Origin of the sequence: Emticicia sp. 21SJ11W-3 (assembly GCF_024138715.1) — a bacterium.
Lineage (GTDB): Bacteria > Bacteroidota > Bacteroidia > Cytophagales > Spirosomataceae > Emticicia > Emticicia fluvialis.
In genome coordinates, this window is the sequence record NZ_CP092074.1 from 4324378 (window position 1) to 4382048 (window position 57671).

The following is a 57671-nucleotide window of genomic DNA, read 5'->3' on the forward strand; positions in this document are numbered from 1 at the left end:
ATGCGCATAGCCAGTTTATCTCTGAAGTAACGGGCGGTGGTTTGCCCCATGCCGGGTATCCTGAAATGCTCACGTGCCAGCGCGGCCTTTTCCACATCAAAGTCGTCGAGCGCAACAATGCGGTCAATTTTTTTGGTTCGCATCAGGTAAGCCAGCCCCTGAATAATCTTGCTGTAAGTATCAAAAGTATTGTCAATGTTATCAAGGTAAAAAACCTCATCTATCGACTCCCCGGGCCAGGGTTTGTCTTCCAGCTTTTTGTTGGTAAGCAGATAAACGGTATTACCCTCGGCCTTACATGACTTCAGAAACTCTACACCCTTAAAGTAAGTGCAAATGCAAAGAAAATTCATAGGGAAGACAATCAGTTTAATTTTCGGTAATTGAATGGAATTCGATATTCGAAATTTTTTTCCACTTTGACAAGCCCCGCAACGCTAAATCTGAAAATTTGTACTCCGGAGCCTGTAAATGCAAAGAAGCCATCTGCTTTAAAAGGCAGATGGCTTCTTTAATTGTATTAAGCGCAACAATTACACTTTTTTCTTTCCTTTTGCTGAAGAGGCAGGAGCAGCAGCCGGAGATGCCGGTGCAGTTACTTCGCCTTTAATGGTAAGAATCACCGTTCCGTTTTCAGCATTGCTGGTAACATTGATGGTTTTTGTGAAAGCCCCCGGGCGACCAGAGGTATTATAACCTACTTTAATTGTGCTTTTTGCACCTGGCATAATTGGGTCTCTTGGCCACTCAGGTGTAGTACAACCGCAAGACGCCGCCGCGTTAGAGATTACCACCGGGGCATTACCTGTGTTGGTTACTTCAAAGCTGTAAGTAGCCAATGGGCCCTCTGAAACTTTACCGAAGTCGTGAACTTCTTTATTGAATTTCAATACGCCCTGTGCCTGCACAGAAGCTACAAATGCCATAACCACTGCAATTGTCGATAAGAATTTTTTCATTCGATTTAAACGATTAAAAGTGAGAAATAAATTTTGTGTTATTAGTAACGCTTAGTTTCGTCTTACAAATAAATACTAAACGCATCAGAAAATCCAAATTTTTAACAAGTCATTAACAAAACTCTTTTTTTGAAAAATGCAATATTTTATCTTAACTTTACAACATGATTAGTTAGTATGACAACTAATTTCAGCCTTGGCAGTTGAGTCAGACATAAAATTTTTTTTGTATGGAATGTTTCCCATATTAACCATTCAAAATTCACAGCATGACTGAAATATCAGATCTAATAACCTCAACAGATGTTCTCTTAACAAAAGAAGAAGTATTAAATGATTACCGCATTGCCTGCGAAAGCCGCGAAGTAAGTATAATTGGCCGGAAAGATGTATTTATGGGCCGGGCCAATTTTGGTGTGTTTGGTGATGGGAAAGAACTTGCGCAGCTAGCCATGGCGAAGGTGTTCAGAAAAGGAGATTTCCGTTCGGGTTATTACCGTGACCAGACATTTCTGGCTGCTGTAGGCGGGCTTACCTGGCAACAGTTCTTTGCGCAGTTATATGCGCACCCCGACATCAACCATGACCCGTTTTCGGCAGGGCGCTCAATGAACGCCCATTACGGCAACCGCTGGATAGATAAAAACGGCGACTGGCTTAACCAGACAGAGTTGTACAATACTGTTAGCGATGTTTCTTCTACTGCCGGGCAAATGCCCCGGGCTGTAGGGCTGGCTTATGCCTCAAAATTATACAGACAAAATCCTGATTTAAAATATCTTACCAAGTTTTCACGCAATGGAAACGAGGTTTGCTTTGCCACCATCGGAGATGCCTCAACCTCGCAGGGCATGTTCTTAGAATCTATTAATGCCGCCGGTGTACTGCAGATACCCATCATTTTTTCAGTATGGGACGATGGCTACGGCATTTCGGTACCTATAGAATACCAGACAACCAAATCAAGTATATCAGAGGCGCTGGCGGGGTTTCAACGCAAAGACGGCAGCAATGGTATTGAAATAATTGTTGCCCGTGCCTGGAATTACCCCGAACTGATTGAGGCCTACCAGCGGGCAGCCGTATTTGCCCGCGACGAACACGTACCCGTTCTGGTGCATGTAATAGAAGTAACGCAGCAGCTGGGTCACTCCACGTCAGGGTCGCATGAGAGGTACAAATCAAGAGACAGGCTCGATTTTGAAAAAGAGTTTGATTGTAACTTTCACCTGAGAGAATGGATTTTGTCTAACGGTTTTGCTTCTGAAAAAGAAATTGATGCCATTGAGATAAAAGCGAAAGATGTTGCCAAGAAATCGCGCAATGCAGCATGGGCAGCCTACCGCGAGTCTATTAAGCCTGATTTAGATTCAGCAATTGCTTTACTAAAAAAGGCTACGATAGAAAGTAAGCAATCGGCAGCCATAGCCAAACTGAGAGAAGAACTGGAGCATACCGAAAATCCGGTGCGCAGAGAAATCATTAGTCTGGTTAAAAAGGCAGTGATTCTGATGCGTTCGGAAGAAAATACTGCTAAAAAAGCCCTGATTGACTGGCTGAAGACAGCCATGGCAGAAAACAAAGAAAGATTCAACACCCATTTACTAAGTGAGTTTCCTACTTCGCCAATGCTGGTAAAAGGCGTAGCTCCGAAGTATGACGAAAGAAGTACTAATGTAGACGGCCGCGAGATAGTGAATGCCTATTTTGACCAGTTATTCAGCCGGGATGCCCGCGTATTTGCCATTGGAGAAGACGTAGGCAAAATTGGCGACGTAAACCAGGGCTTTGCCGGTTTACAGGAAAAATACGGTGAAATAAGAATAACAGATACGGGTATCAGAGAAACCACCATTATTGGGCAGGGTATTGGTGCAGCCATGCGCGGACTAAGACCCATCGTAGAAATTCAGTATTTCGACTACATCTACTACGCTCTGGCAACGCTTACCGACGACCTGGCCTCACTTCGTTACCGCACAGCCGGCGGCCAATTGGCGCCATTAATTGTACGCACGCGCGGGCACCGACTTGAAGGCATCTGGCATTCAGGGTCTCCTATGTCGGCCATGCTGGGCTCCCTACGTGGGGTTCATGTGCTGGTGCCGCGCAATTATGTTCAGGCAGCCGGTTTCTATAACACAATTCTGAAAGGCGATGACCCGGCCTTAATAATTGAATGCCTCAATGGCTACCGTATAAAAGAAAAAATGCCTACCAACCTTTCGGAGATCTGTACACCACTGGGTGTGCCTGAAATTCTGAAAGCCGGCCACGATTTAACCATTGTTACCTATGGCTCTATGTGCCGCATTGTAATGGAGGCAGCCTATCAGTTAGAACAGGCAGGTATTTTTGTAGAAGTAATTGATGTGCAATCGTTATTGCCGTTTGACGTGCATCATATAATTCTTGACTCAATAAAGAAGACAAACCGTGTAATTTTTGCCGATGAAGACGTACCCGGTGGAGCATCGGCGTTTATGATGCAACAGGTGCTTGACGAACAACAGGCTTATAAATACCTGGATTCGGCGCCAAAGGCGATTTCTGCACAGGCTCACAGACCGGCCTACGCCGCTGACGGAGATTATTTCTCAAAACCGAATGCTGAAACTATATTTGAGGCCGTGTATGATCTGATGCGTGAAGCCCGCCCGAAGGATTTTCCTGAATTATATAAATAAACGATATCAATCTGAATAATCAAGAACGCAGGCTTTCAGCTTGCGTTTTTTTGTTTACCCCCTAAAAAAGGCAAAGGGGGCAGAAACTGTCCCCCGATGAACCCAAAACAACTTTTGCTGTGACTAAAAAAGATTTTTTTTACTAAGTGTACGATTCGCAAAAATCGACTTTATATAATTCACTTATTAAATTCTAAACAATTAAACCGAAATATTATCCCTTAACTCCTCGTCCCTTAAAACAATTTTTTATTTCGACCAGCAAAGTTAGAAAAATTTTTACTAACTCATGCAAATATCTGAATAAAAAATAAAAATCGTCCCGAATAATCGACAAAATGCATAAAAATCCGGTTAGATGACCTCTAGCGTTCTATAAACTGCAAACCGCTGTTTTCTCAGGCGGCATACCGGTTATGTTTAGTTTTGCCAATATAAAACGTTAAATGCATTTTTTTTGTATGCACCTCATGTTTTTTTATTAGTCTACACAAGTAAGGCATAACTTCGGTGTTTTTAATTTTATTTTTACCTTTGACAAAAAATGCCAAGCTGAATGAGTTTTCAGATACAACAAAAATATTATCCACTTATAATTTTAGCTCTTGGAGCCGCGTTTTTCTTTCCTTTTTTAGGTAATGTGCACCTATTTGACTGGGACGAGATTAATTTTGCCGAATCGGCCAGAGAAATGCTTCTTACGGGCAACTACAGCAAGGTACAAATTGATTATAAACCTTTCTGGGAGAAACCCCCGCTTTTTTTCTGGATGCAGGTGGTTTCTATGAAAATATGGGGAGTAAACGAATTCGCTGCCCGTTTCCCTAATGCAGTTATTGGCTGCGCTACCCTGCTGGTTATTTATTACATTGGCAAAAACATCAGAAATGCCAATTTCGGATTAATCTGGACGCTTATCTACCTGGGTTCTTTTACACCGCATTTATATTTCAAATCTGGTATTATTGACCCCACCTTTAACCTGTTTATTTTTCTGGGTATATACTTTTCTTTTAAGGCGCAGTTTAATTCACGGCAAATATTTCTTTCGGGCCTCTTTATTGGTTTGGCGGTTCTTACCAAAGGCCCGGTTGGGGGGCTTATCTGGGGCTTAACGGTGGTGTGCTATTGGGGATTTATAAAAAAATTCTCTAAGCTTTTTACATTTAAGCAACTGCTAATTTTTGCAATAACCTGTATCGCTGTTGCTTCTTTATGGTTTGCACAAGAGCTGGTTACCAATGGGTTCTGGTTCTTTGAAGAATTTATCCGTTATCAGATTCGCCTTTTCAGCACGCCTGATGCAGGCCACGGGCAACCTTTTTACTACCATTTTGTGGTAGTGCTGCTGGGTTGTTTTCCTATTTCTGTTTTTGCTATTCCGGCGCTGGCATCCAGACAAGAGTATTTCGGAACCTGGATGAAAGTTACATTCTGGGTGGTAATGATTCTTTTCAGTGTGGTTACAACCAAAATAGTCCATTATTCTTCAATGGCTTATTTCCCGGTTTCTTATCTGGCTGCCAATACCTTGTACAACTGGCTTGCCCACAAAAAGAACTGGAATAAATGGGTAAAATTCGGCTTGATATTCATTGGTTTTGTGTTATCGCTGGCCTTGGTGGCTGTGCCGCTTATTGGCATGAACACCGCAGCCATTACACCATATATAAAAGACCAGTTTGCAGTCAGAAATTTTAATGCAGTGGTTGCATGGAGTGGCTTTGAAGTGTTCATTGGTATTGCTTATTTTATTGTTCTTCTGGTGCTGGTTTTCATGAACAAAGCTACCATTCAGCGTAAATGGTTGTTTATTACAGGCCTGAGCCTGTCTACAGCTTTATGCCTGCTCATTTACGGCGCAACAGTGGTGCCTAAAATTGAAAGATTCACACAGGGTGCAGCGATAGACTTCTACCAGTCGAAACAGGGGCAGAATGTTTACGTGGGTGTGATAGGTTTTAAAAGCTATGCCCATTTGTTTTATTTTCAGAAAAAACCCAATAGCGCACCTGCTTCTACTGCCAATATGACTCAGGAAGAATTTGGCAACTGGTTGTTAAACGGCAAGGTAGATAAGCCTGTATTTTTTGTAACCCGCATTGACCGGTACGATGAATTTAAGGAGCATCCGAATCTGGAATATATCAAAGAAGAAAACGGTTTTGTGTTTCTGAAACGTAAAAATTGATAGACCTATGAATCTCAATCAGTTAACCATACGTGTAAGTAACCTTGAGCAATCTTTAGCTTTTTATGAGCTTCTGGGGCTGAGACTTATAGTAAAAGATACACATTATGCCCGCTTTGAATGTCCAACCGGAGACACCACTTTCTCTATCCATCAGGAAGGCATCACCTCCAAAGACCCTGGCGTCTGGATTTACTTTGAAGTGGACGACGTTGACGACAAGATAAGCGAACTGATACGCAAAGGCATCAGTATTGAACAGATTCCGGAAGATAAACCCTGGCTGTGGAGAGAAGCCCGCCTGCTTGACCCCGACAATAACCAGATAATTATTTACCATGCCGGAGATAATCGTAAAAACCCGCCATGGAGAATTAATTAATGTGGTGAAATTTTAGCTAAGTGCCTGATTTCTTTTGAAAAGTTTGAGAGATTGAAAGGATTTTACAAACTTTGACCTACCAACCTAAAAATTTACCTCTTGAACAACTTATTAGTGATAGATGTCGGGAACACCGATGCTGTTTTCGGAATTTTTGAAGATAAAAAACTACTTCATCAGTTCAGAATCAAATCGCTGAAAGACGAAAACTACGTCTTTTTTGAATATCGCTTCCGGCAATATTTCCTTGAAAACGCCCTGCGTTTTGCTGACATCAAAAAAGTGGTGCTTAGCAGTGTGGTGCCTCCCCTTACCCCTATCTTCAAACTTCTGGTAAACAATATGTTTGGCCTGGAGCCCATTGTTGTTAATGCGTATATCTTTCCATCGTTAGAAATTTCAATCGACAACCCCAACGAGATAGGGAGCGACCTCGTAGCCAATGCCGTAGCAGCTTACACCAAGTATAAAAGAAATTGTGTAATAGTTGATTTTGGTACCGCGCTTACATTCACCGTTGTTTCAGCCAAAGGCAAAGTTCTGGGGGTTTCTATAGCGCCGGGTTTAAGAACATCAGTAAAGGCGCTTTTTTCAAATACAGCTCAGCTACCCGATGTTCCGCTGGAGCTGCCTCAATCTGTTATTGGTAAAAATACAGTTCATGCCATTCAGGCGGGTATCTTATGGGGATACGAAGGCCTGGTAAGAAACATGATTCATAAAATAAGAGCCGAACTGAACGGCGACTGCATAGCCATTGCCACAGGAGGGCTTTCTTCTATTATATCTACCCTGCACGGAGAGTTTGTGGAAGTAAACCGTGAGCTGACACTTGAAGGATTAAGAATAATAGGCGAGGCAAATGCCTGAATAAACTGACTGGATTAAACACCCTAAAGGGTTAAAAAATATGGAGTTAAACAAAGACACAATTAAGCAATTTATTGCAACCGCGCTGGCAGAAGATGTAGGTGATGGCGACCACACCTCACTTTCTACCATTCCGGCAGATGCTTTCGGAAAAGCAAAATTGCTGGTAAAAGATGAGGGCATTCTGGCCGGGGTAGAACTGGCAAAAATGATTTTTGAAGCAGTAGATAAAAACTTGCAGGTAGAGGTGCTGATGAACGACGGCCAGCCTGTTCAATATGGAGATATCGCATTTTACGTAACCGGCAAAGACCGTTCTATATTAACAGCCGAGCGGCTGGTGCTCAACTGTATGCAGCGCATGAGCGGCATAGCCACTACCACGCATCAGGTGATAAGCCTTTTAGAAGGCACCCAAACGAAAGTGCTGGACACCCGCAAAACAACGCCGGGATTCAGGATGATGGAAAAATGGGGCGTACAGATTGGCGGAGGGGTAAACCATCGTTTCGGGCTCTTTGATATGATTCTGATAAAAGATAATCATGTAGACTATGCAGGAGGAATAAAAAACGCTTTGGATGCAGCACATAATTATCTGAAAACCACCGGAAAAAACCTGCCAATAGAAATTGAAGTGAGAAACCTGGAAGAATTGCAGCAGGTACTCGATATTGGCGGTGTAGTGCGCATTATGGCAGATAACTTTAGCTTCGATAAAATAAAAGAAGCCATTAAAATGGTGGCCGGGCGCTACCCCATTGAGGCGTCAGGAGGCATTACCCCTGCCAACGTAAGACAATTTGCCGAATGTGGTGTTGACTACGTATCGCTGGGTTACCTTACCCACTCAGCCAGAAGCCTCGACCTAAGCCTGAAGGCAGTGAAATAATCAGATGATACCGTTCAATTACAAGCTTTATACAAAACCCATTGTATAAAGCTTTTTTTGTCTCAATACCCCCATAAGTTTTATGTGAGTTCAGATTTTATTTAATAAATTACAGATTCTTTAACCAACGCTGGTCTTTTTTTAAAAACCTATGTAACCTTTATGAAAAAAACTTCACTCTTTTTATGGCTCATTACAGCCGTTACTATATTGCCCGGTTACCATCCGCCCAAAAGCACAATGGCCCGTACCTATAAAGCTGATGTTATTATATATGGTGGTACATCGGCTGCTATTATTGCGGCCGTTCAGGTTAAAAAAATGGGCAAGTCGGTTATAGTGGTTTCACCGGACATACATCTGGGAGGCCTTTCCTCAGGTGGGCTTGGATTTACCGACACCGGCAACAAAGAGGTAATAGGCGGCGTATCACGCGAGTTCTACCAACGTCTTTATAACCATTATCAGAAGCAGGAATCATGGCAATGGCAAAAGAGAGAAGAGTACGGCAATAAAGGCCAGGGCACCCCGGCATTAGATGGCAGCAACCGTACCATGTGGATATTTGAACCACACGCAGCAGAACAGGTATTTGAAGACTTTGCCAGTGAATATAAACTTACTATCTACCGCGATGAGTGGTTGGACCGTTCAAAAACCGGAGTTGTAAAAAAGGGTCTCAATATAAGCGCATTCCGCACATTAAGCGGCCACGTATATGAAGGCAAAATGTTTATTGATGCTACCTATGAAGGCGACCTGATGGCTGCAGCTGGTGTCTCCTATCATGTAGGGCGTGAGGCCAACAATGTTTATAACGAAAAATGGAACGGAGTGCAAGCCGGTGTCTTTCAGCATGGCCACCACTTTAAAAGCAAAATCAGCCCTTACAAAATAGCAGGTGACCCCGCAAGCGGTTTATTACCCGAAGTTTCTACTGACATACCGGGGCCGAATGGTTCGGGCGATAACAAGATTCAGGCTTACTGTTTCAGAATGTGCCTGAGCAACCACCCAGATAACCGCATACCTTTTGCTAAGCCGGAAGGCTACGACCCCGCGCGATATGAACTGCTAGCCAGGGTATTTGCTTCGGGCTGGAGAGAGACTTTCGACAAATATGACCCGATTCCGAACCGCAAAACCGATACCAACAATCATGGGCCGTTCAGTACCGACTACATCGGCAAAAACTATGATTACCCTGATGCCAGCTACGAACGCCGCCGGGAAATTATCAAAGAACATGAACTGTATCAGAAAGGTCTGATGTATTTCCTGCAGAACGACCCCAGTATTCCGGCCGATGTACAAGTAAAAATGAAACAATGGGGCTTACCCAAAGACGAATTTAAAGACAACGGTGGCTGGCCGCATCAGCTTTACATACGCGAGGCACGACGAATGATAGGAGAATACGTAATGACAGAAACAGACGCTTTAGGAAAAAACCATGTACCCAATTCAGTAGGAATGGGCTCTTATGCTCTCGACTCGCATAATATCCAACGCTACGTGAAAGAAGACGGTTATGTACAAAACGAAGGAGACATAGGCGTGCACCCAGACCGACCCTATTCAATTGCTTATGGATCTATATTGCCCAAAGCCACCGAGTGTACTAATTTGTTAGTACCGGTTTGTGTTTCAAGCTCACATATTGCTTACGGTTCTATCAGAATGGAGCCAGTGTTTATGATTCTGGGGCAATCGGCAGCAACAGCGGCGGTGTTATCTATCAATAATAAAATGACCCCACAGGCCCTACCCTATGCCACATTGCAGGCGCAATTATTAAAAGACAAGCAACGATTAGAATATACAAAATAGACTTTTGGAAGAAAGACGAATTTAAGTTACTTTTGCACTCTCCACCAATTCGGGATGTAGCACAGCCTGGTAGTGTGCACGTCTGGGGGGCGTGAGGTCGCAGGTTCGAATCCTGTCATCCCGACTTTACAGGACAAGTCAAATTTATTTTTGATTTGTCCTTTTTTATTTCCACCTAAATCACTGTCTATCAGGTAAATAAGGCTGACAGCCTCATTTATTCTATTAGTTCGAAGTGAATTATTTTCAAAATGCAATTTTTCAGGAAACATCGAACTAATAACTTGCCGTTTCTTGTCTATATCTGCGGTTTCATAGATATAATCCAGCTTTAAGAGATTGTCAATCCCCCTATCAAGCAGGCCTTTAATACTAATGCCATTTTCAGAAAGTCCACTGAGTTTAGCTTCCAACTTTTCAACTTTACTACTATAGTCAGATTTCATTTCTCTAAAATCTTCTGGTTCAATCTGTTTAGAGGATAATAAGTCTCGGGCATACGATAATTTATCTTCCAGATCTTTAATCTGTTTCAGCAGTTGCCCCTTATCATCTAATAAATGAGCAGTTTGGCTATGCCAGGCTTCTTGCAATACAATCTTGTATAGCTCGGCCATGTCAGGACGTGGGATATACTTTTTCAGTTCGTAAACAAACTGTTGGTTAATCGCATCAGCCCTGTGTCTGAATTTGCAGCCTGCAAAGCAGTGGTAATACGAATAACGCTTGGTAAGACCCTTCGATGCACTTCCGGTTAGTACTTTACCACATTTTGGGCAAATCAAAAATCCTCTGAGGGGCAAAGTCGAGTTTGAAACTACCTTCAGCCTGTATTGGTTTCGTTTCCTGCCATCTAGGACGTCCTGCACCTGATAAAATAAATCTTCCTGTATTAATGGCTGATGCAAGCCTTTGACGAAGCGGCTTTCATCATCCTTGTATTTGGGGATAAATATCTTTCCGCAATAAACCGGGTTTCGAATAGCAAACCAGAAAAGACTCTTAGTTCCTCTAAATCCTTTCGCTTTTGCCATCTTAAACACTTGTTCAGTATTATATACTCCTTTAGCTACTTCCTCAAAAGACCAGCGCAAAATACCTGCTTGCGGTTCATGGATGGCAATGTACTTCCTTCCTGCATCATCAGTCTTGTTGACATAACCAATCGGAGCCAGCCCCATATAACGGCCTTCTTTTCTTGCTCTCCGCATTCCGTGAATAACATTTAATGCCCGCCTGTCATTTTCTACTTCGGGTGCGGCCAGATAAAAGGCCAGCATCATCTTGTTCTCAGGAATAGATAAATCCAACGGCTGTTCTATTGCCTGAGGTTCTACACCCAATTTGCGCAGGATGTTAATCATCTGATAGGCATCTCCGGCATTGCGACTGAACCTGTCCCATTTAAGGAATAAGACCACATCGGCTTTTCCTTTGTGCTTTTTCAGCTCTAACAAATACGCCTTCCATTCCGGGCGTGCAAAGGTCTTTGCAGAATGGTCTTCAAACATTACTCTACGGATGGTAATGTTGTTAATATCGCAATACTTGCGCAACAGTTCTTCCTGGCTACGCTGCGAATAACCTTTATCGGCCTGTTCGTCCGTACTTACCCGTATGTACAAATCAGCTACTTTCATACTTACCTTCAATTAAATTCAATAATCACTTTCCTATGGGATATAACCCTAATGCTTTTTCAGATATTGTGCAATCAGGATATTTGCCAATAAATGTAGGAATTCAAGAACAGCTACAGCCTGTTCTAAGGATATTTCAATTCCTTTTTTGCGCAGTAGTTCCACTGCTTGTTCTGGTTTAAGTTTTTCCATTTTGCACCTCCTCATTTAATCATTCACACAAACCTTCGTGCAGAAGGACATATTTCAGAAAGCTAATATAGTAATTTGTTTTGATATTTCAAATTTTATCATAACTTTTTTACTATCTTTGTGAAGTCTCTGGAGGAAATCTAAAGTACTGCCATCTTGTTTGGGGGAATCTGACGTCCTTTGTTACATAGAAATATGCTGTAGTGTAAGTAAGCTAAAAACGGGCAAATAACGACAAAATGAGTAAAGTATACAAAGTTAGTTACAAAACTTACCTGAACGACCGATTAAAGCAGGTTTATCTACATGGCAAGCTAACCTATCCTTTGTATGTTCAGGTGACCTTTGAGCGCAAGACCATCTTCTTTAAGAGCTATTATTTTGAACTCTTCTCAAAACCTAGGTATTTACTCTCCGCAGCCGGATTAAGTCGTGGCCCCTCTATTGAGGAAATAGCAGCTAAAGAAAATGAGGTTATTGATTTTATCATCAATAAGCATTCAGACAATTTTTCATTAGAACTCTTCAAACAGGAATATGCCTTTTACAGCAAAGATTTGTGTGATATTACAGAGGAAGGCTTTATTGATTATATGTATACCTTCTTTCAAGACAAGGGCATGCCAGCATTTGCTATAATGGTGAGAGAGGGCTGCAAACATTGTATTGCCTATGACGTGGTGCAGGATATGAAAAGGGCATTTACAAAGCCTCTTTATGAGGAACTGGTTGAGAATTCTCTTTATCACTCACCTCCATACCTTCCTTTATTTGGTTTTATGCAGGAGACAAAGCAATGGCCGATGCTTAGCCTCACGGTTATGGAATGGGAAACTAGCAATACGCAAACAGAGTTTACAGCTTATTTGCAAAAACATTATCCTAAAAATGATGCTGGTGAAATAAAAAAGATGGTTGAGAAATGGTTAAAATTTAGTAAAAGCATCTAATCAGATTGTTTCCTGTAGAAATTTAACCCATGCCTCGTGAAGAGTTTTTTGATGGGTCATTCATAAACGAGAATAGATAATTTATTTATCTGGTTTAATCTGAGGAAACTTGATTTTTAAACAAGAATTGTTGAGATTTGCGGACCTTTTTAGTCACAGCAAAAGTTGTTTGGGGTTCATTGGGGGCAGATTTGCTTCCCTTTGCCTTTGAAGTGTGTCAGAGTTAATTGGGTAGAATTATATAAATCTAATTGAAATAATTATATTCTAAAGTCTAAATACTTGATTGAAGAAGTTTCTGATTTTAAATTCATTTTTTTACTAGCAGGTTATTGAAGTACAACTTATTTCAATTTCCAACTGCCGCTTTTTGTAGAGCCTAATCTTTCTATGAGATGGGCATCACGTAGCTTTTTCAATTGATACTCAACCCCTCTAACAGATAATTTTGTCAGTTCTGCAAGTTCTTCTCTTGTTATTGCCGGATTATCCTTAATATAGTTAAGTATCACGGCCGAACTTCCTTTTAAGACTTCTCCCACAGTTTCTCCCACAGTTTCTCCCACAGTTTCTCCCACAGTTTCTGTTTTGGTATAAACGACAACTCTAAAGCCATGTTGGAAATTTTCAAAAACCGGTGGAACTAACCCATAGACAGAAAAGCCTTCCCGAATCCTTTTAATCCCCGAGCCATATTTCTCTATAAACTGAGCTTCTTTAAAGGTGGAGGCTATTTTCTTATTTCTGGCCTGAGAAGAATAATCACCGCTAAGCAATTGCTCAATGGTAATATTTTCGGGGAGGTTTCCAGGGTTAAAAAACTCAATATAATCATCATATATTTTCACTGAAGAATCACCATAATGCATGTAATCTCTGTGCACAATCATATTAATAACGATTTCTCTGATAGCATCCATCGGGTATTGCCACCGCTCTTCTCTTCTAGGATCTCCGGTTATGATATAACTCTTATTAATGTGTTTCCTGATAAAGTCCAAAACCTGTTCTACCTCGCTAAAGAGGTCAGTTCGTATCGTGATGCCGTCTTTGATGCTGGTAGGAGTAGAGAAACGCCCCAACTCAATGGTAGCATGAAATACATCATTCCTGCCAAATAAGAGATACGCAGCATTAGTCACCTGTGAATCTTTGATAAGTTCATACTTGTTCAAAACTGTCAGTGGATCATCTGCAATCACATACTGCCTGCCTTCATTACAATTGGCAATAAACTCATTCACCTTGTCCAGAGAAAGGGCATCAATATTTCGATCCGGAATAACATAGCTATCCCAACTGGTATTAAAAGACCGAAGATGCATATCTGCAATTTCAGATAGGGACAGCTGATGATTTGCATTATTTACTCTCTTTAGGTACCGACCTTTGAAAGCCACCGGCTTTACCGGGAACTCTTTAACAGATAACTCAACAACCTCCACATTATCTGCCACGATAATATCGGCATCGGGTATGATACTGGGCTGAGTTTTATTCTTTACCTCGTTTACCCACTTTTGAATTGTTTCACTTCCAATAACAAACCCTTTGACAGGCCTCCCATTATCAGAGATACCAACCAATACCGTGCCACCTTTTGTGTTTGCAAAAGCACATAATGACTCAATTACCGCATCACTAAAAGAGCTCTTGAACTCTGTATACATATCTTCCTTTATCGCACCAGCCATTTAAAAATAATAGTTTTTTACTTGTCCGAAATCCTCTATTTGCTGAAATTCTACTTACACAAATGTAAAAAAAGTATTCGGTAATCTTAAACGATTCAGAATACTGGACATCTTAATTAACCTTTTATCAAAGGGAGGAAAAACTTTATATCACTGCGCGTCAATGATGGGAAAAAGGTAGAAGTTTAAAGTTGTACCGAAAAATATAAAAACATCACAAACTTTCGTATATTTGATACCGAACAGTAATCATATAAAGATAATAGAGTGACAAGAAAACTTTAAATGTATTCGCTAATGTGTTACAGAGTTTAATATGTAGAAGCACTGTTATTTTAATATACCTATTCTATTACATTAATACTAAAAGTATGCTCAAACTATCTCAAACTCAAATTCCATTATTTGGATACTATAGTTGATTTATAATAACACAATTATTTAGCCAGTTGGAAATTATCATTTAAATCAATGGGTAACCCATTAATTTCAAAACTGACTAGGAATGAATTAAATTGTATAACTAATTGATAATTAAATCACTAAAAAGATATTTAAACTTCAACACTAACATTAAAAATATATGGACAATAGTTTTGACAAATATTTTGGCCGAATTGGTGGAATTGTAACTATAATAAGTACTATTATAACTCCTCAATTATCTATAAGACATCAATTATGGCTTTGGGGATTCTTAATTTCTATTTTTTTGCTTTGGTTAAGTAATTTTTTAGGACGTAAAGCAACAACAAAACGAATTGAAAATAGTGTTGCTAAACAACCTTTTTCTGAAGCACTAATTGATTTTTTTGAACAAAAAAAACTTGAAGGCAAAGATGCAGAGATTATTAGGTGGGGTTTATCGCTAAGTACTCCTTTATGGTTAAGTCAAAAGTATGAAATTAGGAAAAAAATAGGTGAATATATTGAAATTGCAGCGATAAATAGAGATAATTATAGAGCACTAATAAAAGTTCTAGTGGATGATATTGGGTGGACAAGCGTTGAAATGTTACAATATAGTTTTGCTGAAACTAAGCTAAATCAAGGCGTATTCGAGGCTACCAAGCACAGTGATTATGCGTTTCTTGCAAAAGCTTACCGGCATTTGAATGCATCCTCAATTAGACAAAACCTTATTAGCAAGGCTGAAAACTATTTGCAACTATCTCTTGATGCTACGAACCGACTAGATGGTGGAATTGAAAAAGATGAATTAATTGCTGAATACTACTTTGCGAAGGCTACTATAGAATTAAAAAAAGGGATTAATGAGGCGGCTCTTACGAGCATAGAACAAGCTGTAAATCTTTACGAAAAGATAAAAGACAAAGAGTGGCCTTTAAAAATATTAGCTCGTAAAGGTGAGATTTTAATTAACTTGAATAGAGTTGATGAAGCAAAAAAAATTTTTCTAAAAGGAATCAAAATTTCGACAGATTTACAATACAATAGGCAAAAAGTTAAGAACGAAATAGGATTAGGATTGTGTTATTCAACTATAGGTCACAATAAAACAGCACTTGAACACTTAACTAATGCAGAACTTTTAGCCGATAGTATTGGGATGTATTATGAATTAGAATTAATTAAAAGAGAAAAAATAAAATTAAACAATAGGATATAGAATGTTATTAGACGAACTCATATTGCATCCCTACAGATCAAGATATTATCTCGAAAGATATGTTAATGATGGTTCACCAAGTGGTTTCAGTACCATAAATACAACGAAACCCAAAACAAGTCCGTTCGAGCTTAATTCTTGGTTTAATCTTTATATATGTTTTGCTCCAAAAATGATGTTTAGAGAATATGGAAATATTCCTGAAATGAATATAAATGAAATCAATAGTGACGAAAACTGGATATTTGTTCATCCAGATATGTTTGATAATATATTCTTTCTTAATAAGTCATTTAAAATTAAATTAATTGACCAATATAAAGTTGTTCCTACTGCTAGTGGCCGTACTGTACAATTAGTAAATACTATTAATGAAGACTATATTAAATTACACTATAGTGGAATTTTAGGAAGGATTAGTAGAGAGTTACCATTTTTTAAAGCCATAGCAGGCCCAGAAATCTCTAATATTCTAAAAAAAGCAGTTGATGAAAAGTTATTAAATAAATCTTTTTCCTTTTTACCTGAACTAGGAGCAAGAGTTTTAATAAATCCGGATAATATGGAAGAGTGGGGCATGGTTTGGAGAGAAAACAAACCTTACGGCTTGAATGAGGAATTTTCTCATTTCATGTTACCTTCTTTTTCATTGTTTTCAATGGATAGATTAAATATACACCACTTCCCTATTCTAAAGCAAATTATTGATAAATTTAATTATGAACCAGAACAATATGCTTTAGAAAAAATTATTTATCCTTTAATTGAATGCTATTTTAGTGTAGTTATAAATTTAGGATTACAGCCTGAATTAAATTCTCAAAACCTATTGCTTGGTTTCAATAAAGATTTCTCAAAATGTTCTTTTGTCATTAGAGATTTAGAATCTGTAGACAAAGATTTAACATTGATGAGATTAAAAGATATAAAATTTAATTTCTTATCATATCCATACAAATGTATAGAATCAACACAATTTAATTATTCTATTAAGCACAGTTTTATGTATGATTTTAAACTTGGTGAAAGTATACTGGAACCAATAATTAATCTAATAAACCAATATTATAATATAGATAAGCTAAGGTTGCAATTAAAAATAAAAGAGTATTCAAAACAATTCATTAAGCAACTGCCAAAAGACTTTTATCCAAGAAATAAGTGGTATGTATTTGACAAAGTGTTAGTTGACCAAACCAAAATTGATAGACCATACATTGAATGTTCTACACCAAAATTCAGGTAAGATAAAAAAATACTATCTCTGACTTAGATTATAACTTTAAATAATAATGGATTTATTAATGGAGTCAATTTACACTTTCGATATAGGGGGGTCATCTGTCAAGCACTCATTAATTGTGTTTGAAAGCTTCAATAAATACCATATAAATGAATACCCAATTATAAGTATTGAAAACTCGAATTTTAAAAATTTGGAACGCATTATTATAGAAACAATAAAAAATTTCTTAGAAATTAATAATGTAATTACTACAATCGGAATCAGCACTGCAGGAAGTGTTGATGAAAATGGAATCGTTCTAAATTCCGGTTATATTAGCAACTACACTAATATAGATTGGTCTTCAACGATAAAAAGTTTATTTCCAAGAATCAGAAATGTTTTAGTTATGAATGATGGCCGAGCCTCTGCTTGGGCTGAATATTCAGGAAGAAAATTAGATTTAAAAAGTTTAGTTCATTTTGTTATTGGAACAGGAATAGGAGGTGCGACTATAATTAATGGACAATTTTTGAATGGAGAAGATGGGTTTGCAGGATGCTTTGGTCATATCAAGACTGGAGAGAATTATAATATAAAATGTTCTTGTGGGAAATTTGGCTGTTTAGAAACGACATCCTCTAGTAAATCTATGGTTGAAAGATTTAACAATATAAATAATACAAATTTTACACTAAGTGAAATAATCTATAAAGCACAAAAATCTGATATCCGCGCAACCCAAATATTTGAAGAGGGCGGGAAAAATTTGGGGATTATAATTGGATCAATTCTCAATGTTATTAACCCAAAAATAGTTACTATTGGTGGAGGATTAATAGAAGCTTTTATTGATTTTAATTTTGATGTTTTTTTTAAAATCGCATTACAGAAAGCTTTAGAAAATGGGCATCACCGAGTAACTAGCAAAGTTATTATTAAATATGCCCAATACGGCAATAAAGGAGGCATGTTGGGTGTGGCATTAAAATGCCTTGAATCATTTCATTCTAAATAGGTTTCTAGATTTTCTCTTTTATATTAACTTTAGCGAGTATTACATGTATTTCAAAATATTTAAGAACGAGACTGTAAATTAAACTGTGTCAAGGTAAAGATTTAACAAAAATGTTAATTTTACTTTAAACACAGTTTTTTTATGCAAACTACAGAAGAGTTCAATTTTGAAGAGTTCAAAAAAGAGGCTATTAAAGGCATGTATGCAGGTAAAGCTTTAAATGGCGAAAAAGGGATATTCGCACCTTTACTTAAACATTTTTTAGAAACAGCCTTACAAGGTGAGATGGATGCTCATTTAAAGGAATCCAAATCATTAGGAGAGAATAATCGACGTAATGGAAGAACGAGCAAGCGAGTAAAGAGCTTATCTGGCGAATTTGATTTAGAAGGTTCACGTGACCGTGCTGGAACGTTTGAGCCTATGATTCTACCTAAGCGTCAGGTTATTATTACAGAGGAGTTAGAAGATAAAGTTATTGCACTCTATGGTCGTGGCGTATCTACTAGAGACATTACTGAGTACATTAAGGAGATGTACCAGATGGAGATTTCGGCTACTCAATTATCTGCTATTACTGACAAAGTAATTCCTGCCATGAATGAATGGCGTACACGCCCCTTACAATCAGTCTACGCTTTTGTTTATTTAGATTGTATGCATTATAAAGTCAAGGAAAGCGGACGTGTAGTTACACGTGCTATTTAAAACGTTTTAGGCATAGATATAGAGGGAAAGAAGGATTTAATAGGTATGTATATATCTGAAACAGAGGGTTCCAAATTTTGGTTATCAGTTATTACTGACCTTAAAACCAGAGGAGTAGAAGATATTTTAATTGCTTGCATTGATGGGCTAAAAGGCTTCCCTGAAGCTATTGCTACGGTTTTCCCTTTAACTCAAATTCAGACCTGTGTAGTGCATCAAATTCGTAATTCTTTACGCTATATCGCTGAAAAAGAAAAGAAAGAATTTATCTCCGACTTAAAGCCAGTTTATCAAGCGGTTAATAAAGAACAGGGCTTTGAAAATCTGATTAAATTAGATGAAAAATGGCGTAAAAAGTATCCCATACCGATACAATCCTGGTATAATAACTGGGACACTTTATCAACTTTTTTTGACTATGACCAACACATTCGTAAAGTCATTTATACAACTAATACAGTCGAAGGTTTCCATCGCCAAGTTCGGAAAATTACTAAAACTAAGGGCGCTTTTACTTCTGATACTGCTCTGATGAAGTTGATCTATTTAGTAGTTCAAAATATCTCTGAAAAATGGACAATGCCCTTACATAACTAGAGCTTGACACTATCTCAGTTATACATTACCTTTGGAGAAAGATTGAAACTCTATTTAATCAATTAATCTGAAATTGACACAGTTCAATTTACACTCCCTTAAGAACTAGTTCTTAAAAACTACTCCTATCAATAAATGCAATTGATTATAGACTGACTTAAACTGGTGTAAGTACCCCCTTTATCAGACAGCCATTTCTTTAGTTTCTTCTTTTTTCATCAGCATGTTTTTCCGCTCGATTGGAGTCATGTTTTGAAGCGCTTCATGGGGCCTATCGCAGCAGTACATCATTTTTGGAGATAGATTGAAATTCATTAATTTTGAAAAAAAACTCACTTGAAGCTAACCCCAAGTGAGTTGTAAATATCCGTAACACAGTTCAGTTTACACTCCCACATACCCATCAGAAACATCCAATATCATAGCAATCTACGATTGAGGTCTGTTAAGTTCTTTTCACTTTTTCTTAACATTTTCAACGTTAGGCCATCCTTGATAATTGATTCCAAAAGAGACTACATATAGAAAATCCAGTCTGTAAAAGGTTGGATTTTTATTTTAAGGAATTAAGGTCTTTGTTTTGTACAACTTTTAGGGAAGAATTTGGAGATTTTGAGGCCATCGGATTTGTTTGGACAGTTTTCTCCCATGAAACCCTTTTTTGAGAGGTTTTAAGCTGCTAACTTGAGTTCTTTCGGTATTCTTTTGGCCAGTCTGACGGCGTTGGCGGTGAAGATTCCAAAAAAAAGCCACAAATTTTGTGTTTCTGGTGAACGGGCTCTTATCCGCTTTAGCCCATAATGTTCCTTTTCCGTTCCAAATGAACCCTCCAGACGTGTACTTCTTTCCTTATTAAGAATAGCCTTCATTGTCTTTGTATTTTTGTCTTTGAAGACTTTTCCTTTCGATACAAAATTAGTTTGAAGTTTTTTAGAACTGCAAAAACGACGATTAGCGTTGGTAGGATAGATTCTATCGGCAGCTATATGTGTGCATTCGCCAAAGATAATCTTATGTCTAAAGAAGGAAGCTTTAAGTCTTGTACTTTCATTGAAGGCATTGTAGCTGTGATACTCAACAATGTTGATACCGTCTACTTGCATTATGTGGGCTTTAATACCGAACTCGACGGGTTTATTCTCTTTTCCTCTAACAATTGGTCTTATGTGTGGTTGAGATAAACTTACGATTCTATCCTTGACTTTTGTGGTATTGTTTTCAATCAGATAAAGTTGGTGTAAATAGACTTTCTTTACTGTCTTTAGTTTTTGTGTTATTGACGCTGAAAGGTGAATGCCTTTGGTTTGGTTTAAAAGTTTCTGATAGGCACTTATCCCTTTTTCTAATAGATACAACAGCGTTTTTCTTCTCTTTTTGGTGTCTTTAATACTAATTTTTCGTCTTTTTGAAAAAATAGATTGCTTGTTCTTATGTTCTTTGAATTTTGAGCGAGGCATTTTAATCCCTGATAGCTTGCATAATACAGGTATTTGTTGCTCCCAAAGAAAGCAGCAGGACTCCCACAGGAGTTTGACGTCAGTAGGGAAACGCATATGTACTTCATAACACGTAGCGTCCATAAGCATTACATTGGTATTCTCCATTTTCCCCTTCCAGGCATCAATCAATACACGCTGAACTTTCTGCATATCGCATTGTCTGGACAGAAATGTACGAATACGACTCACAAAAGCATTGTCTCTGATCACTTCACCAATTTTCAAACGACATCCACAGAACATTTGATAGGCCCAGTTAGTCTGGAAGGCTGCCAGTAGTTTTTCATCGCTTAAACCCGTATAGTGCTTTAAAAACATCAAGCCAAAGAACCCCTGCCTAGGAAGGTAAGAGAGTGCTCCTGAAGGATTTTTCTTTGGTGGTAGCAGTTGTTCTAGTTCCTGCCAGGGAATTATATCGTAAATCCGGCCAAGTTCCGTGCAATTCTTGAAAAAATGATATTCAGGAAATACTGGGCTATCAAACGAAAATAAAGTACTTTGCATCGTATTTTAGGATGTGAGATACCTTAAAATACAACAAAAACCCCGAAACTCCAAGAAATTGGTTGTTTTCGGGGTTCTTTTTTTGAGTAATATGCTGATAATTAACTATTTAGCTTTAATAAGGTTACCCAACGTTAGCAAGCTCAAAAGAAGATTTTACCTTACTCATAATAAGCAAGATTAATTTTTACTTATACACTTTAATTCCTTAAGAATGTAATAACTGGTTAAACATCTATTAATTCACTGACTTTAACTTTTAAAGAATCTGCAATCTTTTTAACCAGGCTGATTGAAGAATTATTTTCAGCTCTCTCTATTCTGCCTATTTGGCGCGTATCAAGACCCGATAGCTCAGACAGTTTTTCTTGAGATATACCTAAACCTTCTCTTAAGGTAACAATCCGCTTGCCTACCTTCTCTAAATATTTCTGATCTCTAAATTGCTTTGCCATTAAGCAAACTTGGCTAGAATAAAGAAAAAATATTAGGACATATTTGTCCTATTGTAATATTTTGTTTATATTTGATTGAATTTTAGGCATTGAAATAAGGTCTCGTTAGCAAATTCCGACAATTTGATTCTCAAGCGAGGCAGTAGATTAATGCCCATGTTGTTACTTTTGCCTAACTTTGGCGATGTAGCACATGGGCTACTGCTGTATTCGTCTTGAGAAGGCGTCGGAACCTTGCTGAGCGGTATGGCGTAGTCCTGTGCTACATTGCTTTATATAGCCTACCGAACGAGACTCGTAAAATAGATACGAGTTATGCAGCATTTTCCATTTTTTCTCAACATTTGTAAGGCTTCGTTTGACCTCAAGGCCGGCGTGTGCCCTAAGCAGCTCTTCAAAAGCATCATCAAGTCTCCGGTGTAAGGTGGTGGTAATCTCCTTGTTGCTAAATTTTTCTATCTAAACTGTTACCATCATGAACGTAAAAAAATACGTAGGGGCATTGCTATGCCTTTACCTAAGCCTATCAACCCATTTTCTCCTCCCTGCCCAGGCTCTTCGTGTGGGAGATACTCTCCCACCGGAGCTCTGGCGCCTGCCGCTTCAGGTAGTCAATCATCCTGCAGGTAAGGAAACGCTCTTGCTGCATGAGTTTAAGAACCAACCCATCATTCTGGATTTCTGGGCTACCTGGTGTGCCCCTTGTATTAAGAAATTCCCGCAGATGGGAGAATGGCAAAAGCAGTTGGGTGACCGGCTCCAGTTTATTGGCGCCACGGGTGATGACAAAGAACGTATTACTGCTTTTGTTAAACGTTACCGGGCAAGAGATAGCAGCCGCTTTGTCCCTGTCACCGCTGTGAATGCTTCTGTATTACAGCAGTACTTCCCCTACCAGTCCATTCCGCAATATGTTTGGATAAATCAACGGGGTATCATTCAGGCAATTACGCATGAAAAGGATCTCACCTTAGAAAATATCAAACGGTTTATCAGTTGTGAATCTTTTACATATACACTCAAGCAGGATCTGGTGAACTTTGATTATGCTGCCCCGCTCTTTGTAAACGGCAATGGAGGTGAACCTTCCTCTATCAGGAATCGCTCCCTGCTGACAGGTCCCATACAAGGCCTGGGTTTAATGATTACTACGGTAAGAGGTAAGCCGGAAAAACCAGTCACCCAATTGACCTGCATTAACTGCAGCATTGCCCAGCTTTTTTCAATTCCCTATCCTGACATAGAAAACTGGCCATCTGCCAGAGTGATTGTAGAAGTCAGAAATGATACAGCTGTTCGCTTCAAAGGACCTGAAGAGGGGTATGAAGACTGGAAAAAGCACAACACCTACTGCTATGAATTGAATCTGCTCCCTACGCCTGCGGTAAAAGCAAAGGAATTAGCTACCGCAGACTTATTCCGGTACTTTGGGATGACAGGGCATTTCGAAGACCGGGAAATAGACTGCCGGATATTCACGGCTAATGAAAACCTCCGGCTATCCTATACCCGCGGAGGGCCGGCTGAAAATAATATGTATGCGCCGGACAAGGAAAAGTACTTTAAAAATGCGCCTGTATCACTTGTGATGGATTACCTCAACCGAAAGCTCCCCATCTATCACATAGATGAAACCGGATATACAAGGAATCTGGATCTCAGCCTGCCAGCGGCTATTGACGATACCAGATTGTTGGATGAGCATCTATCCAAGCAAGGGATAAGGGTCTCTGTCCAAAAAAGGAAAATACAAATGTTTGTGATTACCGAAAAACGAGCTAACCCATGAAAAAGTATTTAACTTTCTTTTGCTTGATGGTCTGTTTAGAGCTCTCAGCTCAGACCCTGCTCAGGGGTCGTATTTCGGCCGAAGACGGAAGTGCCCTGCCCGGAGCTACTGTACGTTTGCTTGCCAGTGGTACATCGACCCTGTCAGATGCGGAAGGTCGTTTTGAGCTCCTGCTTCGGTTGGAAAAGGATACCCTTACGGTGAGCCATATTGGCTATCTTTCTACACGAGTACCGGTCTCTGCTTCAATAGTGCTGTCTCTTGATATCCGCCTGATTCCGGCAGAGTCTTTATTGAATGAAGTGATGGTCAGTACGGGTTATCAGTCTTTACCTCAGGAAAGGGTGACCGGCAGTTTTGAGAAAATCAATGCTTCCCTGATTAACAGAAGTGTGAGTACGGATCTGTTGAGCCGGCTGGAAGGGGTCACCAGTCTGTATTTTGATAACAGAGCAGGTATCGGCGGGCGTAAACTCTCCCTCCGGGGTCGCAGTACTATCCTGGCCGGCGCCGACCCTTTGATTATCGTAGATGGCTTTCCTTATGAAAGCAGTCTGGAAACACTCAATCCCAATGATGTGGAAAGCATCACGCTTTTAAAGGATGCTGCTGCCGCTTCGATCTGGGGAGTTAGAGCTGCCAATGGGGTCATTGTGGTAGAGACGAAAAAGGGTAAGGCAGCCAAACCTGTCTTTGAGTTCAGAACCAACTATACGATAGGTATGAAACCTGATCTCTATTATGCCCCTTCCATGGCCTCGAAGGATTTTATCGAAGTAGAGCAACTGCTCTTTGATAAGGGCTACTATAACAGTTCTCTGACCAATAACCGTTTCCCGCTGATTTCTCCGGCGGTAGAAGTTCTTGCTGCCCAAAGGAGCGGCAAGATTACCGCACAGGAAGCATCGACCCGGCTATCAGGTTTGGCAGCTCAGGATGTACGCCGGGATATGGCTCAGTATTTCTACCGGAAGAGTTTGAATCAGCAGTATTCCGCTTCTTACAGAGGTGGTACAGACCTGTACAGTTATTATCTGTCTGCAGGCTGGGATCAGAACCTGTCCAATCGGGTAAGAGATGGCAATAGCCGTTTGAGTCTGCTATCTTCTAATCATATCCGGCCTTTGAAAAACCTGCAGCTGCAGAGTGTTATTTCCTATACCCAGTCCCGCAGCACTGCCAATAATCCGGTAAGCAACCTGGCTCCTACTTCCAAGGCCCTTTATCCTTATGCAGCATTGGCTACAGTGGATGGGAAGGCCCTGCCTTTAGATAAGGATTACCGGCAGGCTTTTATTGATACGCTGAAAGATAGCCGCTTACTGGACTGGAATTATCGTCCGTTAGATGAGCTAAGGCTGGCGGATAATACCAGCTTACTGCATACCTTTCGTTTCAATACCGGAGTGAACTACCAGTTATTACCCGGATTGAGTGCCGATGTGAAATACCAGTATGAAACACAGCTGACAGATATGCGTAACTATTATGCACAGGAGACTTATACTGCCCGTAATCTGATCAACCGGTTTACGCAGATCAATGGTAATCTGGTCAATAGACCAGTGCCTCTCGGAGGGATCCTGGATTTAGCAGAGGCCCGTCTGTCAGCGCATACCGCCAGAGCGCAGGTTAATTATGCAGTCAATTGGCATGCAAAGCATGCTTTGAATGTACTGGCCGGCTCAGAAATCAGACAGACCACGGCTTTGTCAAATAATTACAGAACCTATGGGTATGATGATCAGACCCTGGTACTTGGCAGTGTAAACTATGTGGATCTACTACCCACTTACAATAATCTGAACGGAACACAGCGGATTGTCAATCCGGCAGGTTTTAACCATACCCTGTCGCGGTTCACTTCTTTTTATGGCAATGGCTCCTATGTCCTGGATGATCGCTATTCTCTATCCTTCAGTGTTCGCAAAGATGCTTCTAACCTCTTTGGTGTAAGGGCCAATCAAAAAGGAGTACCACTCTGGTCAGCTGGTTTAAGCTGGCAGCTGAGTGAGGAATCGTTTTTCAGCAATTCAGGGATTGACCTGCTCAAATTACGCTTGACATATGGTTACAACGGGAATGTCGATAACACCGTTTCTGCCCTGACTACCCTAGCTTACTATTCAAATGCTGCCCTCTCAGGACTGGATTATGGCATGGTTGCCAACCCGGGGAATCCTGATCTTCGCTGGGAACGCTCAGGTATGCTGAATCTGGGTCTTGATTTTGGGCTGAAAAACCGGATGTTTTCAGGCAGTATAGATTATTATGTGCGACGCGGAACGGATTTGTTGGGGGAGGCGCCAATAGATCCGACTACTGGCGTTACCAGTCCTACCGGTTCATTTGCCTATAAGGGGAACGTGGCCGCCATGAGGGGAACCGGACTGGATGTTGCCTTACACTTTTCCAAAACCTCGGGAGCCTGGACCTGGAAAACTGACCTGATTTACGGATATGCGACTAACCGGGTAACCCGGTATCAGGCCTTGTCCACCGTGGCGGCTGCGTATGTAGGTTCAGGCAATCTGATCACGCCTGTCAAAGGCCAACCGGTATATGCCTTGTACAGTTATGCGTGGGCAGGCTTAGATCCCTTCACCGGAGATCCTCAGGGATACCTGGAAGGACAGGTAAGTAAAAACTACACGGCCATCCGGAATGCCGCCCCTGCTACTTTAGTGTATCACGGTTCAGCGGTACCTGAGCATTTCGGTTCCATCCGCAATACCCTGTCTTATAAAAACATTAGTATTTCTGCCAATGTTGTATATAAGCTGGGTTATTATTTTCGAAGGTCTACCATTCATTACGCCAATCTCTTCAGTACCTGGCAGCACCATGCGGACTACGCACAGCGGTGGAAAGAACCGGGTGACGAGGCATTGACGCAGGTGCCTTCACTGGTGTATCCCAATGTCAGTAACCGGGATGCTTTTTACAATTACGCAGCCACACTGGTTGAAAAAGGGGATCATCTTCGATTACAGGACATCAACCTGAGCTATGACTTTCCGGCTGCCGGCAACCGTAACTCTTGGCAATGCTATCTGTATATCAACCAGGTCGGTATGTTGTGGAAAGCCAACGCATCCGGTCTTGATCCGGATTATTATGCCAGCGGGTTTCCTGTACCCACCAGTTATGCTTTAGGATTGAAATTGAATCTTTAAACTTCCCAACTATGAAAAAATATCTTTTATTACTGATACTGGCACTCCCAGGCAGTGGCTGTCAGGAATACCTGGATGCCAAACCGGACAAGAAACTGGCAGTCATTACCAGTGTGAAAGAAGCCCAAACGCTTTTGAACAATGTGAATATCTTGAATGGGGCTTATCCGTCGGCCGGACAGGTGGCTTCAGATGAATTTTATTTATTGACTGCCGACTGGCTGGCGGTGAATACGGCATTGGAGCGCAATGCGTATATCTGGCAGGAAGAGGTATTCAATGAGAATCCACGCAATGACTGGTCTCTTTCTTATCAGAAAGTCTATTATGCCAATCTGCTACTGGAGGGTTTAGCGGCAGGGCGAATCAAGGGCACTTTGGAGGAGACAAATTCGATTAAAGGACAGGCCCTGTTTTTCAGGGCTTATGCCTGCTATCATCTGTTACAGATTTTTGCGCCGGCCTGGAATCGGCAGACGGCTGCAACTGATCCGGGAATCGCGCTGCGGCTTAGCTCTGACCTGAATGCCCCTACCCTGCGTGCCAGTGTGGAGCAAGGTTACCGGCAATTAATTGAAGATGCCCGATCTGCCTCTGAGCTTTTATCTGTCGAATCATCCGTCAAGACCCGCCCTTCCAAGGTGGCTGCCTTTGCTTTGCTGGCCAGAGTATACTTGACTATGGGCGATTATCCAATTGCGCTTGAATATGCTGAAAAAGCATTGACTTACCGCTCTGTATTGATTGATTTCAGTACTTGCAATCCTGCCGCTGCTTTTCCTTTTCCGCTGTTTAATGAGGAGGTAATCTTCCATTCGCATATGAGTACACCGGCTCTATTTTATCCGTCTGTTTTGAAGGTGGATTCCTTATTACTCAAGTCCTATCAGACGGGAGATTTAAGGCCTCAACTGTTCTTTGGTTCTAATCCGGGTGGCAGTTTTCATTTCAAAGGGAGTTATGCCGGTTCTAATAATCTCTTTAATGGCCTAACGGTCGGAGAATTAATGCTGATTAAGGCGGAGTGTCAGACCCGTTTGAATCAGGTAACTCAGGCCGCCAGTACGCTCAATGCTTTGCTGCAAAAAAGATGGAAGGCCGATTTGTTTGCACCGGTGGTTGTTTCGGATGCTCAAAAGCTGTTGGATCTGGTGCTGGAAGAAAGAAGGAAGGAGCTTGTTTTCAGAGGATTGCGCTGGATGGATTTAAGAAGGCTCAATCTGGAGCCGGAACGTGCTGTTACAATCAGGCGTCTGGTCAATAATCAAATGTATGCCCTGGCACCCAATAGTGCCCGATATGTCTTCAAAATTCCTCAGGACGTGATAGCCGCTACGGGGACTGCGCAGAATCCATAGAAAAGGGTGGAACACGCCACCCTTTTGCTGATTTAAAACTTGTAATTCAGTACCTGAACCGTGCCGCTCAGGTCCGGCTTTCCGGGATCGCCTTCAGGAGCCATGATAATGCATCTGACTGAGGTACTGTTCGGACAGTCCGGAATGCTCCCTGCCGGTTCGTAATTGTCTGCTACACTTTCTCCCCCGCTTGTGTTAGGAATAAAATGCCACCTTAAAGTAGTCGTTCCGGTGGATTTAGTCATACGCTGTTCTTCCGCTAATTGAAACGACATAGTCGCCACTGAGAGCAGCAGGGCAAATCCCCAGAGCAAGTGTTTTTTTACAAATGTTTTCATGATTTAAAAAAGTAAATGGTAAAAAAATAGAAAATATAGGATGCCTTTAGGCCGGCAAGCCCTTGGCAGTTTTGCTTCCTGCAGCCCTGCCTCGTTGTAGTTTTACTAGATAGAACCCTGCGGCACTTACGGCTGTAAAAAATAGGTTCAAGCAAAAGTGTTGTTGCCAGCTCAGTCCGCTGATGACGGAGCCACAGCCGCAAGGTAATTGTTCCCAGACTCCGGCCAGAGCCAGACCTATGTAAGTAGTAAAGGCCGACATCAATCCCAGTGAAAGCCATATTCCATAATATCTCATGCTTGGAATCAAAAGAAATAATACGATGAGCATTTCCAGGATTGGCAAAGTGTAGATCAGGATATGACCCCATGTGTCGCTGAAAGGTTGACGGAGTATACCTGCTTGAAAGGCTTCAAAATCTATGAGTTTATCCAAGGTAACGGGTATCCAGAGGGTCAGTAGCAGGAGAACCAGGAGCTTTAACTTCATAGGCATAATGATTTTACACTACAAAGTTCTTAAGCTCCTTTCACATACGAAACAGAAAATTGGAAGGGTTTGTGGGATAGAAAGGCCTAATTCTTTCCAATTCTTCACCTGATCTATGGATAAATACCTGTAAGCGCATTTTGAAGCATACGCACAGCACAAGGAAAGCCGTGCCCTGTCTGAAAGCTAATCTTTACTAGAGAAATCCGGCAGTACAATTCCCGCTAATGTTTTTTGGTAGTTTAGGCCATGCGGATTATGTATTTTTTCATCTTATAACTGAAAGTACTCTCATCATTGTACCTCACCCGATAAAATATATTACTGCTGGTAGATTTTGACTTTTCATCACTGGTAAAGCCCAGCGCAAGCTGCAAGACGTGTAGTAGTCTCGTATGGTTATATTAAATTCTGCCTTGAAATGATTCCTGAGCGTTCGCTCGATTCTTCCGAAATAGTCTGCCACATGCCTTGAATTAAGTTCAGTACGGCAGAAATACTTATCGAGATAGTTCTTTACTTTGCATAAGATAATATTCAGTTACCACTCTAAGAGAACGTCACACCGTTCCAATGTCCTGTAAAGTCTCCCTAAGTGTTGGATAACGTAAGAATAAATTTAAGTTTATTTATGAGACTTTTAGAAATCCACATACTATCCTGTTTCGAATTACGTAATCGAAATATTCAAAAGAAAATTTAAAGTGATCAAGCTTTTGCAGAAAAAAACTGTGTTTATAGTAAAATTAACATTTTTGTTAAATTTTTACCTTGACACAGTTTAATTTACAGTCTCCTCATAATAAAGTAGTTAAGATTGAATAATTGTCAAAACATTTTTAGAGGATTTGGAGTATTTGCCGATATATAAAAAATGCTATCTAATAATTATATAAAATTACTAACTCTATTGGTTTTTATCGTATTAAGGATTGCTAACAGAATAAATGAAAGTATCTGAAATTCCAGAAGAAAATGCATTAGATTTCCATTCTTTAGGCTTTATGTACCAACAATTATTAATTTTGTTTATTCCTGCAAAAATACTTGCGCAAACAGTTTGAATTTTAGACCCCGTTAATGCAATATCAAAATTGCACCCCTCCTGTAGGTAATATTTTTGGTAGAGACTCGTCATAGCTTTCAATATCTCGTTTTGTTTATCTGCTTCTATATCAATAACCTCTGTTTCAAGAGATGAATATTTATCTTGAATTACTTTTGCAGATAATCTTGCCAATTGACTTCTATAATCATTCTTATTAGGATTGATTATTAGTATTTTATCATATTGCTTATGATCCAAGAATGTCAACATTCTTTCAAATTTCGAAGAGCTAAAGCAAAGTATTACACGTGAATTAGACTCATCTGTATCTGTTGAGTATATATTTTCAATAGTGTAAGGTTTCAACTCGCCTAATTCAATACTTTCCGTTACAGTTTTCAAAATTTCTGTTGCTTGCTCCTGATTGTTTACAATTTCCCTTAAATCCTCTTCTGATGGAGATAGGCTTTTTGCCTCTGTTTCCAAAATAACCATCTCATTTATACTTTTCTTAGCTTTAATAAGTAATCGGAATATCATAGATTTTGATAACCCAGATACGTCGATTATTGTTTTTAATGAATAGTCTATCTTATCTATTTCCTCTATGTCCAATATAGAAATTTCTTTGCTTGATTTATCTAGAGTCTGCTTTATATCATTAAACCTACCTTCTTCTAATTTATGTTTTATTGCATATATTTTAGAAATATTAGGATTGTCAACAACCTTATTTAATGATTCATAAGTTCTATCTTCAAAACCTATACCCAAAACATATTGTTTACAACCATTAAGTAACCTATCACTAAAAGGATATTTACTCATGACAATTTGATTCTCCGAAACAAAGAAGTTTTCAATTTCTTTGTTTTCTTGTTTAGAATTGAGAAAATCTAAAGTAGCTTGCGAACCTGTATTTCTCTTAACTTCATTAAAACCATAAGAAGTCTCATCAGAATCACCATTATCAATAATCTTATTCTTTAGCAATATACTCTCTCCTTCCTGAGGGTTTTTTAACCATGCTTCCAACTCAGAACCACTTAACTCAAATCTGTCGGATTGGGAAATACCTATAAAATTAGTTAAGCCTAATAATTTTCTAAAAGCTAATTTGAACTGTAATAAAGGATTTGTATCATTTCCAGTGGTTCTGGGAGCTTGGGGACTTCCATCATATATGAAAATTCCTGCGTCTACCAAACTTCTTAATTTGTCAATTTGGAATTCCTGGTCTCCTGAAGTAATTTTCACATATATAGAATTATATTGCCTAAGTCTTTCGGAGCCTTTAGATTCCATAAGTAGCTTGTATGAAGCTCTGGCAAAGGTCAGCGCAAAATCTTTTAAATCATTCTTATTTCGATCCAAATCAAATAACTTATTTGCGCTAACATTTTGATAAACTCTGTTTTGTATTTCTACCTTCAAAGGGGTATGAAGACTACTCTTATATTCCTCTAACATCAAGTTATAAATATGTATGATATCTCCGATATCCCCTACACATACTTTAGAAAGCATTGTGACACCGTGATAAAACTGCTTCTTATTTTTCTTGTTTGCACCTGTCTTGGTTATATTAAGTGCAATTTCTTTAAGTGATGTATCTCCTAAAAGGTTTCCAGGATGGGGATAATTATTAGAATCTTTAGAAAGGAGTTTATTTCTTTTCTCCAAAATGTCGACTACGAAATTTTTATTATTTCTAATCTGTTCATTAACTAAATTTCCCAAATCAAATGTTTGTAAATCTCTTCCTATTCTTGTTTTTTCCTGATTTCCGGGAGAAAAAAGAATAGCATTTAATGTCTGTGCCTCTGTAGTAATTTTAAAAGCACATTTAGAACTTTGGAAAATAAATGTTGAAATAATCTGTATTATATTTTCCTGATTCAGATACCTTGTAGATACATCGTCTAACAAATAATATATCTTATGATTTAACAATATCGGACTACAATTTGTAATAGCGGTAGAAAGATCCTCAAACGTTGCAGGTGCAGCAGTGGAAATTGAAATTTCATTCCCTTCATTTTTTTCTAATAAATTGATTTTCTTAATTAAAATATCCTCCACCTCTTTATCAGAATTAATTGCAGGTATGTCAATATTACTAACCTTTGAGTTTATTTCATTTGTTAAGGTTTCATAATAAAAGTCTCCAACTGAATTGTCGTCTATTTTCTTTAACGTTCTTAAAGTTCTCAACGCTTCTAAGGAAAACCTTAAATATATCCTTTCAAGTGGTTTATATATCTTTTCGTCCTTTTTACCAACAACATCTAATAACTTATTTGCATTGATATATAACCCTATAAATCGGTCATTTACAACCCTCTCAATAATTCCTAAAGAACCTTTTCTTGAATATTCATCAGAGTTGGAAGAGCTAATACGAGAATAAAAAGTTAATCCTAATAATAATATAGTTTTCCCACAACCTCTCATTCCATAAATAATAAGAGGTCCAGGTTTTACAGATTCATTAAAGAATTTGTTGTCCGGGTCTACAAAAATAGCAGGAACATAATTTGGTTTTAATGATTGCGCATTGTATGCATAATCAAAACTTTTAAGTGTAAAAGTTTCATTCCACGGATCTACAACATGCCGGTAAGTACTTTTTATATCATAGATAAGATCATCAAACTTTGGCAGCCTTGTACTGATAATTTTTTGACTTAACAGTTTGCCATAATTTTCAAAATGTGAAAGTATCCGGCTTTCTTTATCTGTCAATTCTTCTTTATTATCTTCCTTTCTTGCTATAAATCGCTTAGATAAATCCTGAATACTTTTCCCAATCCAATTTATATCACCCAATCTTGTTTCTGAGCTCTGTGTTCTGTCAGAAGTTGAGTTTAAGTCTATAACTATTAATCTTATTGAATTATCGATCTGATCAACTCTTTTGGTTCCTTGACTAAGATTTGAAACCAAAATATTTCCAGGATGTAAATCATTATGGCTTTTACCATTATTTTTTAATACTTCAAGGATTTCCAATAAGTCTATAACTATTTGAGTTAATCTTTCAATAGAAATATCAGATTCCATTTCTTTTTTTAACGGACTGCCTTCCACATAGTCAAGTACACAAACATGACAAGGAATAATAGTGCCGTTAAAATCAACATCTTCATCAAAATAGTCATGAATTTCAACTATATGCTCATTTTCAAGTTGTGAATGCTGGTTACATTCATTTTCGAAATTCTTACCAAATAATTCATAAATTCCTTTTGGAATGACTTTTAGAACCCTCTTTTTGGGTATTCTTTCCTTAGAAGTTGCCATGTATGTTGCTCCATAAAATCCTCTCGCAATAGATTTTTCTAGTTTAAATCCGTTTACTTCTGCAGGATGCAAATCAAGAGGGAACCCATAATTCATTCCACATTTTGGACACTTTTCAGACAGTTCTTTTTCGGAATAGTCTTTTTGAGGACATTTAAAACAACAGTACTTATCCATTCTTAATCTATTGCTATAAAATTGTTCAATTCGTTTTTAAAGTATTCCAAATCATCTTCAAGAACTCTATAAGTCAAAACTGTTTCATTTTCTAAAATATTTTCATTTTGATTTTTAAAGAAAATTAATCCGCAAGGATCCGGGAATTCTTGATCACTGTTTATATATTTATTTTGGATCTTGACAATGGCACCTCTCATTTTCATAATATCAAATTTAAGCTTACCTGATTTTTTAGCTGAGAACTCATATATATGTGAGTTTTTTATCTTTTTCGCAATATTTTCAAAAGATGTGAAACTTCCTCCCTGAAAAACGATATTTTCTGTAAAGTTTTTTATAATTATCCTTTTTAACTCTGATTTTTCTATCTTTTTACCAGTGAGAGTTCGAACCATTTCGTTACATTCAAGCTCAATATGATGATTCAGCCAATTGTTCTTACTGCCCGAAAGATATTCATGAATTGCCAATAAGGATTCTCCTCGTCCTATATATGGCTGAAACAATTTAGTATTATCTGAAAAATAAAATGTGCTATTTATATCCAGTAAACTACTCAATTGTTTGAAATTATAAGAAAGATTTTTTGCTTCCTCCAAAGAACTCCCAAAGTTTCCGAAATGCGAATAGCGAATATCTAGACATAAATTTTTGATATCTACGGCAACTTTTTTAGACAATAAACTTGCAATTACTAATCCTGGAACACTCTTGAAACCATTTTCACTTCTATATTTAAAAAGTCTACTATCTAAAGGGGCAAACTGATTGTTTGAAATAAAATGACAATATTGCGTTTTGTCAATCATCTCATAAATTTGCTTCTTAGAAAGCTTTAAATTATATCCTTCGATTTGAGCCAAAACATCAATACCTCCTGCAGGTCTTCCAACTATTCCTAGTTTGGGAACAGAAAAATACTCTTTAAGAATTAATGGACTAATAATAGTAGACAACGACGATGGTCCTCCAGTAGAAGGGATGTCAGCTGTGCTGTAATTAGGAAATTTTAAAGTTTCACCACTCTGAGCTAATATCTTAGTTAATTTTAAGATTTGATTTTCATCAAATTGTGATTTTTTGATAACCGAACATATTTTTTTTATTTCCAAATCGGAAATTTCATTATATTGTCGATTAAAACTTAAATCAAAAAAACTCATTCCATTTATATTTTAACAAAATCAACTCCAACTCTGATTGGGTAAGAAAAAGCATGATTTGCTATTCTTTGGGTATAATTAGGTCTTATTGTTCCCAAATAAGTCAACTTTTCACTTTTCGTGATTCCTTTTTTATCTAAATAATGTACCCTTATCTGATTGTCTCCATTAATAAGATTCTCCTCTTCGAACACTTTATACTGAATAGGTTTGATGTATATTGGGCTATATTTTTGTTGATTTTCGTCTTGAGCAATGTCTGACCATAATATAGTCACATTATTAGATAAATAACTAATAAATGCGGTTTCTCCCAAATCAAGTGCAATATTAATCTTAACAGGTCTTCCTTCTGCAAAATAATAATTACTCTTAATCTTATCTTGAGGTCTTAAACAATCACAGAGAGCAGTTAAACATATAAGATATTTGGGCTTTTCTTTGTGGTTTTCGTTTTCTTCCATTAAAAATACATCGCCAAAATTGATTGTTTGACCAATCTTGTTTAAATAAAAAGAATTATAGAAAACATTCATCCTATGCAACGCTCCAAAATCATTGTAATCTTTTCCAAACTTTGATTCAAATTCATCCAGTAATTGATCATCCAGTAACAATGATTTTCTATCACGAAGAGACATTGAAATCTTTTCCAATAATATTTCGTCTATGAAATTCTTAAAAAAATGTCCAATTTCTATTTCCTTTAATTTTTTACGATGATAAATTAATGCATCTTTTGGAAAGGACATTATTGAATCATTTGTTATTGCACTTGTTCTGAAAAGATGATTATATAATTCAATTCCTAATAATTGATTATAACTTTCTACATCATTTATAATGTGATTTTTGAAATTCTCCAAAAGTACATCAGCTTGGTTTTTATCTTTATTCAAAATAGTAATGATAGTATTATTGATTACTATTATTTTATCGTTTGGATTAATGTAGCTTGGACAATATAATTTTGTTTCCGATTTATGTGTAGGCAAAAGAGAAATCGAAGATCTTATTATAGCACAAGTGTCATCTTGTTCCCCTGTAATTTCATTTAGTTTTTTTACGATTTCTTTATCTTGTCTATATATTTCGCCTCTTAATCTTCTAACTTCTTTTAAGTTTGACCTATTAATATTAATCTGATGGAAAATGTCATTTAACTGTGAAGGATACTCTTCAAGCTCTATTTGTTCTTTTACTATTTGATAATATTCTTCAGTCTGGCTAGAGAAAAAAGAGATTAAATTATATAATACATTGTCTATATCATTGTCCGAAGTGTAGATTGAACAAAAGTTAATATGCTTTGTATTTATTACCTTATCTAAAATTTTTAATGATAATAATTCTCCATCCTTTCCTTCCAGCTTCCAATCTAATATTACAAAATCCCGATTATCAATAATAAAATTTAATTCATTCGGATTGCTTTCCGCACCATTTTCAAATTTATAGACCTCTAGCGATATTCCATTTTCTTTAAAGTTTTTATATAAATTTTGAGACAGTTCTTCCTCAGTAAAATTTTCAGGAATTGAAACATCTTGATAGAAAGCTTTTGCTTTCTCATCAATATAAATGGCTGATTTTATTGAATCTTTTAAAATTATATGCGCACGTTCTTCAAAAGTCATAATGTTATGAATTGGGTATTATAACAAAGCAAGCTCCGTTTAGTATATTATAGGATTCCTCATTGGTTGCATAAATATCAAATCCAGATTCATTTAAACTTTGTTTCGCTAAATATAATCCAATACCTCTGCCGCTACTGCGATTTGAATAAAATAGATCGAAAATTTTAGACAATCTATGTTCTTCTATTTTTTGTCCAGAATTAAGAATGATTATTTGATTTTTTGCTTTTAGATAATCAAAATGTATTTCTTTAATCTCTACATTTTTCATCCAAAAAAAAGCATTATTAACGATATTTATTATAACAGTATATAATACAGGTTCTTTAATACGAATAATATGATTCATAAAAGAATCGCTTACAACAATATCTATTTTTTCTTCAGTTAGTTTTCTGTCAAAAAAATCCTTTACATACCTTATAATTTCAGAGCACTTTATATCCTTACTTATAGCAGAATTAATTCTATATAGTGGAGATAATAAATCATACTTTTCTTCAAGACTTCTAAAGGTTTTTTCCAAAAGTTGGTAATCGTAATTTTTCGCTATCCCATTTTCTTCGTCCAATTTTTGAAGTAATCGATTGATTCTAGAGTATAATATATTAAATTCGTGATCAATAATCTCAACGGCAATTCCCAATTGTGCAGTATCCTGAACTTGGTTCCACTGATTTCTCATTCTATCATATTCAGTTTTATAAGCACCCTGCAATAACTCTTCATCAATATCAAAACTCATTCTATTGATATGATTTACCAACGGAATTAATGTTTCATTTAATGTATTCTTTAATTCATCAAATTTCTTTTTGATTTCCTCAGACTGTTTTTGAATATCGTTTTTTGTAAATATTGAATCTAAAGCGACCTTCTTTACATCACCAAATTCCTTTAATGCAGATTCGGAGCGGTTATTATATTCCCTAAGTAATGTGTTTACCTTTGACTTTAAAATTTCAAAATTATCATAGATAAGGGTTTCCAACTCTCCTTTGTAAACGTCAATACTTTTTGTGAAATTTATTTTCAAATCTCTTAACTCTGCTTTTTCAGCTACTTTAACCATTAAAGCGGCACTATTCTTTTTAATATTGTTATTAAACGAATGAATCTGATCTTCGTATTTATTTAACCTATCCAATTGTAAATCAGTTGGCTCATATCTTTTAGGAATAGAAGGAAGAAGATTTTCAAATTCAACATCTAATTTGTGCAATCTTTCCAGGATATTTTCTATTTCCGAAAAAGCAACATTAGTGTCTTCAATTTTTTGTGCCAATAGCTCTAATAAGGAAGAATATTCTTTTTCGTATTTATTAAACTTATCAGGATAAGCATTTAAAGATCTACTGAATGCTTTTTTCTCTTCTGTTTCTCGTTTTTTATCTGATTCTATAGCTTCATTTCGTTTATTCAATATTTTTTTCTGATCCAAGAAAATCGATTGTTCAGCCTTATCCGAGAAAAAATCTTTGGCTACTTGAATAAAGAATGCAATTAAATCCGATTCAAATGCTCTATATGGATCATTGGAAATCAAACCTTCACGACTGGATTTATCTTTAAGATCAGGGTTTTTACTTCTGCTTAATTCCAAATAACCGAACATTCTACGGTAGGAGAAATAATAGGTACCAATTCTTTTATTTCTACGCTCTTCAAATTTTAAAAAATCTGCATTAGGTCGTCCGTAAGGCAATACTCTAAACTCATCTCTAAAAATATAAAGCCCCCCGTTTTTGGTTACCTTATCGTTTATTTTTTTGAAAGCATTATCGCTAAGCATAGAGTCTTTTCTGTCACCTTGACTATAACCTAGTTTAATAGGTATTTCTCCATAAAAATTTTTCGCAAATTTTCTCCTAGTGGTTTTATATTCATATGGAATTAATTTGTCATAAATTTTTAAATCTCCTTTAAAATTACCGTTCCCGTCAAATTTTCCGTCAATTAAAACATCCGCAGAATTATAATCATCTGCGGTAAAAAAATTTCCTTCTCCGTTTATAATCTCTTTGTCTTGACCTAAAACTTCGTGGATATAAAAAGAAGTATTTACAAGTCGATTGTTTTCTTTAAAAGGGTTTACAAATCCAGATAAACTGGATATTGTAAATTCTCGTCCTTCACTGTTATCTTCTTCTTTATTTTCTTCAGCCAGTTCTAAAATTTGATCTATAGGTTCAAATATTAAAAATTTTGTACCGTGACTTTCTTTAATATCAAGTAAATTAGTAAATAAAACATCAATTAATTCTTTTGTTAAACGAGAATTTAAAACAGATTTTAATATTTTGCTTCTCAGTTCCAGCTGTTTCTGTTCCCATATCGGATTTCCTTCACCATCCCTCTCTTTCTTAAAATTTTGGAGAAAGGAAATTTTTAATTTATAAAAAATATCTCTGATGTTGGAAATGGTTGTTAAATCTTCAACAGGAATATTTACATCATCTAAAAATAAATTAAAGTTTTCGAGTAACCTCCAATCAAAAAACAAAAGTTGAACAGGGTGTCCGATTTTTTTTGTAATCATTAGCATCGGATAGCCCAAATATGCTACGGACAATCTTCCTATACCCTTTTCCCCAGCTTTAACTCTTGCTTTTTTCCAAAGAGTTTCTTCATCCTCTAGTTGTTCTAATTCTGCTCGACTTTTTGAATCTGTTCCTAACACCAACCATTTCTCTAAAATATCCTTTTTAGACATTCCCTTTCCGTCATCAGTAATTAAAAATAATGAAGAAGGTAAATTTCTAAATTCAACTTTAAAGATTTCTGCAGTTAAATTATCAGCATATGCGTCATAACCGTTTTTCCATAATTCGGTAATGGCTGTAGGTAAATCAGCAATTTGCCCTTTACCCAGTAAATCCACAGCTCTGGCTTTTGTTCTAAACTGCATTATTATAGTTTTGTATTATAGCTTTTCCTAAAGCCGTTGCATACTTAGGAGGTACTGCGTTACCAATCATTCTCGCAATATTTGCAACACTTGTTCCTTTAAATTTATAGGTTAATGGAAAGGATTGCAATGTGGCACCTTCTCTTAAAGAAAGGGCTCTGTCTTCCTCTGGATGAACAAATCTACCATTAGAAATACTAAAAAATTTTGTTGTAATTGTCGGCGAGGGTCTATTCCACCATAGCCGTCCGAATGTGTCTTTAAAAGATTCCTCATTCCCTTCAAAACACTTCAATTGTAACTCTGGATCATTTGCAAATCCAAGTCTATTACCTCCATCCTTTTTTACCTTTTGCAGCCTTTTTTTGTTGATATCACTGATATTAGTAGCTGTATGAAGAAAATCAGTTTTATCTTTATGTCCAGGTTCTATTTTAGGGAAACCTTTATCCGTTCCTAAAACATCTTTTACAACAGCTTTTTTGCCTTCCAATTCCAAAGGCTTGATTTCATCCTGAGAAATTCGAGTTGCGATTAAAGTAAACCTTTTACGACTTTGCGGAACACCATAATCATTTACATTATGTACTTTGAAATGTGGATTTTCATATCCATTATTTTTCAGCCATTCAATAAAGTCATTTAAACCGCTTTCTTCTTTTCTTCTCAAAACACCAGGAACATTTTCGACAACCACATATCCTGGACGGAAATATTTTACAAAACGTGAGAATTCTGCCAAAAGATTTTTTGACTTAGCTGACTTTGTTTTATCTGTATTAATGATGCTCCAAAACTGACACGGACTACATCCTATCAATACAAGTTCATTATCATTCCTTTTTAAGGACAACTTTTGTTCAAGTTCTTTTTCTTTCAGATCAAATACATCAGCGTGGATAAATTCTGCTCCTTTTATATTGGCTTCATAAGTTGTTTTACAATTTTCATCAAAGTCAATTCCGGCAATAATTTGAATTCCTGCTTCCTGCATTCCAAAACTCATACCACCACCAGAACAGAAGAAATCCACTGCCTTTAATTTGTTAGAATGATGTATATATTCGTTTTTCTTTTTCATACTTCAAAATCAATTTCGAAATTGGTCTTGTATGTTTCTTAAAATATTTTGTAAAGTTTGGTCTTGGTTATTCTTTTTTAATTCACATCCATAAACTACCAGAACATTCCAGTCTTTATTTTTTAATTTTACAATGTTCTCTTTATCTCTTTTTTTGTTTCCATCAATTTTCTCTGACCAAAACTCCTCTCTTGTTTTTGGTAATGTTGCATATTTACAACTTTCGTGCCCATGCCAAAAGCATCCGTGAATTAGAATTACTGTTTTATATTTAGGTAATATTATATCTGGCTTTCCCGGAAGTCTTTTGTCATACAATCTGTAACGTAAACCTTTCCCAAACAAAAATTTTCTAACTAAAAGCTCAGGTTTTGTATCCTTCCCTTTTACTTGACTCATATTAAAGCTCCTAACTTCCTTTGAATGGATATCTGCCATTATTCTTCTCTTTTCGTAGATATTAAAAACTTTCTTACATTCTACATCAGAATCAGAGTCCTCTGCTATATAATAATGTTTCAACCGATGATTGCCTTGCATTATTACACAATTGAGAAACAGTTGCCTGATTCTTAACAAGTTTTTCTCCAAACCATTTGTTCTTTTTGTTTAGCTTAGCCAAAACCACCCTAATTTTATTTAGTTCTTTTGAAGCCACAACTCTTTATGTTATAGGCAAAAATATACAAAAATTCGCAAATAATATTGAGTATCTTTTAATAGGATAAGTCCACATAATATACATTGACTCAATGATTTTGAAAATATACAATTAGTGATAAGAAAGAGGGATGAATAACTTCTTGGCATTCATCCCAAAAGAAAAAAAAGAAAAAAGAAAGCCTCTCTGTAAACGGATATAAGAACCTGAAGCACAATAACTCACGAATGAAGGCGGAGTCGTTATGAATCTGCATTTATCATTATCCGTTATATTTATAATATTGAGACGATTAAAATAGAATAAATTTGTCTCGAATTATATTTGTCCATTTTTCTGACATGTTCTAAAATACGTTAACTCAAGGCAAATTTGAGATTAAAAAGACTTGTAAACAACAAAAGCATAGCCGCAAAATTACAACTCAGGCTTTAAATGAGAAGTTGTAATTTTTCGAGTTACAATAAAATATTAAATAATTTCCTATTCATTATAAATATTAATTCCTCTTGAAAAAACTATTAGGCTATATGGTTGTACTCCGTTAAACTCATTACCAGTTTTTAAATCTATGAATAATCCCCATTTATAATTTAAATCTCTCTTTGTCATTTCTATTAGCTTTAAAAAATCCCAATCACGATCTGGCTTATTTTTATTCGTTGATTTTTTCAGTTCAACGATAAGGTAGTTTGACTGGCTACTTGCATGATTATGAAAGATAAAATCGGGTAGAATCTCCTTTTTAATATGAGTTTGTCCATTTTCCCAATTCCTAGGCCAATATTGAATTGGTAATTTTTCAATTAAAAAATCAACTTCTTTATTTATTACGCTATTTCCTAAAATTCTCTTGTTATAATTAGAATTAATGTCAAGATTTAAATCTTGAAACTCTTTTTTAAAATAATGAAGTAACTCTGATGTCAAAGCTTCTTCATGTACATCTTGTATTATCAGACTCTTGTGGTCAATTATGAATTGGTTCAAGGCATTCTTGATGTTAGTTAGTAATTCATCCATAAAAAATTTTGTTTATGTTTCAGATATTACAGACATGGAAGTCTTAGCACTATTGTTTATTTTAATTAATAATACTAAATTGTTTCAATCTATTTTCTGTAGTGCCGCGTATATGTTGTTATCCTAATTCAATATTTTTTGAGTTTCTATTATTTCTCAGTTGTTAAGAAGCGTATTATTGATTAAAGGCGATTTTTAGAAAATTTAAATACGCATCTAGATTTATGAACCCGTTATTATAAGGAGCAATGTATTGGGCTTTTGTTAATTGAATGGGCAGTTGTAGATGAACAAGTGGCATAGCAGGTAAATCGTATTCTACAGTAACTACTACCTTGTCAATTTCTGCTACAAATTTATAATGCCGAGGAATTAGTGCCTACCGAACAACTAAACTCTGATATCATTTTCTCTTTTTTCAATCTCTTTTTTGATTTCTTCGATCAGTTGTTGTTCTGTTGGTAAGTACAATTTGTATTCGCTGGCAATGATGGTTTTGTTATTTTCAGGCAACGAAATCTTGACTACAGCATTGTTTTTTTCGGCACAAAGTAAGATACCTATGGTGGGGTTTTCAAACTCTTTCTTTTCATAACGGTCGTAATAATTTACGTACATCTGTAATTGTCCTATATCCTGATGTGTAAACTTTGTGGTTTTTATCTCAATGATTACAAAGCATTGTAGAAGCCTGTTGTAGAATACAAGATCTATAAAGAACTCATCGCCTTCAATGTGCAACCGTTTTTGCCTGGCCACAAAAGCAAATCCATTGCCCAGTTCCAGTAAAAAATCATGTAAGTGTGTAATAATGGCCTGTTCCAGATCTTTTTCATAGTAGGACGCTTCCCGATGCAATCCTAAAAATTCAAGATACATGGGGTCTTTGATGATTTCCTTCGCATCTGAGGGTTGTTTTTCATTTCGTGCTACAGCCAACACATTTTCCCTGTCATTACTCATTAACAGACGCTCCCATAAACTACTATGGATTTGGCGTTCTAGCTGGCGGGTAGTCCAATTATTCTTTATGGCTTCAGCAATATAAAATTCTCTTTGATCTTGACTATCCAGGCGCATTAACATTTTATAATGTGTCCAACCCAATTGCGAACGCAGTGCGTTCGCAATTGGGAATGTGCGGTAAAATTGCCGGAAAAGCTCTATCTGACGCTTAGAAAAACCGCTTCCGTACTCCGGTTCCAATTGTTCGGCTACAAATTTGGTCAGATAGTTGCCGTAATCTGCCCGGTCTTTCCCTTGCTGTTCTTCTTCAAAAATACGCTGTCCGATCAACCAATACATCATAGTACGTTCGTGATCCACTGAACGAATGGCTTTTTCTTGAGCATTAAGAATGATGGCCTTGATGTCTGTTATGACAGATTGACTTATAATCATGTGTCCTACGTTTAATTTTCCAAAATTACAAAAAGTTATAGGGTGTCCCTTTAATAAGAATATCAATATTCCGCTTGCTCGTGAATACTGTTTGTTTCATTCATTACTTCTAGTAGCTGAATAGTCAGCTTAAACCTGACTATTCAGCTATAAAATATCATTTGGAAATGATTTGATTATTTCCTTCAGCCAGTTCTTTTTCTGAATTGATATAGGCCTTCTCCATCAGCTTTTTCACTTCTTTGCCGTTATTGTTATATAGATAGTCCCAAGACTTTTTTATTCTATCATTTTCAATCATCTGCATTTTAATTTCTTTTTGATTGTCGCTGTAATGGATACCCCACTTATAAAGATTGGTCAGGAACAGCATAATAACCAGCCACAAAAACCAACGGCCGAAAATAACCTTGTAGAATAGTTTGGCATCCTGTTCAGGAAATAGCAGTATCTGAAATTTTCTGACAATACTTTTCGGCTGTGTGCCGATCATCAGTTTTACATCGGTTAATCCCTTATATATCATTTGCTGAATAGGTTCAGTATCGACTGTTACCGAAACGGCTTTGGGGTTGTCCAGTTCTCTCTTAAAATCATCAAGCTTGCTGCCAATGGTGTTGACAGCAGCAATCAGATCGTTCATGGTTTGGTTAGTGGTTTTCTGTTCCTGGGTAAATTCTTCCAGCACCAATCCCAATATTTCTTTTTCGATCGCTTCGTATTTATCTGCAGTATTCATAATCATGCATTTTACTAATTACTTATTTGTACTCTTCTCCTTCTACCTTTTTTCCTAGCTTCTTTGATAAGCTCAGGATTGATATAATCCACTCCTTCCTCTGGTTTCAGCAATTGATACAATATACTGGAAAGCTGCTTTTCAATCATTTCAAAAGATTCTTGTATCTCCCACTTATAATCTTGTGCTGGTGCCTTCGCGTAGGCGATGGATGATCTATTACCTCCCGGCTGTCTATGCTTCTTGGCTTTGTTCATTTCCAATTGTTGCCTAATTCCTAAAATCCTGTCGATTTTCGCCATTGAAAAGCCAACCTCGCTACCTTTTATTTTTACCTTTTTATCATCAATAAAGGAAATACCCCTGCCTTTGATAACCTTATAGCCCAATGTCTGCATCTGCTTTTCAAATGCGGAATAGTAGCTTACTTTCTCTAAGGTCTGTCGGATATCTGCCTTTAATCGTTCTTTGCGTTGGTCTTGGCGTGGTAATAGTCTGTCCTTCTGTGACAGGAAAGCCCGGGGGCTTAATACTGCTTGTAGGTTATATTGCTTCTCCAAACTCCGGCAGAGGCTGGCCATACGCTTATAACTGTTACTATCGCTGGCGACCTTACCATTCAATCCTACACGGTTAGCGGCAATATGAATATGCTGCTCTTTAGTGTCCTTGTGTAGTACACAGATATATTGGTTTTCTGCCACGCCAAATGCTACGGCGCAAGCTCTGCCCATCTCAATAAGCTGGTCTTTGGTCAGCGTTTCTCCGGGTGCCAGCCGCAGGGATAAATGCAATACCGGTTTCTCAACCCGCTTGCTTAGTTTCTGAACGTCTTTAAACTGTTGTGTCAGTTCATGTTTGTTGCCAAAGCACTTATTGTATTCCAATACCTCTGCACGTTCTCTGTGCTGCAAATGATCCTGCACGGAAAGCTCCTTTTTCTGCTGCTCGGACAGTTCCTTTTTATCTTCCAGACAATAGCTGATACAGTGATAAAAAGATGAGCCGATTGATACATGCCCTATCATTGTAAATAGCTTTTAATCTGTACTGCGATCTCTTTTAAATACCCTGACTGCACTTTTAATTCTGCACGCTCCAATGGGCTTAATTCATCTGATCCATTCCGCTTTTTAGCAATCTGGTTCAGGTTGGCACCCATGTGATTGAGCGCAGCAGTAAGGCTCAAAACTTCTTTTGGCAACGCTTTATTTCGTTTGTCAATTTTTCCGGTAAGCCCGATTTCCCGCAGGTATTCCGAAACGGAAAGATTAGCACTCTTGGCCTTGGCTTCAATTACTTTACGTTCGTATTGCGTGCATTTGATGGCCATAAGCTGGTCTCTTTTAACGGCTTTTTTAGGCCTGCCGCCCTTGTTTTTTGTAATTACATTCTGCTCCTCCATCATCTTTATCCTCTTTCTTTTTGAATGCAATAGCATGAAAAAAATCTTTCACCGAATGCGGTAGCATGAGGTGAGCCAGCGTTTTGGTTTTACCAAAACATAGCTGGCTACATCGCTCCAGACATAATATATCTCTTCAGACACAAAAATTTCATAAAGCCTTTCCATGTTTATAAGATTGACGTATCTCGGGTTGACTGCTTTTAAGCCAATCGTTCAAGTCCTGAAAGCCACTATAAAAATTACTGCAGTCGATAAATTTATCCCGTCTTCCATTTTCCCATTCCAGCACTTTTAGTGTCGCCTCTACCCCAGCCTTGTCACTATCCCAAAACAAGTCAATGTGTTCATGGTTGATAGTAGATAAATTTCAAGCAGTTCACTAATTGTACATCTGAAATAAGCCTTACCTAAATCAATCAGGTCACCTCCTTTTCCGGTTCCATGGTCATAGTAAACATTTAATTTCCTGTTAACTTTAAAGGAAGCTGTATGCTCTTCCCGAAGGGGTGAGCGATACCAATAATCGCTTCCATTGGTTACCTGCTGGGGCAGGTGTCCAATGGAAGCTAAGTAGTCTACCAAATCAATTTTTTTAGCTGTCGCACAGGTTAGCTTTCCCATTTAATTATTCTATATGAAGTTTAAGAGAAAAGCGGTGACAAGCTTAGGGTTTTAAACCGCTATGCTTGCCAACCGCTTTAAATCATCTATAAATAAGTTCGAAAATTGTACAGGTAGGACGACTTGAGCCGCTGTAAATCAGTGGCTCATTTTTTTGATAAACTTCGAAAAAACTCAACTTTAGCAATCAATTCAAGAATATTTAGATTGTGCCTAAAACAAACATAAATTTTACTGTAAATTCAACCTTAAATCCATAAACACAACAAATGGGACTATTTAACTTTTTTAAAAAGAAACCATCGGACAACAAAAAACCGGAAGTACAAGAGACATCATTAACCGATAACAACTCATACTTACTTGAAACCTTAAGCAACAGAATTAAAGCATTAGGCTTTGAGGTTAACGTCCATCCCAATTATCTGGCAATAATTGTTAATTCCGAACTTGAAATTGCTACAGTGATAATTGACAATCCTAACAATCACCCAAATGTTATGCAACTGATGATTCTGACAATTCATCACGCGTATTTCCCAGATGGAATTGAAGAAAATATTGTCGGTATCGGTACCAGTATAAAAGACAAAGCCTCTTCAGTTTTAGATAATTACATTAACACTACATTTTTACCAATTATTGCGAGCCTTTCAAACCGCCATAATCCAGAATTTACCTTTTCGGTAATTGCTGATGAAGGTGAAGAAGTATTATGGCACACCACATTGGGAAATGTACGGTTACAAGGAGAGTGGATTGACCAAAATCAAAATGAGTCCTTTTTTGAAATTGTAAAAGACAAAATAAAAAACAGGCTAAGCTCAGACAAAATCAATTGGTTGAAGGTTTACGTTTCAAAAAGGGCAGATGGCACAATCATTGGAGAGTGCCTATTAAATAATATATCCTGGGAAGAAGGAAGGGCCGACCTTAAAAAATATGCGGAATCGTGGGAAATGAAAAGTGATTTTCAAGGCATAAAGCAATTTATTGTATTCAGAAGATGTGAGGTGCATCAAGAAAAATAGTGCTGCAAAGCCCCTGAAAAATCTTTATTCATCTATATAATAAGCCCTGAGTTATCACTAATACGCGTGAAGGGTCACGGCTTTTTATCTACTCTTTCAAAACTCCAACTGGCCTTACATTTTTGCCTTCTTTTTTCTGCAAGGCATCGCCTAAATCTTCACGTGCCACATCAGCAACCTTTAGCAACTCGGCCACAATTTCGGGGTGCTGCAATTTTACATCGTATTCCTCACCTGCATCGCGTCTCAGGTCATATAATGCCAACTGAACCGAAATGTTTCCATACTTGCCTGCAAAGCCGTTATTACCCGGCAAAACGCCCTCATAAGAACGTTCATACTGGTGTGGCAACATCAGTTTCCAGTTGTCTCGTCGTACGGCTCTTAACTCGTTATATGCATAATAATAATAGAAGTATTTGCGGGGACTTTCAGTAACGTTACCTTTCATTAAAGATAAAATCTCAACACCATCAATTTTTTGATCCGGTAGCGCGGTGCCGCAGATTCTTGCCAGCGTAGGAAAAATGTCTAGCGTAGAAGTAAGCTGGTTACAGATTAAACCCTCAGGGATGGTGCCTTTCCAGCGCATCAGGCAGGGTACGCGCTGCCCTCCTTCAAAAACAGTACCTTTCCCTTCTCTCAATCCTCCTGTAGAGCCACCATGGTTGCCAAAGTTAATCCAGGGGCCATTGTCGCTCGTAAATATCACCAAAGTGTTTTTATCCAGACCATTTTCTTTCAGGGTTTTCATGATTTGACCCACCGACCAGTCAATTTCCATCATCACATCGCCATACATACCCTGTTTGCTTTTCCCTTTAAACCTGGCAGATACTCCTAACGGAACGTGGGTCATAGCGTGAGGCAAATACAAAAAGAAAGGCTTATTGCGGTTTTTCTTAATAAAGCCAACCGCTCTTTCGGTATACAGGGTAGTCAGTTTGTCTTGCCCGGCCAGGTCATTGATGGTTTCCTTGGTATCATTGTTTTCTATTAAAGGTAAAGCTGGGTAGGTTTGCTTTCTGTAATCGTTTTCATTAACTATAGGTTTACCGTCATAATCAACCGGCCACATATCGTTAGAATACGGAATACCCAGATACTCATCAAAACCCTGCTGCAACGGCAAAAATTGTTTATGATGCCCCAAATGCCATTTACCGAAAATACCAGTGGCATAACCCTTTTGTTTCAGCATTTCGGCAATGGTTAATTCATCGGTATGAAGCCCGATTTTCTGGGAAGGATCCAAAGCTCCGGCTATACCTATCCTGTTCGGGTAGCAGCCTGTCAGCAATGCTGCCCTGGATGCGCTGCAAACCGCCTGCGCTGCCAGAAAATTGGTAAAACGGATACCCTCCATTCCTAATTTATCCAGATTGGGGGTCTGGTAATCTAAGGCTCCGGTGCTGGTCAAGTCTCCATAGCCCATGTCATCCATAAAAATCAGCACAATGTTAGGGGATGATACAGCAGCCGGTTTTTTCCATGAACTGGCTCCCAGCAAAAAGGTAAATGCCAGTAAAAGAATCAGGTTAAGTCTCATGTTCGTAGTGTTTTTATGAAACAGCACATGCAAATAAAAAAATAACAGCCAATTTTTCAAATGGCTGTTATAGATATTATAGAGGTATAGATTACTGTTGTTTCAAGTCGAAGATTTTATCTGTAAAAATCCACTTTTCACCCGGCTTTGCAACTGGCAGTGCCTGCTGGTACTTCCACATCAGGGTTTCCCATTCCTGCACTTTGGCGTTAGCGGCATCCATTTCGGCTTTCCGTTCAAAAGAGAAATCATCCTTTGTTTCCATAATCATAAACAGGCGGTTACTGATGCGGTAAATTTCCATGTCCATAATTCCCGCCTCTCTTATACTCGCTGCTATTTCCGGCCAAATCCGTTCATGATATACCTCATATTCGGCTATTAGCGCAGGGTCATCCTTCAAATCAAGTGCCAGGCAAAATCTTTTCATCTTATATCAGGGCTCTGTCTAAATGTACATAACCCCCATCTACATGAATCAACTGACCCGTAGTATGGCTCGAGCGCTCCGATAACAGAAATACCACCATGTTGGCAATTTCCTCGGCGGTGGTCATACGATTCCCTAAAGGTATTTTCTCAGTAATTTTCTGCAAAGTCTCTTCCGGGTTTGGCAGGGTCTTTATCCACTTTTCATACAACGGTGTGTAGCATTCTGCCACAATTACCGAGTTCACCCTGATACCATATTTCAGCAACTCAACGGCCCATTCACGGGTTAGGGCGTTGCGTCCTCCATTGGCAGCCGCATAGGCAGATGTACCTCCCTGCCCGGTCTCTCCGGTTTTTGAGCCGATATTCACAATGCTACCTTTGCTTTTCTTCAACTCTGGCAGGGCATAGTGGGCAATAAGATAATAATGCACCAGATTTTTGTGTATTGATGCTATAAAGGCTTCATAGCTGCCGTTTTCCAGATTCACGCCATCGTTTACACCTGCATTATTTACCAGGCCGTCAATGCGGCCAAACTTGGCTATCACCTGTGCTACTGCATTTTTACATGCTTCGGGTTCGTTCAGTTCAGCGCCAACCTGAAAACCGTTACCGCCAATGGCATCCAAAGTTTTCTGATTATCGGCTTCATTACGGCCAATAATTACAGGTATTGCTCCTTCATTGGCCAGAACCTTCACAATGCCTTCGCCAATTCCCTTGGCGCCACCGGTTACTATGATTACTTTATCTTTTAAATCGAGATTCATTTGATTCAGTTTTTTGAATAGTCTACTGCTACTTGTTTTTGGGTTCCCAGTCCATCAATGCCCAGTTCAACCACGTCGCCGGCTTTCAGATAACGTGGCGGTTTAAAGCCCAGACCCACCCCGAAAGGTGTACCGGTTGAAATAACATCGCCCGGTAGTAAAGTCATGAACTGGCTCAGGTAATGAATCAGGAACGGAATTTTAAAAATCATGTCGTCAGTGCTGGAGTTTTGTAGTTTTTCTCCGTTCACTGTCAGCCATAATGGTAAGTTGTGTGGATTTTCTATTTCATCTTTAGTAGCGAGGAAAGGCCCCAGTGGAGCAAAAGTGTCTGCACTTTTGCCTTTTACCCATTGTCCGCCTCTTTCTATCTGAAACTCTCTTTCAGAGTAATCGTTGTGCAAAGCATACCCGGCCACGTAGTCTAATGCTTCTTCTTCAGAAACGTACGAAGCCTTTTTACCAATAACAACCGCCAGTTCAACCTCCCAGTCTGTTTTTACCGAGTTTTTCGGAATAATCACATTATCGTAGGGGCCGCAAAGCGCGGTGGTAGATTTAAAGAAAATAATGGGTTCTTTCGGAATCGGTGCGTTTGTCTCTTCAGCATGCTTGGCATAGTTAAGGCCTATACAAACAATTTTTGAAGGGCGCGCAATGCAAGAGCCAATGCGCACATCAGCAGGTACTTTCGGGCAGCTGTCTGCATTGGCTTCTACCCATGCGGCCAGACGCGCCAACCCATCGGTACCGAAAAACTTCTCGGTATAGTCTTCTTCAAACGCTGAAACATCAATCCGGGTGCCATCTACTAGCTCAACACCTGGTTTTTCCTGCTCAAACTCACCAAAACGAAATATTCTCATAATCAAAATTTTTTATCTGTATTTACAAAAATTCATATTACAAATTCACCCCTCTTTTCCAGGGCATGAAATCGTCCTGACCCAGCTGCTGGGCCTTTGTCTGATAGGCACCACTGGCAAGGCCAATGCAATATTCAAGTAATGCTTCAGCGGTCTGCTCAATGGTTTTTTCACCGGTTATGATTTCGCCACAATCAAAATCAATTATATCAGACATCTTTTTTGCCAACTGGGTATTGGTTGAAACCTTTACAACCGGACAAACCGGGTTACCCGTTGGTGTACCTAAACCAGTTGTAAACAATATAATTGTAGCGCCAGAGGCCGCCTTACCTGTGGTGGCAAGTACGTCGTTACCAGGTGTACAAACCAGATGTAAGCCCGGCTCTTTAGCTAGTTCTGTATAATTCAATACATCAACAATCGGAGCAGTTCCTCCTTTTTTGGCAGCCCCTGCCGACTTGATGGCATCGGTAATCAAGCCGTCTTTTATGTTTCCTGCCGACGGGTTCATGTCAAAACCAGCGCCAACGGCTTCTGCTTTTGCAGCATAGTCGCGCATCAGGTATTCAAACTTCTCGGCTTTTTCTGTGGTTATGCAGCGGTTAATCAGTTCCTGCTCTACACCACACAGTTCAGGGAATTCGGCCAGATAGGTTGTACCGCCCAAAGCCACCACGAGGTCAGACAAATGACCCAGCACCGGATTGGCCGATATACCCGAGAAGCCATCAGAACCGCCACATTTTAAACCAATATTCAGTTTGGTAAGCGGGGCCGGCTCACGCGTCAGCCTATTGGCTTCAATTAAGCCTTTAAATGTCTCTTTAATTGCTGCCGACATCATGTCGAACTCCGTACCGTAAGCCTGTTGTTCAAATAACAGCACAGGTTTATCAAAATCAGGGTTACGTTTTTTGATTTCGTCCATCAAATCGGTAAACTGGGTTTTCTGGCAGCCCAGGCTCAATACAGTTATACCGGTTACGTTAGCATTATTGGCATAAGCAGCAAAAAGTGCCGCCAGTATTTCAGAATCCTGATTGTTTTCACCACAGCCCGACTCATGTGTCAAAAACTTGATACCATCCAGATTCGGGAATAAACGGTTATCTGCTATGGAAGCCCCGTTTACGGCCTGATTATAGCTATCAACGCTGGAAGAATCACCTTTCTGATGCAGATGCACCAAATCTTCTACCTGGCGCAGATAAATATCCGGAAAAGCATAACCAAGCGCCTTGTCAAACGCTTCTTTCAGTTTTAGTATATTGCGGTTTTCGCAGAATACCAAAGGTACTACCAGCCAGTAATTGGCTGTACCCACCTGTCCGTCTGAACGATGGTAGCCCATAAAAGTTCGGTCTTTCCACTTCGACACATCAGGAGCCTGCCAGTCTGTCTGAGGCACTCTTTTGTTTACAGAGTACTCTTCCGACTCATGCTTCAGGTTAAAAGTAGTTATCTGTTCTCCACGTTTAATGGGCTGTGTAGCTTTCCCAACCAATACCCCATACATGGTTACGTGGTCTCCTGCATTTAAATCCTCCGTTACAAATTTGTGCTTGGCTGCTATAGAACGTGGTAATACGTAATTTTCTCCTTCAAAATCTATACACTCTCCCGCTTCCAGATTCCGAAGCGCTACTATCACATTATCAGAAGGATTTACTTTCAGAACTTTATGTTGCATATACTAATTTGTGAATTAAATAATATCTTACAAAAATACAATTCATTCTTTTGTTTTTTTTATGAAATGTTATACACTTTTGATGAAATATTATCAACTTTACAGCTTCAGGCGCATAATGTTAACATTATATCAATAATCAGTGCAGGCAGTACTTCGTAAAGTTAATATTTCGGCAGATTATTCATTCGTTTCCCGTAAGGACAAACTACCTGTTCTGTACGACAAATGGCATTTCCATCCTGAGCTTGAGCTCACCTATATTATTGAAAGTAAGGGTACCCGTTTTGTGGGCGACAGCATTGAGGAATTTGAAGAGGGCGATATGGTTTTGCTGGGTGCCTACCTACCCCATGTATGGCGAAACGATGTGGGTTACTATGCCGACAGCTCAGGCCTGAAAGCCGTGGCAATGGTGGTGCAGTTTTTACCCGATTGTTTCGGTAAGGATTTCCTGCACCTGAAAGAAATGGAAAACATCAACCGGCTTATCGAAAAATCGAAGCGGGGCTTAAAGATTTCAGGCATCACCAAAGCCCATGTATTGGCCTTGTTTTCTCAACTGGTTGAAAACCAGAATGGCGTGCAGCGTATCAGCCTTTTGTTGCAGATGCTTGAATTAATAGCCAATTCTGATGAGCTCGATTTCCTGAGCAGCGAAGGCTTTGTTGAGTCTTACCATCGTTTCGGTGCCGATACCATCAACCGGATTTATGAATTTACGCTTTCACATTTTAATCGTAAAATTCTGATTGAAGAAGCCGCCACAATTGCCAACATGTCGGTACCTAATTTTTGCCGCTATTTTAAAAACCGTACTCAAAAAACCTACATACAGTTTCTAACCGAGGTACGCATTGGCTATGCCTGCCGTATGTTGATAGAAAACAAAAAGAGCATTCAGCAGATTGCTTTCGACTGCGGCTTTCATAATCTTTCTAATTTCAACCGTTCTTTCCGCTTGCTAAAAAAACAAAAACCTACCGATTACCGGCAGGTTTTTGGGGGGTTAAAGTCCTGATTTTATTATTTCAGTGAATTTATCCAGGTAGCAATTTTTAAGGCATCCTCTTTAGGTACCTGTGGCATAGGAGGCATCTCGGTAGCGTAATCAGGCCAGTTTTTAGGATTCGGCTTTGCAATTAAACCCACAATTTTGGTATCTGAATAATTGCGTTTGGCTACGTCTTTAAAGGCAGGGCCTACCTGGCGTTTATCTGTTTGATGACAGGCAACGCAAGTATGTTTCTGCAATAATGGTTTTATTTCGTCATAAGTCGGCACCACTTTTTTGGCAGGGGTTTTGGCTGTTCTGTCGTCAGGTGTTACCAGTTTTTCAGCTTTTACGCTTGTTCCGGTTACTGGCAGATTAGCAGGGCGAACCAAATGGCCTGTCAGCTTTTCACCAGCCGGAATATTATTAAGCGTATAAAACGCAGTATTGTGCAGCAAACCTTTGCTTTCAGCATCTTTTACACCATCGGCTTTTATTTCATGTATAAAATGGTCTCTCAGGCCTTCCACCAACAATCTTACTTTCAATCCGTCTTCCGACACTTTCAGACCTTTTACATTCAGAAACTTCTCGCCTACTGTCGGGCTGCCATATACCGGATGATACTTGTAAATAAAACTGCGTACCTGATAATTTTTAAAATCGGCAGCGGTAGCTTTGTTTACGGGTTTGGTAAACTCAATTTCAAAACCATCAGGCATTGCTCTTACGGCTTTCATTTCAAAAGGTGTTTTGCCCGTCCAGACAAGACGTTCTACTCCGGCAGTTGTATTTCCGGCCGAACCCCATCCACGGTTGGTTTCCCCTAGAAATAATGAGCCGTCTTTGCCCCAGGTCATACGTAAAATACCAGACTGAAAGCCCTCACGGAACATGAAAGAAGCGCCCTGGTATTCGCCGTTTACTTTTTCAATAAACACTCTTGAGATATTACTCTTACCCTGGTCGCCAACAAAAAGCTGCCCTGCAAATGGCCCGAAGCCCCCTGCAGTTTCATCTTTCAGTATTTCAGAGGTAGAAATCCCCAGCACACCGTGCGGCAACCACACGGCAGGTGTTTTCAGTTCAGGAATATCCTTTTTCAGTTCAAAAAGATACACGCCTCTTTCATTTTCAATGTTTTCGGGCTTTATGTAATAGCCATTGGCATCTTTGTCTCTTCTTGGGTTCACTTTGGCAAACAATTGCTCTGCCGTCAACTTCACCGGCGATGCCGGGTCGCTTGTCCAGCGTAAACCTGCCGGATGCCCCATAAAATCGCCTTTGTTAACCTGAGCAATAAACCCAGAACCCATCCAGTCTCCCTGGTTGTCGCCATACCAGAACTCCCCGTCAATCATACCAATACCACACGGAGACCGCATACCAGTGGCATAAGGCTCTATTTTGCCGTCTTCGGTAATTCTTACTGCCCAGCCTCTCCAGGGTACTCTGCTTTCGCCTCTCCACCATTCTTCATCACCAAAAGCTACGTTGCCGGTAACAATCATTGAGCCATCCGGTAAAAATTTAGGGCCGTAGCTGTATTCATGATAATGGCCTGAAATCGGCAAAGTTGCTATGGTTTCATAAACATCCGCTTTGCCATCACCATTTTTGTCAATCAGTTTTGTCAATTCGCCTCTTTGTGCACAATAAAAGGCTCCGTTTCTGTAAACCAGACCCAGAATCTCGTGTAAACCACTGGCAAATTTCTTAAAATAAGGTATAGCCGTACCTGCCATTGAGGGGTTACTAACTACCCAGATATCTCCTCTGCGTGTGGCAAGAGCTATGTCTCCATTGGGCAAAGTAGTAATACCACCCACTTCAAGCAGCATGTTTTCTGGCACAGGAAGCGTAATGATGCGGTAATATTCATTTTCGGCGGTATTCTGCGCCAAAGCAGCAGACATTATAGCCACCGAAAAAAGGATTGTTTTAAATATTTTCTTCATGCTTATAGAATTTTAAAGCCTCTGTTTTACCAAATAATCGAATAACTGATTTTCTCGCCCAACGGAGCCACCAACTCCTGCTTGCCACCTAGCGTTCTGATACTGGCAGTTCCTTCATTTATTTTAATCAGATAGGCGTTGTCTCCTATAATGAAAGTTCCGTCAGCTTTCTTGCTGATAACCTCCGCACTTGCCAGTCGTGCGTACAAGTTGCTTACTGTCCCGGCAACAGAAATATCGCGTTTCAGCATTTTGCCTTCTTCTACAGGCACTATTTTGTCTGATACCTTCGCTCCGTAAATTTCATATTTAAAAGTAGGCTGTCCGTTTTCATCGAGTTCATATCCTTTGGTACGGAAAGTCGCATCAGCCAATCCCCAGGGTTTGTCTTGCGTTTCTAAAACAGCCAGCAAGGGGGCATCACCAAAAGGCATTACACTGCCCATAGGTTTCGAGCTGCCATCGCCTCTGTCAAGCCACATCGGGGTGGTGTTCAGATAATTTCCTTTCCAGGCCTGAAACAACGCACCGTTATCAAGATTATAAGTAAAGTGTACATTTTCTTTGTTACCTACCGAAATGGCATGCACAATACGCTTGTTTTTACCTCCCTCAGTAATATCCATAAACGAGCGCAGCAATACCGGTTCGGCAGCTGTACCTAACAATATAGGCGACGACGGACTATTAACCATTGCCGAATTAGCCGAATGCAAAGGATGCTTACGCACCGTTTCTGATTCTGCATATAAACCCAACATTGGCTGTAACCAGCCGTCGGCTTTCCAGTAATATAACTCAAACGGTACTTCTCCGGCCGGCAATGTTACTGTTACGCTTCTTCCCTCCAGGTCAGATGCCCTCCACCCATTTTTAAATGCTTTCTGGCCGTTAATGCTCATTTCTGTATTACCGCCATGCGTAGTAGTAAAAGTGTATGTTCCGGCATCAGGCACTACAATTTTACCTGCATATTTTACGGCAAATTCATTTTCAGCGTTTGATACCGCCCAGTTAAGTATATTACCGGCACCGCTGTATTCAGGTTTTATCTTTTCTATGTCGGCAATTGTTCTGAAGTTCCCTTTATACACACCATATTTCAGGTCTTTAAAGCTCAACACTTTCTGGTTATAGCTTTTGTACTTAATGTTTCTGATAGCCACATTACCGTGGTCGCCCTGAAAACGAAGAGGTCCCATGGCTACTTCGTTGTCTTCCCATGCACCTCTGGTTTGGCCGGTAAGCTCTACATTCTCATGGATTAATATTCCGTTAAGGTAGATTGACAGAATTCTTGCGTTAGCTATTTTTTTGCCAGAGGCATCAAACCTTGGCGCTTGAAAAGAAATCTTAATATTTTGCCATATACCCGGCGCTTTTGCTACATTGATGCGCGGCGCTACACCCTGATACCCTTTTGAGCCCTCTGGCTTTGAGTCGTCCCATCGTTCGTAAATTCCGCCCAGGTCGTTGTATTTCGGTAATTTTTTACCCCAGCTGTCAAACAACTGAATTTCGTAACGGCCTTGCAGATAGATGCCAGAGTTTGACCCCTTGGCCATCATGAAATCTAAATCAAGGTCCAGGTCTCCGTGCTCCATTTTGGTGAGCAGGTCCATTTCAATGCCATATTTTCCCTGAGGGTGCTCGCATAATAAAATGCCTGTATTTACACCGTTTGCAGCATCTTTTTTATGTAAATCATTAGCTTTAGTGAGGTCTGCTTCCACCGCACCGACAATACTCCATTGTCCTTTGGTAGGTCTGAATGCATCCATGTTATTCAATGGAATTACCTGCTGTGCTGAAACGGCACCGGCCAATAACCCACAGAAAACGAGATTCGTGAGGAATTTTTTATTCATTGCTTGGTTTGATTTGAAACAACAAATGTAATAGCATTTATCATTAATTGAAAATTGCTATGGTTAGAAATGAATTTCAACGCCTTCTGCGATATATATCTGCAGCACCTCAGTGCCTGCTACTAACACTTTCTTATAAAGTCGCTCATAAATACCTGTTGTCATTCGTTTTGTTTGTAAACTTGCATCAAAAACCCTTAGCCTTTCCTTAGTACATGAAATCGAATCGTATCATTCTGCTGCTTATTTTCTTTGCC

43 protein-coding genes, 1 tRNA gene and 2 pseudogenes (2 of these 46 only partly in view) are annotated in these 57671 nt (G+C 38.6%); 18 read left to right on the forward strand and 28 right to left on the reverse strand.

What is annotated here, in order from left to right:
* Positions 1-353, reverse strand: the 5' portion of a protein-coding gene (locus MB380_RS18320; RefSeq protein WP_253529567.1) for an acetyl-CoA carboxylase biotin carboxylase subunit family protein. The gene continues 853 nt to the left of window position 1, outside the view; only the first 353 of its 1206 coding nucleotides appear in the window; its start codon is at positions 351-353; its stop codon lies beyond the left edge, outside the window.
* Positions 354-533: 180 nt separating this feature from the next.
* A complete protein-coding gene (locus tag MB380_RS18325) occupies positions 534-959 on the reverse strand; it encodes a DUF1573 domain-containing protein (protein WP_101728129.1) in 426 nt (141 codons plus the stop codon).
* Between the two features lie 269 nt (positions 960-1228).
* Between MB380_RS18325 and MB380_RS18330 the strand changes: the two genes are divergently transcribed.
* From MB380_RS18330 to MB380_RS18360, 7 genes are all read left to right on the forward strand, one after another.
* The gene (locus tag MB380_RS18330) at positions 1229-3646 is read left to right on the forward strand and encodes a thiamine pyrophosphate-dependent enzyme (protein WP_253529570.1); all 2418 of its coding nucleotides are present in this window, start codon (positions 1229-1231) and stop codon (positions 3644-3646) included.
* Between the two features lie 556 nt (positions 3647-4202).
* Entirely contained in the window at positions 4203-5837 is a 1635-nt protein-coding gene (locus MB380_RS18335) for a glycosyltransferase family 39 protein (RefSeq protein WP_253529572.1), read from the forward strand.
* 7 nt (positions 5838-5844) lie between these two features.
* Positions 5845-6219, forward strand: coding sequence for a VOC family protein (locus MB380_RS18340; RefSeq protein ID WP_253529575.1), 375 nt, complete (start codon positions 5845-5847; stop codon positions 6217-6219).
* Between the two features lie 99 nt (positions 6220-6318).
* Positions 6319-7089 carry a type III pantothenate kinase gene (locus tag MB380_RS18345; protein ID WP_253529591.1) on the forward strand — a complete coding sequence of 257 codons (771 nt, stop codon included), beginning with the start codon at positions 6319-6321 and terminating at the stop codon, positions 7087-7089.
* Positions 7090-7129: 40 nt separating this feature from the next.
* The gene (gene nadC, locus MB380_RS18350; RefSeq protein WP_253529594.1) at positions 7130-7981 is read left to right on the forward strand and encodes a carboxylating nicotinate-nucleotide diphosphorylase; all 852 of its coding nucleotides are present in this window, start codon (positions 7130-7132) and stop codon (positions 7979-7981) included.
* A gap of 240 nt (positions 7982-8221) precedes the next feature.
* Entirely contained in the window at positions 8222-9811 is a 1590-nt protein-coding gene (locus tag MB380_RS18355; RefSeq protein WP_409014713.1) for an FAD-dependent oxidoreductase, read from the forward strand.
* A 50-nt stretch (positions 9812-9861) separates the two neighbouring features.
* Positions 9862-9935 (forward strand) — tRNA-Pro (locus MB380_RS18360).
* A gap of 574 nt (positions 9936-10509) precedes the next feature.
* On the opposite strand, the pseudogene MB380_RS18365 reads toward MB380_RS18360, so the two are convergent.
* Positions 10510-11451: pseudogene (locus MB380_RS18365) on the reverse strand (recombinase family protein); the annotation flags it as partial.
* A gap of 48 nt (positions 11452-11499) precedes the next feature.
* Positions 11500-11643, reverse strand: a complete 144-nt coding sequence (locus MB380_RS18370) for a hypothetical protein (protein WP_158238006.1) — start codon at positions 11641-11643, stop codon at positions 11500-11502.
* A gap of 239 nt (positions 11644-11882) precedes the next feature.
* Here MB380_RS18370 and MB380_RS18375 point away from each other — a divergent pair, with 239 nt between their 5' ends.
* Complete coding sequence (locus tag MB380_RS18375) at positions 11883-12593, forward strand: hypothetical protein (RefSeq protein ID WP_253529600.1); 711 nt, start codon at positions 11883-11885, stop codon at positions 12591-12593.
* Between the two features lie 344 nt (positions 12594-12937).
* On the opposite strand, the gene MB380_RS18380 is transcribed toward MB380_RS18375, so the two are convergent.
* On the reverse strand, positions 12938-14287 hold the full coding sequence (locus tag MB380_RS18380; protein WP_253529603.1) for an ATP-binding protein: 1350 nt from the start codon (positions 14285-14287) through the stop codon (positions 12938-12940).
* 583 nt (positions 14288-14870) lie between these two features.
* Between MB380_RS18380 and MB380_RS18385 the strand changes: the two genes are divergently transcribed.
* The 4 genes and pseudogenes from MB380_RS18385 (at position 14871) to MB380_RS18400 (ending at position 19465) form a co-directional block, all read left to right on the forward strand.
* Positions 14871-15917 carry a hypothetical protein gene (locus MB380_RS18385; protein WP_253529606.1) on the forward strand — a complete coding sequence of 349 codons (1047 nt, stop codon included), beginning with the start codon at positions 14871-14873 and terminating at the stop codon, positions 15915-15917.
* Position 15918: 1 nt separating this feature from the next.
* A complete protein-coding gene (locus MB380_RS18390) occupies positions 15919-17163 on the forward strand; it encodes an IucA/IucC family protein (protein ID WP_253529608.1) in 1245 nt (414 codons plus the stop codon).
* 46 nt (positions 17164-17209) lie between these two features.
* On the forward strand, positions 17210-18160 hold the full coding sequence (locus MB380_RS18395; RefSeq protein ID WP_253529611.1) for an ROK family protein: 951 nt from the start codon (positions 17210-17212) through the stop codon (positions 18158-18160).
* Between the two features lie 141 nt (positions 18161-18301).
* Positions 18302-19465 (forward strand): annotated as a pseudogene (locus MB380_RS18400) (IS256 family transposase).
* A gap of 671 nt (positions 19466-20136) precedes the next feature.
* Here MB380_RS18400 and MB380_RS18405 read toward each other — a convergent pair.
* Together MB380_RS18405 and MB380_RS18410 are read right to left on the reverse strand one after the other, a co-directional pair.
* Positions 20137-21468, reverse strand: a complete 1332-nt coding sequence (locus tag MB380_RS18405) for a transposase (RefSeq protein WP_253529613.1) — start codon at positions 21466-21468, stop codon at positions 20137-20139.
* Between the two features lie 227 nt (positions 21469-21695).
* Positions 21696-21923, reverse strand: coding sequence for a helix-turn-helix domain-containing protein (locus tag MB380_RS18410; protein WP_253529615.1), 228 nt, complete (start codon positions 21921-21923; stop codon positions 21696-21698).
* A gap of 475 nt (positions 21924-22398) precedes the next feature.
* On the opposite strand from MB380_RS18410, the gene MB380_RS18415 reads away from it, so the two are divergent.
* Genes MB380_RS18415 through MB380_RS18425 form a run of 3 tightly spaced genes read left to right on the forward strand, consistent with a single transcriptional unit; the run spans position 22399 to position 28246 of the window.
* A complete protein-coding gene (locus tag MB380_RS18415) occupies positions 22399-23712 on the forward strand; it encodes a TlpA disulfide reductase family protein (protein ID WP_253529624.1) in 1314 nt (437 codons plus the stop codon).
* Complete coding sequence (locus MB380_RS18420) at positions 23709-26888, forward strand: SusC/RagA family TonB-linked outer membrane protein (RefSeq protein ID WP_253529626.1); 3180 nt, start codon at positions 23709-23711, stop codon at positions 26886-26888. Before MB380_RS18415 ends, MB380_RS18420 begins: the two co-directional genes overlap by 4 nt.
* A gap of 11 nt (positions 26889-26899) precedes the next feature.
* Positions 26900-28246: a RagB/SusD family nutrient uptake outer membrane protein gene (locus tag MB380_RS18425; RefSeq protein ID WP_253529629.1), complete on the forward strand. Its 1347-nt coding sequence runs from the start codon at positions 26900-26902 to the stop codon at positions 28244-28246.
* 32 nt (positions 28247-28278) lie between these two features.
* Here the strand turns inward: MB380_RS18425 and MB380_RS18430 are convergent, their stop codons facing one another.
* The 14 genes from MB380_RS18430 to MB380_RS18495 form a co-directional block, all read right to left on the reverse strand.
* On the reverse strand, positions 28279-28584 hold the full coding sequence (locus MB380_RS18430; protein ID WP_253529640.1) for a hypothetical protein: 306 nt from the start codon (positions 28582-28584) through the stop codon (positions 28279-28281).
* Positions 28585-28630: 46 nt separating this feature from the next.
* Positions 28631-29074 carry a MauE/DoxX family redox-associated membrane protein gene (locus MB380_RS18435; protein ID WP_253529648.1) on the reverse strand — a complete coding sequence of 148 codons (444 nt, stop codon included), beginning with the start codon at positions 29072-29074 and terminating at the stop codon, positions 28631-28633.
* Between the two features lie 925 nt (positions 29075-29999).
* Complete coding sequence (locus MB380_RS18440; protein WP_253529650.1) at positions 30000-33602, reverse strand: protein kinase domain-containing protein; 3603 nt, start codon at positions 33600-33602, stop codon at positions 30000-30002.
* Between the two features lie 2 nt (positions 33603-33604).
* Entirely contained in the window at positions 33605-34768 is a 1164-nt protein-coding gene (locus tag MB380_RS18445) for a hypothetical protein (protein ID WP_253529653.1), read from the reverse strand.
* Between the two features lie 5 nt (positions 34769-34773).
* A complete protein-coding gene (locus tag MB380_RS18450) occupies positions 34774-36405 on the reverse strand; it encodes a response regulator receiver domain (RefSeq protein ID WP_253529656.1) in 1632 nt (543 codons plus the stop codon).
* Between the two features lie 4 nt (positions 36406-36409).
* On the reverse strand, positions 36410-39316 hold the full coding sequence (locus tag MB380_RS18455) for an ATP-binding protein (RefSeq protein ID WP_253529658.1): 2907 nt from the start codon (positions 39314-39316) through the stop codon (positions 36410-36412).
* The gene (locus MB380_RS18460; RefSeq protein ID WP_253529660.1) at positions 39306-40397 is read right to left on the reverse strand and encodes a DNA cytosine methyltransferase; all 1092 of its coding nucleotides are present in this window, start codon (positions 40395-40397) and stop codon (positions 39306-39308) included. Before MB380_RS18460 ends, MB380_RS18455 begins: the two co-directional genes overlap by 11 nt.
* A gap of 9 nt (positions 40398-40406) precedes the next feature.
* Entirely contained in the window at positions 40407-40835 is a 429-nt protein-coding gene (locus tag MB380_RS18465) for a very short patch repair endonuclease (RefSeq protein WP_253529662.1), read from the reverse strand.
* A gap of 706 nt (positions 40836-41541) precedes the next feature.
* Complete coding sequence (locus MB380_RS18470; protein WP_253529675.1) at positions 41542-42081, reverse strand: hypothetical protein; 540 nt, start codon at positions 42079-42081, stop codon at positions 41542-41544.
* A 390-nt stretch (positions 42082-42471) separates the two neighbouring features.
* Positions 42472-43482 carry a YhcG family protein gene (locus tag MB380_RS18475; protein ID WP_253529678.1) on the reverse strand — a complete coding sequence of 337 codons (1011 nt, stop codon included), beginning with the start codon at positions 43480-43482 and terminating at the stop codon, positions 42472-42474.
* A 157-nt stretch (positions 43483-43639) separates the two neighbouring features.
* Positions 43640-44221: a hypothetical protein gene (locus MB380_RS18480; protein WP_253529681.1), complete on the reverse strand. Its 582-nt coding sequence runs from the start codon at positions 44219-44221 to the stop codon at positions 43640-43642.
* 14 nt (positions 44222-44235) lie between these two features.
* A complete protein-coding gene (locus tag MB380_RS18485; protein ID WP_253529683.1) occupies positions 44236-45249 on the reverse strand; it encodes a relaxase/mobilization nuclease domain-containing protein in 1014 nt (337 codons plus the stop codon).
* Positions 45246-45629, reverse strand: coding sequence for a plasmid mobilization protein (locus tag MB380_RS18490; protein WP_253529685.1), 384 nt, complete (start codon positions 45627-45629; stop codon positions 45246-45248). Before MB380_RS18490 ends, MB380_RS18485 begins: the two co-directional genes overlap by 4 nt.
* Positions 45630-45932: 303 nt before the next feature.
* Complete coding sequence (locus MB380_RS18495; protein ID WP_253528731.1) at positions 45933-46211, reverse strand: CHC2 zinc finger domain-containing protein; 279 nt, start codon at positions 46209-46211, stop codon at positions 45933-45935.
* 308 nt (positions 46212-46519) lie between these two features.
* Here MB380_RS18495 and MB380_RS18500 point away from each other — a divergent pair, with 308 nt between their 5' ends.
* Positions 46520-47281, forward strand: a complete 762-nt coding sequence (locus MB380_RS18500) for a DUF6348 family protein (protein WP_253529687.1) — start codon at positions 46520-46522, stop codon at positions 47279-47281.
* An 88-nt stretch (positions 47282-47369) separates the two neighbouring features.
* Here MB380_RS18500 and MB380_RS18505 read toward each other — a convergent pair whose 3' ends face one another.
* The 5 genes from MB380_RS18505 to MB380_RS18525 form a co-directional block, all read right to left on the reverse strand.
* Positions 47370-48830 (reverse strand): sulfatase, encoded by a 1461-nt coding sequence (locus MB380_RS18505; RefSeq protein WP_253529689.1) that lies wholly within the window; start codon positions 48828-48830, stop codon positions 47370-47372.
* 91 nt (positions 48831-48921) lie between these two features.
* On the reverse strand, positions 48922-49260 hold the full coding sequence (locus MB380_RS18510) for an L-rhamnose mutarotase (protein WP_253529701.1): 339 nt from the start codon (positions 49258-49260) through the stop codon (positions 48922-48924).
* A 1-nt stretch (position 49261) separates the two neighbouring features.
* Positions 49262-50035 carry an SDR family oxidoreductase gene (locus tag MB380_RS18515; RefSeq protein WP_253529704.1) on the reverse strand — a complete coding sequence of 258 codons (774 nt, stop codon included), beginning with the start codon at positions 50033-50035 and terminating at the stop codon, positions 49262-49264.
* Between the two features lie 5 nt (positions 50036-50040).
* Positions 50041-50901 carry a fumarylacetoacetate hydrolase family protein gene (locus tag MB380_RS18520; protein ID WP_101724286.1) on the reverse strand — a complete coding sequence of 287 codons (861 nt, stop codon included), beginning with the start codon at positions 50899-50901 and terminating at the stop codon, positions 50041-50043.
* A 37-nt stretch (positions 50902-50938) separates the two neighbouring features.
* Entirely contained in the window at positions 50939-52594 is a 1656-nt protein-coding gene (locus MB380_RS18525; protein ID WP_253529706.1) for a UxaA family hydrolase, read from the reverse strand.
* A gap of 142 nt (positions 52595-52736) precedes the next feature.
* On the opposite strand from MB380_RS18525, the gene MB380_RS18530 reads away from it, so the two are divergent.
* Positions 52737-53615 (forward strand): AraC family transcriptional regulator, encoded by an 879-nt coding sequence (locus MB380_RS18530; protein ID WP_253529708.1) that lies wholly within the window; start codon positions 52737-52739, stop codon positions 53613-53615.
* A gap of 5 nt (positions 53616-53620) precedes the next feature.
* On the opposite strand, the gene MB380_RS18535 is transcribed toward MB380_RS18530, so the two are convergent.
* Positions 53621-55546 (reverse strand): c-type cytochrome, encoded by a 1926-nt coding sequence (locus MB380_RS18535; protein ID WP_253529710.1) that lies wholly within the window; start codon positions 55544-55546, stop codon positions 53621-53623.
* A 26-nt stretch (positions 55547-55572) separates the two neighbouring features.
* The gene (locus MB380_RS18540; RefSeq protein ID WP_253529712.1) at positions 55573-57414 is read right to left on the reverse strand and encodes a family 16 glycoside hydrolase; all 1842 of its coding nucleotides are present in this window, start codon (positions 57412-57414) and stop codon (positions 55573-55575) included.
* A gap of 215 nt (positions 57415-57629) precedes the next feature.
* Between MB380_RS18540 and MB380_RS18545 the strand changes: the two genes are divergently transcribed.
* Positions 57630-57671 carry the 5' end (the start) of a DNA/RNA non-specific endonuclease gene (locus MB380_RS18545; protein ID WP_253529716.1) on the forward strand. The gene runs 1008 nt beyond the window's last position, so only the first 42 of its 1050 coding nucleotides appear in the window; its start codon is at positions 57630-57632; its stop codon lies beyond the right edge, outside the window.

Coding starts and splice junctions, on each gene's coding strand:
- MB380_RS18325 (WP_101728129.1), bottom strand. CDS start 959: ATGAAAAAATTCTTATCGACAATTGCAGTGGTTATGGCATTTGTAGCT.
- MB380_RS18330 (WP_253529570.1), top strand. CDS start 1,229: ATGACTGAAATATCAGATCTAATAACCTCAACAGATGTTCTCTTAACA.
- MB380_RS18335 (WP_253529572.1), top strand. CDS start 4,203: ATGAGTTTTCAGATACAACAAAAATATTATCCACTTATAATTTTAGCT.
- MB380_RS18340 (WP_253529575.1), top strand. CDS start 5,845: ATGAATCTCAATCAGTTAACCATACGTGTAAGTAACCTTGAGCAATCT.
- nadC (WP_253529594.1), top strand. CDS start 7,130: ATGGAGTTAAACAAAGACACAATTAAGCAATTTATTGCAACCGCGCTG.
- MB380_RS18355 (WP_409014713.1), top strand. CDS start 8,222: ATGGCCCGTACCTATAAAGCTGATGTTATTATATATGGTGGTACATCG.
- MB380_RS18370 (WP_158238006.1), bottom strand. CDS start 11,643: ATGGAAAAACTTAAACCAGAACAAGCAGTGGAACTACTGCGCAAAAAA.
- MB380_RS18375 (WP_253529600.1), top strand. CDS start 11,883: ATGAGTAAAGTATACAAAGTTAGTTACAAAACTTACCTGAACGACCGA.
- MB380_RS18380 (WP_253529603.1), bottom strand. CDS start 14,287: ATGGCTGGTGCGATAAAGGAAGATATGTATACAGAGTTCAAGAGCTCT.
- MB380_RS18385 (WP_253529606.1), top strand. CDS start 14,871: ATGGACAATAGTTTTGACAAATATTTTGGCCGAATTGGTGGAATTGTA.
- MB380_RS18390 (WP_253529608.1), top strand. CDS start 15,919: ATGTTATTAGACGAACTCATATTGCATCCCTACAGATCAAGATATTAT.
- MB380_RS18395 (WP_253529611.1), top strand. CDS start 17,210: ATGGATTTATTAATGGAGTCAATTTACACTTTCGATATAGGGGGGTCA.
- MB380_RS18405 (WP_253529613.1), bottom strand. CDS start 21,468: ATGCAAAGTACTTTATTTTCGTTTGATAGCCCAGTATTTCCTGAATAT.
- MB380_RS18410 (WP_253529615.1), bottom strand. CDS start 21,923: ATGGCAAAGCAATTTAGAGATCAGAAATATTTAGAGAAGGTAGGCAAG.
- MB380_RS18415 (WP_253529624.1), top strand. CDS start 22,399: ATGAACGTAAAAAAATACGTAGGGGCATTGCTATGCCTTTACCTAAGC.
- MB380_RS18420 (WP_253529626.1), top strand. CDS start 23,709: ATGAAAAAGTATTTAACTTTCTTTTGCTTGATGGTCTGTTTAGAGCTC.
- MB380_RS18425 (WP_253529629.1), top strand. CDS start 26,900: ATGAAAAAATATCTTTTATTACTGATACTGGCACTCCCAGGCAGTGGC.
- MB380_RS18430 (WP_253529640.1), bottom strand. CDS start 28,584: ATGAAAACATTTGTAAAAAAACACTTGCTCTGGGGATTTGCCCTGCTG.
- MB380_RS18435 (WP_253529648.1), bottom strand. CDS start 29,074: ATGAAGTTAAAGCTCCTGGTTCTCCTGCTACTGACCCTCTGGATACCC.
- MB380_RS18440 (WP_253529650.1), bottom strand. CDS start 33,602: ATGGATAAGTACTGTTGTTTTAAATGTCCTCAAAAAGACTATTCCGAA.
- MB380_RS18445 (WP_253529653.1), bottom strand. CDS start 34,768: ATGAGTTTTTTTGATTTAAGTTTTAATCGACAATATAATGAAATTTCC.
- MB380_RS18450 (WP_253529656.1), bottom strand. CDS start 36,405: ATGACTTTTGAAGAACGTGCGCATATAATTTTAAAAGATTCAATAAAA.
- MB380_RS18455 (WP_253529658.1), bottom strand. CDS start 39,316: ATGCAGTTTAGAACAAAAGCCAGAGCTGTGGATTTACTGGGTAAAGGG.
- MB380_RS18460 (WP_253529660.1), bottom strand. CDS start 40,397: ATGAAAAAGAAAAACGAATATATACATCATTCTAACAAATTAAAGGCA.
- MB380_RS18465 (WP_253529662.1), bottom strand. CDS start 40,835: ATGGCAGATATCCATTCAAAGGAAGTTAGGAGCTTTAATATGAGTCAA.
- MB380_RS18470 (WP_253529675.1), bottom strand. CDS start 42,081: ATGGATGAATTACTAACTAACATCAAGAATGCCTTGAACCAATTCATA.
- MB380_RS18475 (WP_253529678.1), bottom strand. CDS start 43,482: ATGATTATAAGTCAATCTGTCATAACAGACATCAAGGCCATCATTCTT.
- MB380_RS18480 (WP_253529681.1), bottom strand. CDS start 44,221: ATGAATACTGCAGATAAATACGAAGCGATCGAAAAAGAAATATTGGGA.
- MB380_RS18485 (WP_253529683.1), bottom strand. CDS start 45,249: ATGATAGGGCATGTATCAATCGGCTCATCTTTTTATCACTGTATCAGC.
- MB380_RS18490 (WP_253529685.1), bottom strand. CDS start 45,629: ATGATGGAGGAGCAGAATGTAATTACAAAAAACAAGGGCGGCAGGCCT.
- MB380_RS18500 (WP_253529687.1), top strand. CDS start 46,520: ATGGGACTATTTAACTTTTTTAAAAAGAAACCATCGGACAACAAAAAA.
- MB380_RS18505 (WP_253529689.1), bottom strand. CDS start 48,830: ATGAGACTTAACCTGATTCTTTTACTGGCATTTACCTTTTTGCTGGGA.
- MB380_RS18510 (WP_253529701.1), bottom strand. CDS start 49,260: ATGAAAAGATTTTGCCTGGCACTTGATTTGAAGGATGACCCTGCGCTA.
- MB380_RS18515 (WP_253529704.1), bottom strand. CDS start 50,035: ATGAATCTCGATTTAAAAGATAAAGTAATCATAGTAACCGGTGGCGCC.
- MB380_RS18520 (WP_101724286.1), bottom strand. CDS start 50,901: ATGAGAATATTTCGTTTTGGTGAGTTTGAGCAGGAAAAACCAGGTGTT.
- MB380_RS18525 (WP_253529706.1), bottom strand. CDS start 52,594: ATGCAACATAAAGTTCTGAAAGTAAATCCTTCTGATAATGTGATAGTA.
- MB380_RS18535 (WP_253529710.1), bottom strand. CDS start 55,546: ATGAAGAAAATATTTAAAACAATCCTTTTTTCGGTGGCTATAATGTCT.
- MB380_RS18540 (WP_253529712.1), bottom strand. CDS start 57,414: ATGAATAAAAAATTCCTCACGAATCTCGTTTTCTGTGGGTTATTGGCC.